Origin of the sequence: Nostoc sp. ChiSLP03a, assembly GCF_034531215.2 — a bacterium.
Classification (GTDB): Bacteria; Cyanobacteriota; Cyanobacteriia; order Cyanobacteriales; family Nostocaceae; genus Nostoc.
In genome coordinates this window covers 1-57,671 of record NZ_JAVRBQ020000194.1, presented here as the reverse complement: position 1 = coordinate 57,671, position 57,671 = coordinate 1, and the positions used below count along the sequence as shown (strand labels likewise).

Annotated in this window: 44 protein-coding genes and 2 pseudogenes (1 of these 46 running past the window's edge); 31 read left to right on the top strand and 15 right to left on the bottom strand. The window is 41.6% G+C overall.

The genetic code is table 11. The features are described from left to right. Positions 1-650: the 3' portion of a DNA adenine methylase gene (locus RMY32_RS32380; RefSeq protein WP_322709987.1), read on the top strand. 208 nt of this gene lie to the left of the window's left edge; the window shows 650 of its 858 coding nt (coding positions 209-858); the start codon falls outside the window, past its left edge; the stop codon is at positions 648-650. Here RMY32_RS32380 and RMY32_RS32375 read toward each other — a convergent pair. The 3 genes from RMY32_RS32375 to RMY32_RS32365 all read right to left on the bottom strand — a co-directional run bounded on the left by RMY32_RS32375 (position 622) and on the right by RMY32_RS32365 (position 3,794). After that, the gene (locus RMY32_RS32375; RefSeq protein WP_322709986.1) at positions 622-1,098 is read right to left on the bottom strand and encodes a PD-(D/E)XK nuclease superfamily protein; all 477 of its coding nucleotides are present in this window, start codon (positions 1,096-1,098) and stop codon (positions 622-624) included. The two genes, RMY32_RS32380 and RMY32_RS32375, sit on opposite strands and share 29 nt — an antisense overlap. Positions 1,099-1,508: 410 nt before the next feature. Continuing rightward, complete coding sequence (locus RMY32_RS32370; RefSeq protein ID WP_322709985.1) at positions 1,509-2,729, bottom strand: HetZ-related protein; 1,221 nt, start codon at positions 2,727-2,729, stop codon at positions 1,509-1,511. A gap of 405 nt (positions 2,730-3,134) precedes the next feature. Continuing rightward, complete coding sequence (locus RMY32_RS32365; protein ID WP_322694998.1) at positions 3,135-3,794, bottom strand: L-threonylcarbamoyladenylate synthase; 660 nt, start codon at positions 3,792-3,794, stop codon at positions 3,135-3,137. A gap of 158 nt (positions 3,795-3,952) precedes the next feature. Here RMY32_RS32365 and larC point away from each other — a divergent pair, with 158 nt between their 5' ends. Further along, positions 3,953-5,236, top strand: a complete 1,284-nt coding sequence (larC, locus tag RMY32_RS32360; RefSeq protein ID WP_322709994.1) for a nickel pincer cofactor biosynthesis protein LarC — start codon at positions 3,953-3,955, stop codon at positions 5,234-5,236. Positions 5,237-5,292: 56 nt separating this feature from the next. On the opposite strand, the gene RMY32_RS32355 is transcribed toward larC, so the two are convergent. The 5 genes from RMY32_RS32355 to RMY32_RS32335 form a co-directional block, all read right to left on the bottom strand. Next, positions 5,293-5,844 (bottom strand): REP-associated tyrosine transposase, encoded by a 552-nt coding sequence (locus tag RMY32_RS32355; protein ID WP_322709984.1) that lies wholly within the window; start codon positions 5,842-5,844, stop codon positions 5,293-5,295. A 72-nt stretch (positions 5,845-5,916) separates the two neighbouring features. Then, positions 5,917-7,470, bottom strand: coding sequence for an NAD(P)H-hydrate dehydratase (locus tag RMY32_RS32350; protein ID WP_322709983.1), 1,554 nt, complete (start codon positions 7,468-7,470; stop codon positions 5,917-5,919). Positions 7,471-7,547: 77 nt separating this feature from the next. After that, the gene (locus RMY32_RS32345; RefSeq protein WP_322709982.1) at positions 7,548-8,954 is read right to left on the bottom strand and encodes a family 2B encapsulin nanocompartment shell protein; all 1,407 of its coding nucleotides are present in this window, start codon (positions 8,952-8,954) and stop codon (positions 7,548-7,550) included. 282 nt (positions 8,955-9,236) lie between these two features. Next, positions 9,237-10,646 (bottom strand): family 2B encapsulin nanocompartment shell protein, encoded by a 1,410-nt coding sequence (locus RMY32_RS32340; RefSeq protein ID WP_322709981.1) that lies wholly within the window; start codon positions 10,644-10,646, stop codon positions 9,237-9,239. Between the two features lie 215 nt (positions 10,647-10,861). Continuing rightward, complete coding sequence (locus RMY32_RS32335; protein ID WP_322709980.1) at positions 10,862-13,096, bottom strand: family 2 encapsulin nanocompartment cargo protein terpene cyclase; 2,235 nt, start codon at positions 13,094-13,096, stop codon at positions 10,862-10,864. A 191-nt stretch (positions 13,097-13,287) separates the two neighbouring features. On the opposite strand from RMY32_RS32335, the gene RMY32_RS32330 reads away from it, so the two are divergent. Further along, complete coding sequence (locus RMY32_RS32330) at positions 13,288-13,455, top strand: hypothetical protein (protein ID WP_322709979.1); 168 nt, start codon at positions 13,288-13,290, stop codon at positions 13,453-13,455. A gap of 565 nt (positions 13,456-14,020) precedes the next feature. Next, on the top strand, positions 14,021-15,196 hold the full coding sequence (locus tag RMY32_RS32325; RefSeq protein WP_322709978.1) for a homospermidine biosynthesis protein: 1,176 nt from the start codon (positions 14,021-14,023) through the stop codon (positions 15,194-15,196). Positions 15,197-15,359: 163 nt separating this feature from the next. Here RMY32_RS32325 and RMY32_RS32320 read toward each other — a convergent pair whose 3' ends face one another. From RMY32_RS32320 to RMY32_RS32300, 5 genes are all read right to left on the bottom strand, one after another. Next, a complete protein-coding gene (locus tag RMY32_RS32320; RefSeq protein WP_322709993.1) occupies positions 15,360-17,150 on the bottom strand; it encodes an adenylate/guanylate cyclase domain-containing protein in 1,791 nt (596 codons plus the stop codon). A 12-nt stretch (positions 17,151-17,162) separates the two neighbouring features. Further along, the gene (locus RMY32_RS32315; protein WP_322709977.1) at positions 17,163-17,267 is read right to left on the bottom strand and encodes a PAS domain-containing protein; all 105 of its coding nucleotides are present in this window, start codon (positions 17,265-17,267) and stop codon (positions 17,163-17,165) included. Between the two features lie 786 nt (positions 17,268-18,053). Further along, on the bottom strand, positions 18,054-19,199 hold the full coding sequence (locus RMY32_RS32310) for a hypothetical protein (RefSeq protein ID WP_322709975.1): 1,146 nt from the start codon (positions 19,197-19,199) through the stop codon (positions 18,054-18,056). A 459-nt stretch (positions 19,200-19,658) separates the two neighbouring features. After that, positions 19,659-20,708, bottom strand: coding sequence for an agmatinase SpeB (gene speB, locus RMY32_RS32305; RefSeq protein WP_322709973.1), 1,050 nt, complete (start codon positions 20,706-20,708; stop codon positions 19,659-19,661). 194 nt (positions 20,709-20,902) lie between these two features. After that, positions 20,903-21,205: an acylphosphatase gene (locus RMY32_RS32300; protein WP_322709972.1), complete on the bottom strand. Its 303-nt coding sequence runs from the start codon at positions 21,203-21,205 to the stop codon at positions 20,903-20,905. A 240-nt stretch (positions 21,206-21,445) separates the two neighbouring features. Here RMY32_RS32300 and RMY32_RS32295 point away from each other — a divergent pair, with 240 nt between their 5' ends. From RMY32_RS32295 to RMY32_RS32275, 5 genes are all read left to right on the top strand, one after another. Next, positions 21,446-21,823 (top strand): DUF1823 family protein, encoded by a 378-nt coding sequence (locus tag RMY32_RS32295; RefSeq protein ID WP_322709971.1) that lies wholly within the window; start codon positions 21,446-21,448, stop codon positions 21,821-21,823. A 490-nt stretch (positions 21,824-22,313) separates the two neighbouring features. Continuing rightward, positions 22,314-23,972, top strand: coding sequence for an alpha-amylase family glycosyl hydrolase (locus RMY32_RS32290; RefSeq protein ID WP_322709969.1), 1,659 nt, complete (start codon positions 22,314-22,316; stop codon positions 23,970-23,972). 198 nt (positions 23,973-24,170) lie between these two features. Beyond that, positions 24,171-25,229 (top strand): 3-deoxy-7-phosphoheptulonate synthase, encoded by a 1,059-nt coding sequence (locus tag RMY32_RS32285; RefSeq protein ID WP_322709968.1) that lies wholly within the window; start codon positions 24,171-24,173, stop codon positions 25,227-25,229. Positions 25,230-25,801: 572 nt separating this feature from the next. After that, positions 25,802-27,997, top strand: coding sequence for a transglycosylase SLT domain-containing protein (locus RMY32_RS32280; RefSeq protein WP_322709967.1), 2,196 nt, complete (start codon positions 25,802-25,804; stop codon positions 27,995-27,997). 614 nt (positions 27,998-28,611) lie between these two features. Then, a complete protein-coding gene (locus RMY32_RS32275) occupies positions 28,612-29,988 on the top strand; it encodes an MATE family efflux transporter (protein ID WP_322709966.1) in 1,377 nt (458 codons plus the stop codon). 137 nt (positions 29,989-30,125) lie between these two features. Here RMY32_RS32275 and RMY32_RS32270 read toward each other — a convergent pair whose 3' ends face one another. Next, a complete protein-coding gene (locus tag RMY32_RS32270; protein WP_322709992.1) occupies positions 30,126-32,510 on the bottom strand; it encodes a penicillin-binding protein 1A in 2,385 nt (794 codons plus the stop codon). Between the two features lie 251 nt (positions 32,511-32,761). Between RMY32_RS32270 and folK the strand changes: the two genes are divergently transcribed. The 16 genes and pseudogenes from folK to RMY32_RS32190 all read left to right on the top strand — a co-directional run bounded on the left by folK (position 32,762) and on the right by RMY32_RS32190 (position 49,924). Beyond that, positions 32,762-33,277 (top strand): 2-amino-4-hydroxy-6-hydroxymethyldihydropteridine diphosphokinase, encoded by a 516-nt coding sequence (gene folK, locus RMY32_RS32265; protein ID WP_322709965.1) that lies wholly within the window; start codon positions 32,762-32,764, stop codon positions 33,275-33,277. A 68-nt stretch (positions 33,278-33,345) separates the two neighbouring features. Continuing rightward, a complete protein-coding gene (locus tag RMY32_RS32260) occupies positions 33,346-33,894 on the top strand; it encodes an NUDIX hydrolase (protein ID WP_322709964.1) in 549 nt (182 codons plus the stop codon). A gap of 12 nt (positions 33,895-33,906) precedes the next feature. Continuing rightward, the gene (locus RMY32_RS32255; protein WP_322709963.1) at positions 33,907-34,773 is read left to right on the top strand and encodes an ADP-ribosylglycohydrolase family protein; all 867 of its coding nucleotides are present in this window, start codon (positions 33,907-33,909) and stop codon (positions 34,771-34,773) included. 145 nt (positions 34,774-34,918) lie between these two features. Further along, positions 34,919-35,470 (top strand): hypothetical protein, encoded by a 552-nt coding sequence (locus RMY32_RS32250; protein WP_322709962.1) that lies wholly within the window; start codon positions 34,919-34,921, stop codon positions 35,468-35,470. A 753-nt stretch (positions 35,471-36,223) separates the two neighbouring features. Then, positions 36,224-37,969, top strand: coding sequence for a potassium-transporting ATPase subunit KdpA (gene kdpA, locus RMY32_RS32245; protein WP_322709960.1), 1,746 nt, complete (start codon positions 36,224-36,226; stop codon positions 37,967-37,969). Between the two features lie 291 nt (positions 37,970-38,260). Continuing rightward, positions 38,261-40,402: a potassium-transporting ATPase subunit KdpB gene (kdpB, locus tag RMY32_RS32240; RefSeq protein ID WP_322709957.1), complete on the top strand. Its 2,142-nt coding sequence runs from the start codon at positions 38,261-38,263 to the stop codon at positions 40,400-40,402. 6 nt (positions 40,403-40,408) lie between these two features. Then, positions 40,409-40,678, top strand: coding sequence for a potassium-transporting ATPase subunit F (locus RMY32_RS32235; protein WP_322679437.1), 270 nt, complete (start codon positions 40,409-40,411; stop codon positions 40,676-40,678). Continuing rightward, positions 40,678-41,316: a K(+)-transporting ATPase subunit C gene (gene kdpC, locus RMY32_RS32230; protein ID WP_322709956.1), complete on the top strand. Its 639-nt coding sequence runs from the start codon at positions 40,678-40,680 to the stop codon at positions 41,314-41,316. The genes RMY32_RS32235 and kdpC overlap by 1 nt, the downstream gene beginning before the upstream one ends. Before the next feature lie 303 nt (positions 41,317-41,619). Beyond that, a complete protein-coding gene (locus tag RMY32_RS32225; RefSeq protein WP_322709955.1) occupies positions 41,620-41,985 on the top strand; it encodes a TrkA C-terminal domain-containing protein in 366 nt (121 codons plus the stop codon). A 129-nt stretch (positions 41,986-42,114) separates the two neighbouring features. Continuing rightward, positions 42,115-42,513 carry a hypothetical protein gene (locus RMY32_RS32220; protein WP_322709953.1) on the top strand — a complete coding sequence of 133 codons (399 nt, stop codon included), beginning with the start codon at positions 42,115-42,117 and terminating at the stop codon, positions 42,511-42,513. 97 nt (positions 42,514-42,610) lie between these two features. Further along, complete coding sequence (locus RMY32_RS32215) at positions 42,611-42,919, top strand: potassium-transporting ATPase subunit KdpA (protein ID WP_409884531.1); 309 nt, start codon at positions 42,611-42,613, stop codon at positions 42,917-42,919. Beyond that, on the top strand, positions 42,916-43,464 hold the full coding sequence (locus RMY32_RS32210) for a pentapeptide repeat-containing protein (RefSeq protein WP_322709951.1): 549 nt from the start codon (positions 42,916-42,918) through the stop codon (positions 43,462-43,464). Before RMY32_RS32215 ends, RMY32_RS32210 begins: the two co-directional genes overlap by 4 nt. Further along, positions 43,464-43,715, top strand: a pseudogene (locus RMY32_RS32205) (hypothetical protein). Before RMY32_RS32210 ends, RMY32_RS32205 begins: the two are co-directional and overlap by 1 nt. A gap of 84 nt (positions 43,716-43,799) precedes the next feature. Next, entirely contained in the window at positions 43,800-45,260 is a 1,461-nt protein-coding gene (locus RMY32_RS32200) for a hypothetical protein (RefSeq protein ID WP_322709950.1), read from the top strand. 175 nt (positions 45,261-45,435) lie between these two features. Next, positions 45,436-47,616, top strand: coding sequence for an aminodeoxychorismate synthase component I (gene pabB / locus RMY32_RS32195; protein ID WP_322709948.1), 2,181 nt, complete (start codon positions 45,436-45,438; stop codon positions 47,614-47,616). Between the two features lie 523 nt (positions 47,617-48,139). Further along, the gene (locus tag RMY32_RS32190; RefSeq protein WP_322709947.1) at positions 48,140-49,924 is read left to right on the top strand and encodes an iron uptake porin; all 1,785 of its coding nucleotides are present in this window, start codon (positions 48,140-48,142) and stop codon (positions 49,922-49,924) included. A gap of 208 nt (positions 49,925-50,132) precedes the next feature. Here RMY32_RS32190 and RMY32_RS32185 read toward each other — a convergent pair whose 3' ends face one another. After that, positions 50,133-51,107: a D-glycerate dehydrogenase gene (locus tag RMY32_RS32185; RefSeq protein ID WP_322709945.1), complete on the bottom strand. Its 975-nt coding sequence runs from the start codon at positions 51,105-51,107 to the stop codon at positions 50,133-50,135. Between the two features lie 115 nt (positions 51,108-51,222). Here RMY32_RS32185 and RMY32_RS32180 point away from each other — a divergent pair, with 115 nt between their 5' ends. From RMY32_RS32180 to RMY32_RS32155, 6 genes and pseudogenes are all read left to right on the top strand, one after another. Beyond that, positions 51,223-52,527 carry an Eco57I restriction-modification methylase domain-containing protein gene (locus RMY32_RS32180; protein ID WP_322709991.1) on the top strand — a complete coding sequence of 435 codons (1,305 nt, stop codon included), beginning with the start codon at positions 51,223-51,225 and terminating at the stop codon, positions 52,525-52,527. A gap of 132 nt (positions 52,528-52,659) precedes the next feature. Beyond that, positions 52,660-53,802 (top strand): BsuBI/PstI family type II restriction endonuclease, encoded by a 1,143-nt coding sequence (locus RMY32_RS32175; RefSeq protein ID WP_322709944.1) that lies wholly within the window; start codon positions 52,660-52,662, stop codon positions 53,800-53,802. Between the two features lie 163 nt (positions 53,803-53,965). Continuing rightward, a complete protein-coding gene (locus RMY32_RS32170; RefSeq protein WP_322709943.1) occupies positions 53,966-55,021 on the top strand; it encodes a glutathione S-transferase family protein in 1,056 nt (351 codons plus the stop codon). Next, the gene (locus RMY32_RS32165) at positions 55,018-55,902 is read left to right on the top strand and encodes an aspartoacylase (protein WP_322709941.1); all 885 of its coding nucleotides are present in this window, start codon (positions 55,018-55,020) and stop codon (positions 55,900-55,902) included. Before RMY32_RS32170 ends, RMY32_RS32165 begins: the two co-directional genes overlap by 4 nt. Before the next feature lie 467 nt (positions 55,903-56,369). Then, positions 56,370-57,353 (top strand): polysaccharide deacetylase family protein, encoded by a 984-nt coding sequence (locus RMY32_RS32160; RefSeq protein ID WP_322709940.1) that lies wholly within the window; start codon positions 56,370-56,372, stop codon positions 57,351-57,353. A 26-nt stretch (positions 57,354-57,379) separates the two neighbouring features. Further along, positions 57,380-57,529: pseudogene (locus RMY32_RS32155) on the top strand (restriction endonuclease); the annotation flags it as partial. Between the last annotated feature and the right edge of the window lie 142 nt (positions 57,530-57,671).

Below are 57,671 nucleotides of genomic sequence, written 5' to 3'. Positions count from 1 at the left end.
CTTATTGTTGTGTTAGAGACCGGGTTGAAGAATTAATCTCTCTATTAAAAGAGCATAAAATTCGACATGATAAAGATTATTACTATAGTGTAAGAAATAACGCTGACGGTACTGATATAGAAAAAGCTGCTCGTTTAATTTATCTTAATAAGACTTGTTTTAATGGTCTTTATCGAGTCAATTCACAGGGGAAATTCAATGTACCTTTAGGCAGATATAACAATCCTAATATTTGTGCTGAGGTTTTACTAAAAGCAGCCTCCGAAGCACTTTCCCATGCAGAAATTAAACAAGCAGATTTTACAGAAGTCCTAAATCATGCGACTAGCAGTGATGACTTTGTATTTCTAGATCCGCCCTACCATCCTATCAGTGATACTAGCTATTTCACTGCTTATAATCAAAATTGTTTTAGTAAAAAAGACCAAGAACTTTTAAGAGATACTTGTGCAGAGTTAGCAAATCGTGGTGTCAAAGTTATGGTATGCAATTCTGATAGTGAATTTATTCAAAAAATTTATACTGATATTAATTTTGAAACCTATAAAATTAAAGCAGCACGTTCAATTAACTCGAAAATAAAAAATAGAGGTACGATTGACGAACTATTAATTACATCTTTTAAAGATTTTTATTTGCCCAAGCAATGAATCTATCTAAGCTATAAACTGCTAATAAATTATGGTTATCATTAACTCTTGCTTTCAGCCATTTGCTTGCCCCTTCTCGCATACCTTCACCGCCTAAAATTACAATAGTTGGTGCTGGGTAATAGTGCTGAATATTCATGTTCAAGTAAGGAAACTTTTCATCAACTGAACCGGGGCTTTCTTGCCATTTGCACTCAAAAATTAAACCAGATGGCATTGCAGATGAGCCGATAACATAAAAATCAACCTTCAGATAGGTATGATAAATTCCAGTTCCAATATAGACTTCTTTACCATAACGTTTTGGCAATAAAGTAGCATTTAGTATAAATTCTTTTTGGACATAGTTCCCTACTTGGAAATAATTATGCCCATGCAAGATTGCTTCTACATTTGCTTCTAAAATGTTCCCAGACTTATTTGCCCGTCCGCCTTGAGTCAGAGCCATCTTCAATCCCTCTGCCAAAAGTCCTGCTTATTATAGGATTTCACAGAAGTAGGAAAAAAGGTTCAGTTGCTTAATATGAATTTTTGATTTTGATGTAAACAAGGTTGGATTAATGGGTGAAAAATCAGAAAATATTAGTATTTTTGTACTAACTAAATACAAATGTATTAATAATTTGGATGAGGAAAGAGTTAGTAATTTAGATAAATTCAGATAAGAGTTATTTGTGGAAGATTGCGGCGAATTGAGGGGTGAAATTTAAACGCAGAGGGGTGCAGAGGGAAGCACAGAGGTACGCAAAGAATTCGCTACGAATTAATGAAATTTTGTCCTTGGTGTATAAGCTAAATTCGCGCTACTTATCCCAGTCATAAGCTTTGATAATGGTTTTTAGTTATTTCACTTTGGCTTCAACCTGTTTGTGCTTCAGTATGACCGTTGCGGATAGACCATGCTATTTCTAAAAGTTGAGTCCAGCGCTTTTGTAGCTGTTTGGGGGTGCATTTGATGGCTTTGGCGATCGCAACGTCGTTTTCCCGTGCAGTTTTTAACTCTAATATTTGCTGTTGTTGTTCTGTGAGTTGATTTACAAAGATTTCCCACTGTTGGGAAGATAAACCCAACTTTTGCTCTAAACCCGCGCCTAACCATTGATGTACTAATTGCCAATGGTGTTGCTTGGCAAACTTTTCTACGTGGTATTTAAACCGTTGTTGGAGATAATCGCGCTGACGGCTAGTTAAACCGAGAATTTGGTCAATTTCTGGGGCTGAAAGGTCTTGAAGTTTCAAGCTGAGGTAGTTCATACAATCAGATTGACCTTGAGACTCCAGGTATTTCATCAATTCAGCGATGACGCGATCGCGTTCTGATTCTTCAGATGGATCGAAATTAGTTTGGGCAATCATTTGCGATCGCAGCTGTTGCACCGCCGAGTTACGCTGGTAAGATTCTGCTTCTTCACCCTTAGCAGACTCTACCGCCATTTCAATATCCACGGTAGTTTCTTGGGGCTGACGACGAGCAAAACCTTGGGCCCGCAAGATAATCAATTGCTGATTTGCACCACCAGGTAAATTGATCCGGCGTTTAGCATACTGTTCTGTAAAAGCCATATATTCAGCTAATTGCAGCTGAGTACGCGGCGTGTGATTCTCTGGTAGTTCGTTTTCTCTACGGAAAGCTTTGATTGCTTCGATATAAAATGCTTGTAAAAAATCTTCAATTAGGCTGTAACGAGCATCGAAGCCCAACTCCGAACCAGATACAGTTACATGACGGTAAACCATAGCACCCAAATTGCTATGTAATTCCACCCGCCCTTGTTTGGAACCTAGTTGGTAGTAACGTAAGCATTTTTGCATCCGATGCCTTCCCAAAGTCATCTGCCAGGACTTGATTTCCCCAGATGTTTGAATGCGGGAGCTTTTGTCACAAATGCGTTCTACTTCTACGGCTATGCGCTTTGCTAAAGCTTCTACACACTTGGGTGTTGCTTTCACTTGCGCTTGCATTTCCTCAGACAGCAATTGAATCAAGCGATCGCTGCTGCTATTTGAAAATTCTTCAGTCGAAACGTGGTTCTCAAAAATGGGTGTAGAGTTTGGTAGATTGACGACGTTAGCTTTCATGACTTTTCCAGTAGTATTGCACCGTAATTACAACGCAGACACAGCAATCAAGACCGTCCAAGGCTTGTGAATTTTTAGGCATTCATCCATCAAGACTTGTCGTATATAATGCTCACATCTAAAGCTCATATATCAAAACTATAGGAAATACGAAAGAGTTACAGTTATGGCAATGTGTCGCTTTTCTTCACAAGCCATTATCTCAACGCTGGCACACGAGTACCCGCCATTTTCTGAAAGTTGTCAAATACCTTACTGTGCGAAGTTTTGCCACCATCCTCTTATATCCACGGTCTCACACAACAGGCGATCGTAAACATCGCTTTTAAATATGACAATTGTAAAACTGGAGTTATTTTTATCACAATTTCCGAAACCGAGAGGTGCGCCTGTGAAGTGGAATTCTTATACCCATGCTGCTGCTGTTTCCCAACCTAAACCCCTCCGTATAATTGCTGCTTCGTCTCCGGTCATATCTAGGATGGTAGATACTTCAAATGTAGGTTCCTCGCCAGTGTCTACAATTATGTCTACCAACTTGTCCAAACGATCGAATAGCTCTACCCGCGACTGAATCGTTTCAGGATCTATCCGAATCATGCCATTATCTGCTTCATCTGGTGGCAGATGTGCTGAAGTTGAAATAATCGGATTGCCCAAGGCTGCCAGCAACTCCAAACACACAGTATGGTTTGGTACTCTAATTCCAGTAGTTTTCCGCTTGGGGCTTTGCACCAATCGCGGTACTAACTTCGTAGCTGGGAGCAAAAACGTGTATGGCCCTGGAATCAGGCGTTTCATAATCCGATAGGCTGTGTCACTTACGAAGGCATAAGTTGCCACATTTGAAAGCGAGGGACATAAAAATGTCAATGGTTTATCGTTTGCTAGCTGTTTAATTTGCCGCACTCGTTCTACCGCCGACTTGGCATTCAAATCACAACCGATCGCATAGACTGTATCAGTAGGGTAAAGCATGACTGCGCCACTAGAGAGCGCCGACTTTATTTCCTCTATTCGGCGAATTTGAGGATTATCCGGATGAACTGGGAAAATTTTTGCCATAGGACGGGGATTGGGGATTGGGGATTGGGGATTGGGGAGCAGGGGGGCAGGGGGCAGGGAGCAGGGGAGGCAGGGGAAGCAATAATTAATAACCAATGCCCAATGCCCAATGACTAATGACCAATGACTAATGACTAATGACTAATGACAAATTTATTATGAATAAAATCGCTTATCTTCAATGTCCGACAGGAATTTCTGGTGATATGTGCCTAGGTGCTTTGGTCAGTTTGGGTGTTCCTGTGGAGTATTTAATTGAAAAACTTAATGGGTTGGGTATTGAACAGGAATATCAGTTAAGGGCGGAACTTGTCCAACGGAATGGTCAACAGGCAACTAAAGTCCATGTAGATTTAGTACGCGATCGCCATCACCATCACCACGATGGCGAACACAGTCACCATCACACACGCCACTTGCCAGAAATAGAGCAGATGATTCTCAAAGCTCAGTTGCCATTAAGGGCAGAAGCTTGGAGTTTGGCGGTATTCCGACAGCTAGCGGTTGCAGAAGGGGCGGTGCATGGCATTGCACCTGAAAAAGTTCATTTTCATGAGGTGGGTGCTATAGATGCGATCGTAGATATTGTGGGTACTTGCCTGGGGTTGGATTGGTTGGGGATTGCGAGCAACGATCGAGGATTGCCCCTACTTTACTGCTCGGCGTTTCCGACTGGTGGCGGCACTGTTCGGGCTGCACACGGTCAGATGGCAGTACCAGTGCCAGCGGTATTAAAGCTGTGGGAAATGCGGGGTTGTCCAGTTTATAGCAATGGCATTGACAGAGAATTAGTAACGCCAACAGGAGCCGCGATCGCCACTACTTTGGCAAGAGATTTTGGTTCACCACCTGTGATCGCTATCAAGCAGATAGGACTTGGAGCGGGAACCATAAATTTACCCATTCCCAATATTTTACGCCTCTGGTTGGGTGAAAGCGCAAGTTTGCAGTCAAATTTCAGTGATTCTGAAGAAACTAGCTCAAATTTGGAAACCATCTCGGTATTAGAAACCCAAATTGATGATTTGAATCCACAAGCGATTGGCTATGCGTTTGAGGCGTTGTTTGCTGCTGGTGCGCTGGATGTTTTTACTCAAGCGATCGGTATGAAAAAGTCGCGTCCGGGAATTTTGTTAACTGTGATTTGTCATCCAGAAAATTTACTCAGTTGTGAAGCCGTTATCTTCCGCGAAACTACAACTTTAGGCATTCGGCGAACAACTCAGCAACGCGCCATTTTACAACGGGAAATTCAACAAGTGGAAACGGAATATGGCAAAGTGCGTGTAAAAATAGCATGGAAAAGGCGATCGCCAGAAAAAGTTATTGCAAATGTGCAGCCAGAATATGAAGATTGTGCAGACTTGGCCCGAAAACATAATATTCCCTGGCGCGAAATTCAACGGTTGGCGCTACAGCGTTGGTATTTAGTCAATGCCTGATCCCAATTCCTCGTTCCCAGTCCCTCGTTCCCAGTCTCCGACTGGGAATGCCATCCTCAAGGCTCCGCCTTCTCTAACACATCAATCAAATCTACCTGTAATAAACCTATTTGCCCCATGTAATTGCGGCAACTAGAATATCGCCAATGTGCGGGATCATCCACATAACCACACCTGACTGGATTGTTGTGAATATAATCTAACTTTTGTCTAAACATTTCCTCATCTAGAATTACCTGCGGATGAAAACCTTCTTGCCAAAGTTGATATTCTTGTTTTGTCTTATGTTTTAATTTATAAAGCTCAAGCTGGTTGAGTATGTAGTTAGAATTATTTTTCTCAAGTAAGTCAATAATACAGCGAGCCGTGAACGATTTAAAATTTCCTATTTCTTTGGATAAACTGGCGGCAGAGGCGATTAGATGGAGATGATTTTCCATAATTACGTAACCATATAAAGTTAAACGCTGCTGACGTTGCAGAAAATTCAGGGAATCTAAAATAATTTGTGTAAATTCAACTTTGCCGAATAGTGGTATCCAATTTATAACTGTGCAGGTGAGGAAGTGTGGCTGGGTTCCTAGTACGTGGTAGCGGCTGCGTCCCATGATGTTATTTTAATTAGAGGCGGAGCCTCTAGGATGGCATTCCCAGTCTGAGACTGGGAACGAGGAATTTGACTAAGTTAGAGCTTTCATCAAATATTGTGTCAATGTAAACGCATCTACACCCAATTCGGTACGCTCTTGGGCAGCTATTATACCTGCTTGGGAATGCCACCATGCGGCAGTTGCGACAATATCTTCTACGGGAATCTGTTTAGTTGCTGCTTGCGCTAACAATCCACTTAGTAGCCCAGTTAACACGTCGCCGCTACCACCACGGGCTAAGGCGGGTGTGCTTTCAGGAACAATCCAAACAGCACCTTGAGGATTGGCGATCGCAGTTCTTGCCCCTTTCAATAATACTACTGCCTCACTTTGGGCGGCTGCTTCTTGTACTGCTTTCACTCTGTCATGTTTGGCATCGGCGACATCAGGAAACAATCGTTCAAATTCGCCAGTGTGGGGTGTGAGTACGGTTACTGCTTGGCGTTTTTTTAATGTGGCGATCGCTCCCATTTGTGCCAAGATATTTAAACCATCGGCATCGAGAAGCAGAGGGCGTTCGCTTTCTATGACTTCTTGCACAATGGGCGTAGCATCTCGTGTTAAACCGGGGCCACAAGCGATCGCATTGAAGGAACTTAAATCGGTTTTTTCTGGTAATTTTAATTGAGCTATGGCTCCACTTTCCGTCTCTGGACAACCGACAATTAGCGCTTCTGGCAAGTGTGACACCAAAAGAGATTTCAGAGATTCGGGTACGGCAATCGAAAGCATCCCGACACCACTAGCCCTAGCACCCAAACCAGTTAAAATTGCCCCACCTGCATAGCGCCGCGAACCGCAAATCAGCAGTAAATGTCCTTCTTTATATTTGTGAGTAACTGCTGGACGGGGTAAAGGTAAAGTAGCAAGTGCCTTGGCTCGTGTAATCCGTTTAATTTTAGGTGCATCTTTGAGAACAGCTTCCACATCAGCTAAAGGAATATCAAAATCGATTAATTCAGCTTTACCAAGATATTCCAACGCCCGATCTTGGAAGAAAGCGAGTTTCCATAAACCTAAGCAAAATGTGTGAGTGGCGCGAATGGCAGTTCCTAATACAACGCCAGTGTCGGTGTGTAAACCTGAAGGTAAATCGATACTATAAATCGGTATAGATAATTCATTTAACTGATTAATTGCAGAAGCAATGGGATCGGTCAGGTTTTTTTCTAAACCAAACCCAAACAAGCCATCAATCAACAAATCCGAATCTGGCAATTGCTCAATTGTTTGATAAATTGGAATGCCCAAACTCTGGGCATATTGCAAGTGCTGCGAAGTTAATTCTTTAAGCTTAGAAAAAGGAGAATAAATCCAAACCTCATACCCGCGAAAGTATAATTCACGAGCTACGACTAAAGCATCGCCACCATTATGACCGGGGCCGACAAGAATTCCCACACGAGACCCCCTTAATAAAGGGGTGTTTGCAGGAATCTCTGGAATGCGACGAGCAATTAATCCCGCCACCTTTTCCATCAAAGCAACTACAGGCATTCCCACTGCAAAGATCCGCTTTTCAATATCGCGCATCTGCCCAGCAGTTACTACCACTTGCGAAATTTGTTCTTGCCTATCTTGCATCAGTCCTGAGTGGTGAGTTATGAGTTTCAGGGTAACTGAAAGTTTAGCAAAATTGACTCATATTCCACTCAAAAAAGTTACAAACCGATTTCCACATCTTCAAGGATGCCAAGTGCGTCGGGGATGAGAACAGCTGCGGAGTAGTAGGCGGTGACAAGGTAGGAGATAATAGCCTTTTCGCTGATGCCCATGAATCGGACGGACAAACTAGGTTGGTATTCGTCCGGGATACCAGTTTGATGTAAGCCAATCACGCCCTGATCTTTCTCACCAGTGCGGAGTATAAGGATAGAACTAGTTTGGTTCTTGGTAATCGGGATTTTGTTACAGGGAAGAATCGGTACATTGCGCCACGTGATTATTTTGCTCCCATCCATATCGATAGTGTCTGGATAGATGCCTCGACGGTTGCACTGGCGACCGAAGGCTGCAATAGTGCGGGGATGAGCTAGGAAGAACCTCGACTTCCGCCGACGGGTGACTAATTCATCAAGGTCATCGGGAGTTGGGGGGCCACTGCGGCTGTAAATGCGCTGTTTGAGGTCGGCGTTGTGCAACAATCCAAATTCGCGGTTATTGATCAACTCGTATTCTTGACGTTCCCGCAATGCCTCAATCGTCAGCCGCAATTGTTCTTCCGTCTGGTTGTATGGTTGATTGTAAAGATCCGCAACGCGAGTATTCACTCGTAACACAGTCTGAGCAATGCTCAACTGATATTCGCGGGGTGAAAGTTCGTAGTCAACAAATGTTCCTGGTAACGTCGTCTCTTGACTGTGACTGGTTGACAACGCGATCGCAGCTTCTCCGTATTTGTTTTGTGGAAGTTCTGCGCGAGTCCTAAATTGCTCAAGTTGAGCCTGCAACGCTGGCGACTGGTTGAGCTGTTCCTGAAATGCCTGTTGTGGTAGCGCCAATACCGTGCATCGGGTCACAGCCTTGACCGTGAACTTCCAATTACTTTCTGACTCCAACAACACGCGATCGCCAAAATAATCACCGTCAGCTAGCGTATCCAATAGAGGCTGCTCGTCATACTTACCAATACCAATCTTGTTCGCTTTGCCATGTGCGATTAAGAAAAGCTGATTGGCTGGCTGACCTGACTGGACTATGATATCGCCAGGTGCAAACTCCTGCTGAACAAACCGACTTGCCAACGCCCTCAGCACCTCGATATCGTCAAATCCTCGCAGCAAGGGCAACTCACCAAGTTCCTGGGGAATCACCTGCACCTCGGCTCCGGTGTTAGAGAAACTTAACCGTCCATCACCCACCGTATAGGTCAACCGACGGTTCAGCCGATAAGTCCCACCCTTCGTCTGCACCCACGGCAACATCTTCAACAACCACCGCGAGGTAATTTCCTGTGTCTGCGGTGCAGATTTGGTGGTCGTGGACAAATTACGCGCAGCATCTTTACTCAAACTCAGTTGAGGTTGTCCACTCTCAACATTTAAATTTGATTCAATAAAATCCGTCATCAACCGATCCTCTAGTTACTAATAAAAGTGCCATTTAGTGCTGAGTTCCATTAGCGGATAGCTAACAGCACTCAACACTCCTGATAGAATGGCACTAAGTTAAGATACAGCCCTTATCCTGACTGGTTCCCAGCCTCCAGGCTGGGAATTCATTCTGGGAGGCTCCGCCTCCATAGCTTGACAAGAGGTAGAACCTCTTTTGAATACATTCCCAGCCTCCAGGCTGGGAACGAGGGTACACAAGCTTTTGGGCTTTTCTTAGTACCTATTCACTCCTGATATTTAGCGCCCGATTTCAACATCTTCGAGGATGCCAAGTGCATCAGGAGTTAGGACGGCTGCGGAGTAGTAAGCGGTGACGAGGTAGGAGATGATCGCCTTTTCGCTGATGCCCATGAATCGAACAGACAAGCTGGGTTGGTATTCATCGGGGATACCAGTTTGATGTAAGCCGATTACCCCTTGTTTTTCTACACCAGTGCGGAGCAAAAGGATAGAACTGGTGCGGTTATTGGTGATGGGGATCTTGTTGGAAGGAAAGATGGGTACGCCACGCCAAGATGTGACCTGAACGCCGTTCACATCTACGCTTTGTGGATAAAGACCCAGGCGGTTGGCCTCACGACCGAAGGCAGCGATCGTGCGGGGGTGAGCCAGGAAGAATCCCGGCTCCTTCCATACCGTCGCCAACAGTTCGTCAAGGTCATCGGGAGTAGGTGCGCCGCTACTGCTGTAGATACGCTGTTTGAGATCGGCGTTGTGCAGCAACCCGAATTCGCGGTTGTTGAGCAACTCGTGTTCTTGACGTTCCCGCAATGCCTCAATAGTCAGCCGCAGTTGTTCTTCGGTCTGGTTGTATGGTTCGTTGTACAGATCGGCTACCCGCGTACTTACTCGCAACACCGTTTGAGCAATGCTCAACTCATATTCTCTGGGTGTGAGTTCGTAATCGGCGAAAGTTCCCGGTAACTCAGCCTCTTGGGGATGATCGGCTGCCAGTTCAATAGCGGCTTCACCTTGGGGAGTCTGTGGCTGGTTTAGGCGGGTGCGGAACTGTTCAACATGGGTTCCTAACGCCTCAGACTGAGCGATCGCCCTCTCAAACGCCGCTTGGGGCAGTGACAAAACGATGGTTCTAGTAATCGCCTTGAGGGTGTACTGCCAAGTATCCTCGGATTGCACCACAGTTTCATCGCCGAAATGGTCGCCGTCAGCGAGCACATCGTACACGATCTGCTCGCCATACTTGCCAACACCAATCTTGTTTACCTTGCCACGAGCAATCAGAATCACGCGATCGGCAGGTTGGCCAAGTTCAACAATTACATCATCTGGGGCGTACTCCTGCTGCTCAAACTGGTTTGCCAACGCGGTCAATACGTCAAGGTTGTTAAACCCTCGCAGCAAGGGCAACTCAGTCAGTTCCAGGGGAATCACCTGCACCGCAGCTCCAGTGTTGGTGAAAGTCACCCGTCCATCACCCACGGAATAACTCAACCGACGGTTGACTCGATAAGCGCCACCTTTTGTCTGCACCCACGGTAACAACTTCAACAACCACCGAGATGTAATTTCCTGAGTCTGCGGTGCAGATTTGGCCGTTGTCGCCAAATTACGCGCCGCTGCTGTACTTAAAGTTAACAGGGGCTGCTGATCTTCTACATTCAAATTGGGATCGTTAGAATACGTCACAACTTAATCCTCCACTTTTTAGTTACTAAAAAAATTGATCTCACGCGATCGCACACTGACACCAATTTGAAAAATGATTGCGACAGATGGAAAACTGAAACACTTATCCAATGGATGTTTCACAATCCAAAATCTAAAATCTAAAATCCAAAATGGTATGACCTTGAACCAACTCACCAACAAGAAAACCTAACTTCATTGACCGAGTAATGACCTTAAACTCCCTTCACCGAGCCAATACGCCTAGCTGAAGTACCCAGCCCTCTGGGCCCGCTAAGTAGTCGCCCTGCTAACGTACTACGCAATTCAAATTCCTTATAGCGGTCTACCGTTATATGCCATTTGAGTACGCCGCACATCCACTGCTCTAGTTTCTTGACGTATCCGAGCAGTTTTTCGCGGGTACTTGCATCCAGGTCGAAATCATCGAAAAGAACTGGCAGTTCGGTAGCGACGATCAGTTGAAACTGGAGCGCCCGAGCGGTCATCAGATTATTGACAACTTCAACAGCCTGTGGTTTACCGCAATTGAGGAAATTCTGAACGACCAACACGCAGTTATGGATTTCACCCTCGAATTCGATTTCTTTCTGATACGAGAAGATATCGTTGGTAAAACAGGCGAAGTCGGCGGCGGAATTATCGAGCGATCGCATTGTTCGGGTGCGGTAAATCTCTTGCGGGATCTCGCTGCCCTGAGCTAGTCGGGACAGACTCATGGTCAGATCCGAGCCAAAGGTCTTACGACGCATCTCAATATAATCTATCGGGTCGGGAATCCGATTTTGGATCTGGTTGGCGAGTTCCCACACCCAGCTGTCAGTCATATCCTGGATTGCGCGGCGAAACTGAGTCCGCGCGTTTATGGACATAGGGCCAGCGGTGCGAGACCAAATATCTGCCAAGCCGGCTTCTACCGGATTGGTCGGAACCTCGGTTGGAGTGGAGTCATCCAGAGGCATAAACGCTGACAATCGGGCATTGAACACTTTCGCACCAGCCATGTTGCGGTTATTCCCGTAGAGTGCCGGGAAGTAATCGTCGGCATAGGTTCCCCAAACCAGCCAGCACGCGGTCAGATTCAGCTCGTGACCAGATCCATTCGGATGGATCAACGCACCGCATAGGGCTACATCGGCAACATCAAACTTGTGGTCATCCCAGATGACGGCATCAGGAATCCCAGGTAGTGATTCCAGCATCCCCATCTGACGCGCCCATTCCTTGGAATGCTTCCGCGCAGCATTCAGATGGGGATTCAAGCTTGTAGTGAAGGGCATATAAAACTTCGGCAGTGTTACTGGCCCGACAGCCTGGTATGGAACGTGAGTGAAGCTCTTGAACCTTCCCAAACCCAAGGCGGCGTATAGCGATTCAATCCGCGCAGCCGATGTGCCTAGCCCTGTTGGTCCCCCTAGAAGTGTGGATGTCGAAGAATTGTTTCCTCCTTTGTTCATGTAACGGCTCGATCGCATGTGCCACTCGTGACCGCCCGATTGCCAGTCCTGGAGTCCTTTGATGTAAAGGAGAACATTCACACGAGCCACTGGATCTAGTCCGTACTCCTCAAACAGGGGAGGCAACTCAGTAACGGCAGTGTTATCAAACTGGTATAACCGCGAAGTTAACAGTTCGTTGGTAAGGTTAGCCGCCTCCTGGGTACTGACATTTAAAAAGCGCTCCAAGACCAACACGCAGTTGGCATTCTCGCCTTCATCCTCCACTTCTCTCTGATAAGAAAATAGATCGTTGCGAAGATGCACTCCATCAGCAAATGTATCTTTGAGGATACGCATTGGCCGAGTCGAGGCGATTTGGGGCGGAATTTCGATAAACACGGCGTGTTCAACGAGATCCGCTGACCACGGAGCGCCACCAACTTTGCGGCGCATCTCAATGTATTCGATGGGGTTGGCGACCCGATCTTGGTTGATATTGGCGAGTTCCCACAGAGACTCTTCTAGAAGGTTCTTGGTACTCTCGAAGAATCGAAGTCGCCAGTCCACAGATTTAGTAAAGGCGGTGCGAGACCACAGGTCAGCCAAGCCGCGCTCTACTGGGTTGGTCGGAACGGAAGGGGTATCAGTGGGATGCACTGGCATAAACGCTGGCAGTCGGTCAAGATACTCCTTTGCCCCAGCCATGTCTTGGGTGCGCTTATAGATTTCCAGGAAGTGATCGTCGAAGAAGAATACCCAAACATACCAGTCGGTTACTAAATCAAGCTCCGTTCCCGGCGCATCTGGATGGGTATACGAGCAAAGCAAGGCGTAGTCGTGAGCATCGAATGTGCGCTCGTCCCAGATAACCGAGCTTTGGGCTTCCTCTTCTGAGCCAAGTATCCCCATCTCGTAAGCCCACGCTTTGGAATGGACTCGTGCCGCTTCCAGGTTTGGGTTCAGCCGTGCGGGCCAAGGCGTGTAAAATTCTGGCAGTTCAAAGGGTTGCATGATCTGCGCTAAACCTCCTCTGGAGTCTTCTTCTATCTTTATTTCGTGGCGGATCTGAGCATTGTTGCAGTTGACAAATATGAATGGCACTAAAGCTATAAGCTTTGCCCTAACTGGTTAAGAGCCTGGAGGCTCTAAACCCATTCTCGGAGGCTCCGCCTCCAGTGGCTTGACCAGAGGCAGTAGCCCTCTTGAAATACATTCCTAGTCTGAAGACTGGGAACGAGGTGACACTAACCTTTCGCCTTTTTGTTAGTGCCATTCTCACAAGTATGATCGCCACCCAGCTAGATCGCCACATTTGGTTTGCTCGTGGTGGTTCGTTTCAAAGCGATAATATTAAGATGCTCATAATCTAAATAACGAGCTATGTACGTTTTATTTGAAGTTTTTGGCAAATAAATTTTTAATACTGAATCTTGGTGCTCTCATAATTTTTCATAGTTGTAAATAAAAAGCAATCCCTAGATTCAAGCCATTAAGCAAATAGTTAAATCAAAAATTGAAGAATTAGAAGACATTTAAGACAGTTAAGCAAATAGTTAAATCAAAAATTAAAGAATTAAAAGACAGTTAAGACAGTTAAGCAGATAGTTAAAAGATTTAAGATAATTATTAAAGAAAAAATACTAATTGTTAATTCTTTGCAACTAATGTTTATTAAGGCATCACCATTCCAAAACCGAAAAAGCGATCGCACACACTGAATTACAACCCAGTCTTAGTCAAACTATGGTGCGATTTCGCAGCAATGTGACTAAATATGCCTGTAATCATCGGAAAATCCCAAAAGGGCTGAAAAAGTTTTCTTCTCCTACTCCTCACTTACTTTTTCAAGCTAGCGATCAAAAAGTATTGCTGTCACTTTGGCTGAAAGCTAGATAACATTTAGATTCGGCGTGTTTACTGTTCGGGAGTGCCAAAATGTCTAAACAGCTGGGTCAAAAAATTGCACCCACACCTATATCAAATAATATCAGTGTGGTGGATTTGATCGATCGATACTTCACCGCTTACAACTCAGCGCGGTTGCGAGAAATCTGCCAACTACTGAGTCGCGATGTCCTAACGGAAGGTGTCACGGTGGGAGTTAGCCTTTCCGGTGCGATGACGCCAGCAGGATTTGGGGTTTCAGCGCTTGCACCTTTGATTCGCAACGGCTTTATTGACTGGATGATTAGCACTGGTGCAAATCTTTATCACGATATGCATTATGGTTTGGGTTTTGAACTCTTTGCTGGTAATCCGTTTTTGGATGATGTGAAACTTCGCCAAGAAGGCACGATCCGCATTTATGACATTATTTTCGGTTACGATGTGCTGCTAGAAACTGATGCGTTCATCCGCAAGATTCTCCAAGGAGAAGCATTCCAAAAGCGGATGGGAACGGCTGAATTTCACCATTTACTAGGTAAATATGTCCGAGAAGTAGAAAAGCAATTGGGTGTGCAGCATTCCTGCTTGCTAGCTACAGCTTATGAATACGGTGTACCGATTTATACGTCTTCTCCTGGAGATAGCTCAATTGGGATGAACGTCGCGGCTTTAGCATTGGAAGGTTCGCAGTTGGTAATAGATCCATCAATTGACGTGAATGAGACAGCAGCGATCGCATATAATGCCCGTGAATCAGGAGGTAAAAGTGCGGCTGTAATTCTTGGTGGCGGTAGTCCTAAAAACTTTTTGCTGCAAACTCAACCACAACTTCACGAAGTTCTGGGGTTAGAAGAACGAGGACACGATTATTTTGTGCAGTTTACCGATGCACGTCCAGATACAGGCGGTTTATCTGGCGCGACCCCATCGGAAGCTGTCAGCTGGGGTAAAATTGACCCGGATGAGTTACCTAACACAATCGTTTGTTATACCGATAGCACGATCGCTCTACCACTGGTGAGTGCGTATGTGTTAAACAAATGCCAGCCTCGTCCCCTGAAGCGTATATACGACAGGCGAGAAGCGATTTTAGATAAACTGCAAAAAGATTATCTAGCAGCCAAAACCCAACCATCAGATCGAGTTCCAACAGCAGTTGCTGAAAATGCTTCACAGCCAACAGCAACTTATCCCTGTGGACGGCTGATTCCGAATACTCACTAAGGGAAGAGGCAAGGAGGAGGGAGCAGGGGGCAGGAGGCAGGGGAGGCAGGGGGGCAGGGGAAAAGGTTAAAGGTTAAAGGGAAAAGGAATAAATTTAATCTTTCCCCTTTTCCCCTTACCCTTTTCCCCTTACCCCATACCCAATGCCCAATGCCCAATACCCTCATCCCTTGCGTCCAATCAACAAATAAGTTGTCATCTTCCCTTTGTCTTTAACTTCAATTTCGCCTCGTTTTTCAAATACAAATTCATTACATAAGCACTTATAAGTATTTTTTGTAACTTGGATTTGACCAGCAATACCTTGGGATTCCATAGAGCGAGCGATGTTTACTGTGTCTTTATAGAGTTCATAAGTAAACTTATTCACATCAATGACTTTCCCTACTACCGAACCGCTATGGATGCCGATACGGGTGCTGAAATTTTGGTTATTCTCAGTATTAAATAGAGCGATCGCAGTTTGCATATCCAGTGCCATCAGAGCGATCGCTTGAGCGCGATCTTGGCGGCGTGTAGGTAAGCCACCAACTACCACATAAGCATCGTTAATGGTTCTGATTCTTTCTAAACTATATCGTTCGGTGAGGCGATCGAAAACTGAGAAAATTGGGTTGAGTAGGTTCAGCAGTTGAATTGCACTCATAGAAGTAGCAATTTCGGTGAAGCCAATGATATCTGCAAATAAAACTGTGACATCAGCAAAGTCTTCGGCAATTTTAGCTGGTTGTTCTTTCACTTCTCTAGAAATTGCGACTGGCAAAATATTCAGCAATAAACGTTCGGTTTCTTTTTGCTGATAACGAAGTGCTTCTTCTGCTGCTACTCGCTGGCTTACATTGCGAAAAATGCCGCGAATCGCAACTGGATGACCTTCAACAAATTTGCAATTAATATTACCTTCTAGAAAAATTGTTTGACCGTCTTTAGTAACGAATATAGCTGTTACTTGCCCAAGGTTTTCTCCTGATAGCACGCGATAAAATCTTTGCAAACAGCCTTGTTTAAACTCTGGATGTATAATATCAAAAACACTCATATTCGCAATTTCAGCTTCGCTATATCCCAAAGTTTCTCGCCATGCACGATTGACATACAAAAAACGACCAGATGGATTGACACATTGAATCAAGTCATTAGCATTTTCAAATAAATCTCGATATCGCTCTTCACTTTCTACAAGAGCATCTTCTGCTTGTTTGCGTTTAATAAATTGGGCAATTTGGCTACCAATAGAACCCATCATTTGCAGTAGGTCTTTATCTTTTGGTAGTAACTCCCGACTAAAGAAAACCATCACTCCTAAGATTTCACTATCGTCTAAAATGGGAAAACCAAAAGCTGCGTGCAATCCAGCCTCCGCAGCCAGTAGCGATCGCCTTTGATCTCCATCTACTGTGATATCTTTAATCCACAAAGGTAAACGTCTGATCCAAATTCGACCAGGTAAGCCAACCCCAGGTGTATAAGTAGTTTGCCAAGTGATTGCTTTAAACTCCCGGACAGAAACTAATCGACTTGACCAAATTTCTACACACCTTAGTACTGCATTAAGACTATCTCCTTGTAGGGAAGTGCCAATATATTGGCTTGGTGTCCAAAGTTCGCCTAAATCCCATCCCAAGTTTTGACAAATCGACTGCAAAATTTGGGGAATCCCCTGCTTTATGCTTTGTGATTCTGATAATATGCGAGTAATAGAATACTGGGCACTTATACGCTGTTCTCGACGTTGCCAAGCAGTAATATCCCGACCAATATAGACAATATCTTCTAGTCCTTCTGTTTTTTTGGGAATCACTGAGCAAGAAAAAGCAATCAACAGTTTCTCTCTAGTTTTGGTTCGACAAACTACTTCTAGATTTTGGGCATGACGCTTTAAATAAGAATGTTGACAAATAGTTTTAATTAAAAATTGATCTTCATCAATGATTAATGATATCGGTTGATTGATTAATTCTTCTTCTTAAAAACCAAATAATTCTTGAGCAGCATGATTTACTTTTTTTATTTTTCCTGAATTACTGGTTACTAACAAAGCATCTGGCATTAAAGTAATGACTTGTTCCATGTAATTAATGTTTGATTAATCTACAAGCCTGTTTTTCCAAAATTTATAGATTTTACTATTACTCATTTTTTTACTAAGTTTATATTACTTGATTAAGCGTACTATTTTTTCACCTCAATCGAGTATAGTTGAGCAAAACCGACTAGTTCGCTGTGGCAGAAATTTGCCTACATTTAATAAGTTGTTCACAGCAACTTATCTAGTTAATTGAAATAGTAGCTAGATTTCCGTTGTGCTGTACTAGTTCAATGTCTAAGCTAGTGCAAGAGGTTTTATAATAAGCACTTTAGTCCTTACTACAAACTTGCTTACCCAATTTAAATTAAATAAGCTCGATTAATATTTTTAATATACTTCTTTTGGGGGATTGACAATTTTATATAATATTGATGTTTGAGTAGCTTATCGTTAACAGTTGGCTTCATGTTTAATTTTAATCCTATGTGGTATTTTCCAAAACGGCGAATTAGATTAAGTATTTCAACCAAATATTGCCGTGAACAGCCAATACGGTTCGGATAAGCATTTTGAACTCACAATAGGTTTTGGGGAAAAGGGGAATGGGTTTGCGGTTAAAGGTTTTTTATTCCCCTTTTCCCTTTCCTTTTTAACCGAATTGTATTGCGCGAACACTTTTCATTAGTTTCGCTATCTTGAAAATTGATTTTTCAAAATAGCGCGATCGCCAGCATTTAGGAAATTTGCAACTCGTCACTCTATAAGAGAATGGCGACTCTGTAGCTAGGTTCTTGCCACTTTCTTATTCTTCAATTTCATCAATGAAGTTTATGATTGTGCGCTGGCGACAATTTGATTCCAGGCTTTGACTGCTATCTGTAAATTCTTTGGCAGGTTATTTTGAGAAATATCGTTGTATTGAACCGTACCTTCTTGGCTGGTGAGGGTGTAAGTGATGTAATCAGCAGCACCACTGGGGGCTGGGTAACTCAAATTCCGAAATTTACTAAACTGAGAACGTTCTAGCGATCGCACAAATTGTTGTACCTGTTGCACAGAAACGCGGCGAACACTACGTTCAGAATCATTAGCATCACCAATCCGCACGCGAATCAGTCGCCCATCTTTGAGTAAAACAGTCTCATAGGTTCTGCCAGCAAAACCCCCACTGGAGATTTGGCGAAATACTATATCTCGATCTAAGGGTGGTGGTAACTCACTAGCTGGAATTTGCACAGGCCCCAGTGTAGTTTCGTTAGCCTTTTGATTCAGTCTGAGTGCGGAACCTGTTTGATTAGTATGATAAACCAAAGTTTGACCGACTCCGCCGACAACCACCCGCCAGCCTGATACCAAAGCTTGGGTACAGAATTCATCAGGATTAGCTAATTCTAAACAGCTATCTCTCCAAGTTTGCTGTTGAGCCTCAATAATGGTTAACTGAGAAATTGGCTGTTGCAAACGTCTTGATGTGGCTTGTAAAACCGCATTTTTTACAGATGTGGGTAATTTATTTGGCAGATTTTCTGAGGGAGTATTTGCTGAAGCTAAACGTAGCGATCGCCCATTATTATTGGTATGATAAACCCAGTTTTGTTTGCCATTAGATACCACAACCCGCCAACCAGGAACTAAGGCTTGGGTACAGAATTCATCAGCTTGAGGCAGTTCCAAGCAACCATTGCGCCAAGTCTGTTGATTGTAGTCAATAATTTGCAATTGTCTAGTAAAAATTCCCTGCCTGCGGGCTAAATCGCGCAGTACCGCATTAGCTACTGGACGTGGCAAACGGCTTGGTTTAATATTGTCTTTGAGAACTTCATTGCTTGTTTCTAGCGATAAATTAAGAGAAGCCCCCGTAGCACCTTTTACAAGTGTTAAACCGCTAGCAACAGACAAAATTCCAGTCAAAATCAAAGCAGTAAAAATTCGCCCTTGATTAGTGTTAAAGTAGTTTTTCCCCATGATTTTCATAGTAAAATAGAACAAATAAATAGTATTCAGCTACTAATAGACAATAAAGTATATAATTCCATAAATTCACTATCTGGAACTACTTTAGTATCTATATTTGGAAACAGATATAGAGACAGACGCTGATGTACTGATTGTTTGTTCCTTGTAGAAATTCTGCTTTAAGAAGAATTCAGGAGTCAGAACAATCAGTGATATCATGTCCGCCTAATTAGTTATAATTACCACATCTGTGCAAAAATCAGGAAACCCTCTTTCTCCCTGCTCCCCTGCCCTCTAAATGATAAGTCTTTAACCGGACACGATATGATGGATACCCTGCGGGATCTTACTACAGACCCGCCACTGATTGTAAACCACTAAATCTTCTCTTTCATAGACGTTACACGAATGATTTAGTGGGGATTTTAAACCCTCTTATTCATCCGCCAGCCGACAGAATTAATTCTAAATTCTGACTCATGACTCCTGAGTTATGTTTGATAAATCCATCAAATTTGCCAGCTTGTAAACTACCCGCGCTCCCACATTACCATCCCATTCCGCATCACCAACTTCGCAGATATCAAAGCCAATAATTTTTCTTCCACTATTGACCAATTCTCGGAACAAACAAAAAGTTTGCTCTAATTCCAACCCACCTGGAACAGGAGTACCCGTACTCGGACATAGCTTTGGATCTAAGCCATCGACATCAAAGCTAATATAAACATACTCAGGTAAATGACTGATAATTTCTCGGCATAAATCAATCCAAGTTGTGCCAGAGTAAAGCTTTTGCTTAATAGCGGGATCGTAATAAGCAATAATGCGACTATCAGATTGGTCAATCATTTGCACTTCATCATGACTAATATCACGCAAACCTACCTGCACTAACTTAGTAATTTGCGGTATTTTCATCGCATTAAACATAATTGACGCATGGGAAAACTCAAATCCCTCATAAGCATCGCGTAAATCTGCGTGGGCATCAATGTGCAAAATGCCATAGTTTGGATATTTAGCTGCTAATGCTTGAAAATAACCTAAAGGCGAACTGTGATCTCCACCTATGACTGCAACTCGCTTTCCATTATTAATCGCTGCCTGACAATTTTCAAACAGCCATTGATTAACCCGTTGACCAGCCTGATTAATTTCTGTGAGGACAGATGTTAAATCTGGTGTATCTGAAAGTTGTTTACCTTCGGCTAATCGCCCGATAATTTTGGCTGCCAAAGCGCGATAGTATGTGTTCTTCTCTAAAATATCTTGGGGAATTTCTTCCATAAAAATTCCCTGCTTCCAACCATCAGGGTGATCGAAATCGAATAAATCTAATTGAGTCGAAGCATCTAGAATTCGCTGTGGGCCATTAGCAGTGCCAGCACCATAGGAAACAGTGACTTCCCACGGCACACCAAAAACAATCAAGTTTGCAGACTCATAATCGCAGGGCAAACCTAAGAGGTTGCCATTTATTTCACCTACGCCGCTAGGATTGTAGTCTTTTAATTGATTACTCATTGAGTATCTTCTAGATTTACGTGGATAGACAGCACGCCGCCTAGTGGACACCTGCATTGTAATCAAAATTTTTCACAGGCGGTATAGCGGTCTGTCAAGTTTAAATTGATTGGTAAACAAGCTCGTAGTAAGGACTTTAGTTCTTATTTTTCAGCACTGAAGTGCTTACTACAAACCCTTCTACACTAGCTTATTTACTCAACTCGTTTCACTTCAAATCCCCGTAACCCTTCCGGTTCCTCATATTCAACCACAACATCTTTAACTACAGCAGCAGGTGGCCCGGAGTGACACCAGCGAACCATATTATCTACAACCTCTCGTACCCCTTCAAAAACTGCCTCTACTCGATTATCGGGGAGATTCCGCACCCAACCGGTTAATCCCAATTGCCTAGCTGTATCGACAGTGGAATAGCGATAACCCACTCCTTGGACTCGCCCAGAAATGAATACATGGGCGCGGATAATCTTTGGCAGTGCTGTAGAATTCTGCATAGACTGGTCTAATCTTTACGATTTCCAGTCTACCTACTTTGTGTATACACAATCTGTTTTTAACTCCAACTCGCGAAATTAATTCCAATCTTTCTTAATACCTACTAGTTTTTATATATTTCTAGCACTTTTCAAGTAATTAAACTAACCTACTCCTAATTTAAGTCCTAGTCTAAATACCTGAAAACTGCTGTAATTTAAACAGTAGTCAGTTATTCCACTTGAAATTTTGAATTGTTTATGTCTAACCTACCACCACTTAATACAGAAACAATTTGGGCAATTCTTGACGATAAACTTGATGATGCCACAGTCAATCAGTTGCTATGGCATTATTTAGGCTATCGCTATGACTCCTCAATTGCACAATGGGATACTAAGCAAGTTGCACCAGAATGGCATAATGAGTACCCACAACCACCAGATTTCATTGCATCTCGCCCAGCAACTGTCAAGTTGACTCGTTCCATTCCTGCTGAAAATAAACAAATGCTAAAAGAAAAACTGGGTTTCAAAGGTTACAAAATTGGAGAATTTGGGCCTCGGCAAACTCGCAGAGCTACGGCAGCAAATTGGTTATTAAGTTATTTACAACAAGCTAATAACAAAAAAGAGTAATTTTGCAGTAGATGTTTGGTAAAAAACATCCTAATTTTTACCAAATATATCTGCTATATTTTAATCTCAGAAAAACAATTGGTTTTATTTAATGATTTTTTTATATTTACAGTAATTTGTAAATCAAGAAGTTACAAAAATTATAATTATAAATCAGATATAAACAGTTTTTACCTCTACCTTCTGTCTTCAAACCCGTAACTTTGTACTACATTCATATAAAAAAAACTGCTGTATATGTAATAGTGTTAAAAACATCTTATTTTTATAAACGAGATTTACTACGTATAGTAAATCTAGATTTTAGCAAAGGAATAAATACTGGAAACAGCCAAAAATCAAAAACCATATTGTTAATTATTATAAAAAAATCATAAAATATTCCTGAAGATAGAAGCACTGCGGAGCTAATTATTTCTCTAGAACGATTTGTAAATTAAATTAGTATTAGAGAATACTTTTATCACCCCTTGATATTATAAATACTTCTATGGCAAAGCCAATTGAATTTAATTTATTTGCACCTTATAACAAAGGAGCAGCATTAATTGGTTCTTTTTCTGATTGGCAAGAAATTCCAATGGAAAAAGGTGATGATGGTTATTTTCGTACAAGTGTTGAACTAGAAGACGGCGTTTACAAATATAAATTCCGCGTTCAATCAAATTCATGGTTTTTTGAACCAGAGCAATGGGTTGATGTTACAGATCCTTATGCAACTGATATAGATGAACAAAGTGGAAATGATGATGGTATTGTCCGGATCAAAGATGGGCAAAGAATTACCAATACTTATGTTTGGCAACATGATGACAAACCTTTACCTGCTGACCACGAATTAGTAATTTATGAATTGCATGTCGGTGACTTTTCTGGTGGCGAGGACGACCCTTATGCACGAGGCAAGTACAAACACGTAGTTGAAAAGTTAGACTATTTGTGCGAACTAGGAGTCAATGCTATTGAGTTGATGCCACTTAAAGAATATCCTGGTGATTATAGTTGGGGTTATAACCCTCGTCACTTCTTTGCAACAGAATCAAGTTATGGTTCTACTGCTGAGTTAAAAAATTTGATTGATGAGTGTCATGGTAGAGGTATTCGTGTAATTATTGACGGTATTTATAACCACTCAGAAGCATCTGCTCCTTTAACACAAATTGACCACGATTACTGGTATCATCACGAACCTCGTGACCCTGATAATAATTGGGGGCCTGAGTTTAATTACGAACATTATGATGAAAAATTAGATATTAAACCAGCCTGGAAATTTATTGGTGATACAATTCGTTTTTGGATTGGAGAATATCATCTTGATGGTATTCGCTATGATGCGGCGCGGCAAATTGCTAACTACGACTTCATGCACTGGATTGTTCAGGAAGCCAAAAACACTGCTAGCATGAAGCCTTTTTATAATGTTGCCGAACACATTCCTGAAACTACCAGCATTACCAATGTAGATGGGCCGATGGATGGTTGCTGGCATGATAGTTTTTATCATTGCATTCTAGAACACATTTGCGGTGATACGTGTGATTTAGAGCGTCTCAAAGATGTGATTGACTGCAAGCGCCAAGGCTTTTTGGGTGCTACCAATGTAGTAAATTATCTCACTAACCACGACCATAATCATGTCATGGTTGAACTGGGAAACCGTGAGATTTTTGACGAAGAAGCATTTCGCCGGGTCAAATTAGGAGTAGCCATCCTAATGACTGCTGTTGGTGTGCCTTTGATTTGGATGGGAGAAGAATTTGGCGAGTATAAACCTAAACAACCTGAATCATCCAAAATTGATTGGACGCTGTTAGGTAACGATTTAAATCGTGGTTTATTTGAATCATACAAAGGCTTAACCAACCTGCGTAAAAGCAATCACGCTCTCTACACAGAAAATATCGATTTTATCCACGAAAATCCGGAAGCAAAAGTATTAGCTTATACTCGTTGGAATGATGAAGGTTCTCGTTTAGTCGTAATTGCAAATTTCTCAGAAAATTTTCTAGGAGGCTATCAAGTTCCTAACTTTCCTAGCGCTGGGACATGGCACGAGTGGACAGGCAATTATGATGTCGAATCTGGTGAAGATGGCATCGTAATTGACTTGGGACCATACGAAGCTAAAGTGTTTGTATGGCAGTAATGATATACACTACTACTAAGTCAGTAGTCCAATAAAAAAGAAAAGGGGAAATGTTTTCCCCTTTTTTAGTTATAATCTTACTCATGTACAGTCTAATTAGAAATTTGTCAAGTAAAAAATAAGCTATTTTAAAATTTCATTGGTTTGTGTTACACTTTTGAGTTGAAGTGCGTCTATAGAATTGCCAAAGCATCCCCCATGCACAACAAATTCTTTAATAGTAATATCGATAACGCTAACATTGAGAACGATCGCATTTTATTAACTCCCAATGAAATAAAGTCAAAATTACCTTTAACACAATTAGCCGAACAAAGAGTTTTAGCATATAGACAGGAAATAGAAGATATCCTGGATTTTAAGGATCGTCGGAAATTTATAGTAGTTGGCCCATGCTCAATCCATGACCCGAAAGCAGCGCTCGAATATTCTGAGAGATTAAAAATATTGGCCGAGCGAGTCAAGGATAACTTGCTACTAATTATGCGAGTGTATTTTGAAAAACCCAGAACAACTGTAGGCTGGAAAGGGTTAATTAACGATCCAGATATGGATGATTCTTTTCATGTAGAGAAAGGTTTATTAATTGCACGGGAGCTACTATTAAAAATTACAGAGTTGGGATTACCTGCTGGCACAGAAGCGCTAGATCCAATCATCCCTCAATATATCAGCGAACTGATTACATGGTCTGCCATTGGCGCACGCACAACTGAATCACAAACTCACCGCGAAATGGCCAGTGGACTTTCGATGCCTGTAGGTTTTAAAAATGGTACTGATGGCAATATTCAAGTAGCTTTGAATGCCCTACAATCTGCCGGAAACCCGCATAATTTTCTGGGAATTAATCAAAACGGTCAGGTCAGCGTCTTTAAAACTAAAGGTAATGGCTACGGTCACGTAATTTTAAGAGGTGGTAGTCAACCCAACTTCGATCTAGCAAATGTCAAACTGGTAGAAGAGAAATTAAAACAGGCAAATTTACCACCGAGAATTGTTATTGACTGTAGCCACGGTAATACCAATAAAGATTACAAATTACAAGGTGCGGTCTTAGAAAATATTATTCAGCAAATAGTGGATGGCAATACATCAATTGTTGGCATGATGCTGGAATCGCATTTGTATGAAGGTAGTCAACCGATTACTGGGAAACAAGAAGAATTAAAATATGGTGTTTCTGTAACTGACAAATGTATTAGCTGGGAAGAAACCGAAAAAATTATTTTGGCTGCTCACGAAAAACTTAAATGAGAAGTCAGAAGTCAGAAGTCAAAATTCAGAATGCGATCGATGGGGATTTAGAGAATATTTGTTAAGTATTAATGTATACTAATAAACTCTGCTCCATTCCTTTGACTGTTTCGGCAACGGTGTAGGCGCAAATTTAAAAACCTGCTCTACATTAGCTTTAGTTTGCTAGGGTGCGTTAAAACTAAAGTCCATAACGCACGAAAATTTCTGACGGTGGGTTAGGCTGAGGCGATAACACACCCGACAAAACTGGAAAATACCCAAGTGGTGGCGACGTAATTTATTTATCGAGAGAAGATTTTCAGATTTGCACTGTCGTGTCAGCTTCTTACAAGGTAAGGGAATTCAGTCGTACCAAATCAGTAGAAGTCGAATCCCCATATTTTAAGATATACCCAAGATAGATGTAGTAATATCTAATATGTGGTAATTACTCAATACTACCAACTGAAGGATTGAAGATTAGGATTTTTCTACATAAAATTAAAAATCTCAAATTAAAAATTGGTAACACTGATGGTTAGGAGTGTTAGAGTTTCAAGAAATTCACCGAAACTTTTCAGCGGGTATTCATGCTGAAGAAACTACAGAAAAAGCAAATTTCGATAATTGCAGGTGCAGCACTCTTTGCCTTTTTAGCTGGGGCAATGGTATCAGCACCTCAGATTGGCAAGTCTCTGGGGAAATGGCTCAAACTAAGTCAGAATCAAACAGAGCAAAAATCGGACGGTAGTGTTGCCCAATCGGCCGTCTTTGGGCTGATATCGCAATCGCTGCCAGAACGGGCGGCAAAACTAGCAACGATCGCTGCCGAATCGCGATCGCCCGATCGGAATCGCGCTCGTTATCTTTTGGCGAGTGATTATATTGAAAGAACCCAAGGGCAAAAAGCTCTGGTTTTACTTCAAGGACTAGAGAAAGACTATCCGCTCCTCGCACCCTACATTTTGCTCAAACAAGCTCAGGCAGAAGATATGCTGGGCGAGGACGGTAAAGCCTCGGATCTCAGGCAAAGGGTGCTGAAAGAGTATCCCAAAGAACCGGCCGCAGTCAAAGCGCTATATCTAATTGCTCAACCGAAGCAACAAGAAACTGCGATCGCTCAATTTCCTTCCAATCCTTTAACTTGGGAAATTATCCGCAAACGCTTGCAAGAAAATCCCAATCAGCCACAATTACAATTGATTTTGGCTAAGTATGCCTACGATCAACCAGGGATAGTGGGCGTTTTGGATCAGCTAGCAAAACAGACTACCCTCAAACCCGAAGATTGGGAACTCATTGGTACTAGCTATTGGGAAAATAGTCAATTTCTCAAAGCGGCCAATGCTTACACCAAAGCACCCAAAACATCGCGCAACCTCTACCGGACTGCACGCGGCTTACAGGTGGGAGGCAAAGATAAAGAAAAAGCGATCGCCACCTATAAACAATTAGTGCAGCAATTTCCCAATAGCGAGGAAACTGGGACAGCACTACTGCGGTTAGCAGAAACCGCAAAAACACCTAAAGACGGCTTACCCTATCTTGACCAGGTAATTAGTAAATTTCCCAAACAAGCTGCTACTGCACTGGCACAAAAAGCCAAAACTCTCCAAACTCTCAAGGATCAAAAGTCAGCTAGCGCGGCGTGGCAATTACTCATAAGTAAATACGGTAACTCTGACGAAGCCGCAGAATACCGTTGGAAAATCGCCCAAGATAAAGCCAATGCCAAAGATTACGTCGGTGCTTGGCAATGGGCAGAACCAATTGTCACTAATAACCCCAATAGTATTTTGGCTCCAAGAGCAGGCTTTTGGGTAGGTAAATGGGCGGCTGCACTGGGGAAACAGCAAGAATCTAAAACGGCTTATGAATATGTGGTTAGCCAGTTTCCCTACTCTTACTATGCATGGCGAGCTGCGACAATGTTGGGGCTAAATGTCGGCAACTTTGACAACGTGCGCGTCATGAACCCGGAAGTAATCGCACCCCAGCGTCCATTACCACCTGCTGGTTCTGAAACTTTCAAAGAATTGTATCTGCTAGGTCAAGACCGCGATGCCTGGTTACAATGGCAAACAGAATTTCAAAACAAAATTCAGCCAACGGTAGCGGAGCAATTTACTGAAGGGTTGATGCGGCAGGCTAAAGGAGAAAATCTCATCGGAATTGATGAAATTTCTAAATTAGAAGACCGAGAAATACCAGCCGAACTTGCCCAATATCAGACTTTGAGTAAACAAATCACCTACTGGCAAGCACGTTATCCATTTCCTTATCAGCGAGAGATTGAAAAGTGGTCTATTGACCGTAAACTTAATCCTTTGCTAGTAACTGCTTTGATGCGTCAAGAATCACGGTTTGAACCAAAAATCAAATCTGTCGCTGAAGCTACTGGTTTAATGCAACTGTTGCCGAGTACAGCTAAATGGATCGCCCCACAAATTAAGGTGGATTTCAAAACAATCAACTTAGAAAATCCCAACGATAATATCATGCTGGGTACATGGTATTTGGGTCATACTCACGATCAATATAACAATAACTCTTTGCTGGCGATCGCTAGTTACAATGCTGGCCCCGGCAATGTTTCCAAATGGTTGCAAACTCTAACTACAAAAGATCCAGATGAGTTTGTTGAACAAATTCCCTTTGATGAAACTAAAAATTATGTGCGGCAAGTATTTGGCAACTACTGGAATTATCTCAGGCTTTACAACCCCGAAATTTCTGGCATAGTGACAAAGTACTCGACCACACACCCACAACTACCAGCGCGATAATCTGAGAAAGTTATGAGTTGTGAGTGTTGAATTCAAGCAATTTTTTAATTCAAAGTTCACAACTCATAGTGATATTTGTTTAGCTAATTACTAATTCTTACGCTAGCTCCGACACTCTATTACTCAAAGAGGTTGCGCTATTGCAACGCATCACATAACGACCTAAATCTTGATAGCACTATTCTCAAAAGGTAAATTAAAAGCTTAATTATTAGTTTTTTTCTGTTCTATTTGTCTAAAACATTTTTAGAAAGAATAGTTTTAGTAGAATCTTATTTTACTAAAATTATTCTTTTTTATGTAAATATAATTTTTGAATATTTTAAAAATTTCTGTTAGCAGATTGCATTAAGAATATTTAAGATTTAAGGATAATCGTAGATTCTATAGCACAAGCCTTGGTGGTTAGGACATCAACAGACGATAAAACTTAGACACAAAAAGGCTTTTCACCCAGTCCCCATTACCCCTTATCCCCAGTCCCCAGTCCCCAGTCCCCAGCCCCATGCTATAAAACACAATTTTTGCAGAGGCGATCGCTAATAGCTTGAGTTGATTACACCTATGGCGTTAATATATCTTAATGTATTTAGTATTGCTTTTTTAGCGCCCCAATGGAGTTAACCTCAAAAGAATTTAAGTCAGAACTGATATTAGAAGTCCAAGCTTGCTTGCAATTAGCAGTTCCTTTGATAATTACTCAAATATTAGAAGCGGGCATTCCTTTATTGGATGGGGTGATGATGGGCTTACTTAACAGCCAAGCTTTAGCTGCGGGTGCTTTAGGTGCTGTTACCTTTTCTACCTTAGCTTCCGTTTGTCGTTCTGTTCTTTCAGCCGCGGGTGTAAGTGTCGCCAATGCTTTTGGTGCAGGAAAGATAGACCAAGTGAGCCGTGCTACCGGTCAAGGAATTTGGTTAGCCGTGACGATGTGCTTACCTGTAATGTTTATCATTTGGCACTTTGACTATATCCTGCTGCTGACTGGTCAAGAAGAAAGCAATGTATTATTAGCTCAAACATATTTGCGGTCTATTGTTTGGGGTTTTCCAGCCGCACTCGGTTTTTGTATCTTAAAAGAAGTTAGCTCTGCCCTCAATCGGCCCCAATTTTTAACAGTAATTACGGTAGCTGGACTATTATTAAATGCGGTTGCTAATTACGTGCTAATGTTCGGTAAATTTGGTTTACCAGCCCTTGGTTTAGCCGGTATCGGTTGGGGAAGCACACTCATTTTTTGGCTAAATTTTATCGCTGTCGCCAGTTGGATTTGCTTTGATAACTACTTTAAAGACTATCAGCTTGATTGTGCTTTGCATCAGTTCGATAAAGATATGTTTATAGATATCTTCCAAACTGGGTGGTTTTTGGGGTTGCAGTATGGAGCAGAAATTGGAGTATTTACTGCCATTGCTTTAATGATGGGATGGTTTGGAACAGAGACGTTAGCAGCACATGAAATTACCGTCGAGACAGAAAGTTTTGTCGAAACAGTATCTATAGGTATTTCCTATGCCGTCACGATGAGAGTAGGACAGTTGAGGGGACAAAACGATCTCAAGGGTGCAAGCACAGCCGGATTAGTCTGCATTGCGCTTGTTACTCCTTTTGTAAGTATTGTGGCACTAATTTTTTGGCTGTTTCCCAACTATATTGTGGCAATGTATTTGGACACCAGTAATTTAGATAATATCGAGATAGTTAAAACAGCAAGTTCTTTCCTGGCTGTCGGGGCAATAGTCCAAATATTTTATTCTATTCAGACTATTGCTGCTGGTGCTTTAATCGGCTTGAAAGATACCAAAGTGCCAGTGTTAATTACTATGTTCGCTTACTGGATAGTAGGTCTAGGTGGGGGCTATCTGATGGCATTCACTTTCGGCTGGGGTGCTATAGGTTTATGGTTGGGTTTAATGCTAGGGCTATTTATGGGTGCAGTGCTTTTAACTGGGCGTTTTTATCTTTTGACTTCTGAGATTGAGTCTGGTTAACTACAGACGACTTGAGGACAAGGAGAAAGAATTGTTGTAATTTCTCACCTTTTGTCACCTAATCCCCTTGTTTTCCCTGCTCCCTGCCCCCTGCCTCCTACCAAGTCGTGCATAGTATCAACAATGCCCACTTCTCATTACTGGTTAGAAGGTCTAAGTCTATCCCGCCAAGATGGTTGTGACGATGAAGAACCAGAAGAACCAGAACTATTTTCGGGAGACGACTCTCGCCGACTTCTTCGAGGTGGGGGTGAATCAGATTCTACTCTTCTAGAGCGTCGCCGTGGAGTAAATGATTCTGAAGAGGAGTTACTAGAACTTGATTCGCTGCGATCGCGCCTTCTCCGTCTTGGGGTATAATCGCTCGATTGCTGTGTTTCTTGAGAATAGCTTCTCCTTCTTCTACGTCTCCTAGATGAACCACTCTCCTCAGAATTAGAATTTCTCGCTCTTTCCCCTTCTGAGTCATCATCTTTAGAGGCAATAGAACGATTGAGTATTTGTTTGGGCTTGATGGACTGGGCTTTGATAGTGCCTTTGCGACCGTCTAACTTGGGTCGTTTGGGAAACTTTTCAACAGGCATCCCCTCTACCGCTTTTTCCATAAATTCGTGCCAAGTGTAAGCAGCACTACTACTACTGCCATAAGTGGGGCGGTTGTCATCGTTACCTAGCCATACCCCTGTCACCATCTGAGGAATGTAGCCAATAAACCATAAATCGCGGGCTTCGTCGGAGGTGCCGGTTTTGCCTGCAACTTGTCTATTATCTAATTGGGCAGCACCACCAGTTCCCGCTTGTACGACGTTGCGTAGCATCCAAGTCATGATGGCGGCACTGTCAGCGTCCAAGGCACGTTTTGACTTGAAGTTTGCTGACCAGATAACTTTGCCTTGGCGGTTGAGGATGCGGGTAATACCATGAGGATCTACGTGCAATCCCTGAGTAGCAAAACTACCATAAGCGCTGGTCAACTCTAGCAGATTGACTTCATTTGAACCAAGAGCCAAGGAGTAGGTGGGCTTGAGTTCAGATTTTATCCCCATATCATGGGCAAGTTTAATCGTTGGTGTAAATCCCACATCAATCAACACCTTGACTGCAATAATATTAACAGAGCGGGTCAGGGCATCTCGGATGTTCATTGAACCCCGGAAGTTTTCACTATAGTTTTTCGGTTCATAGCCGTCTACGACAAAGGGCGCATCCTCGTAGCTATCGTAGGGGCTTTTACCGGTTGCGATCGCAGTGGCATATACAAACCCTTTAAATGTCGATCCTGGCTGCCGTTGTGCCTGGGTAACTCGATTAAACTGATTTTTACCAAAGTCTTTTCCCCCAACCATTGCCTTAATTTCACCATTTCGGGGGTCTATAGCCACCATTGCCGCTTGCTTAAAGTTTTCCCAGCGTCCTTGATTTCGCAGGGTTTTGGCAACCGCCTCTTCTGCAACTTTCTGCCAAGTCGGGTTCAGCGTAGTTTCTACTACTAGACCCCCACTTTTTAGCACATTAGGAGAAACATACTTGGGCAATTCTTTTTGGATGTAGCTGGTAAAGTAGGGTGATTCTACTTGGACTCGTTTGGGTAAACTGCTTTTGAGGGTTAATGGCTCCTGAATGGCTGCTTGCCTTTCCTCTGGTGTAATTACTTTATCTTCTTGCATCCGTAGCAATACCAAGTCCCGCCGCCGTTTTGCCGCTTCGGGATTTTTGTCGGGGGCGTACAAACTAGGAGCAGGAGCTAATCCAGCAATCGTAGCCATTTCTGCAAGAGAAAGTTGATCTGGCGTTTTACTAAAATATACCCAGGATGCATCTGCCACACCATAAGCTCCAGATCCCAAATAAACCAGATTTAGGTAACGCTCTAAAATCTGATCTTTGGTTAATTCTTGCTCCATTTTTTGGGAAAGGCGGACTTCCTTGAGTTTGCGCCAGATTGTCTGCTCTTGTTTCAAAAAGAGAATCCGCGTTAGCTGTTGGGTGATGGTGCTACCACCTTCTACCACACCTTGCGATCGCAAATTATTCAAACCCGCTCTGACAATCCCTTGCGGATCGACTCCGTTGTGTTGCCTAAATCTTCTATCTTCTGAGGCGATGAAAGCTTTTTTTAAATTATCTGGTATTTGTTCTAGCTTTAGCTGTTCTCTGGTCGCTTCACCTTGTTGTTGTAATATGCTGCCATCAGCAGCTTTAATGGTCAGTGTTTGCTCTCGAAACACAGCATTCAACTCGGACTGATCTGGCAAAGTCCGATCTATTAAACTAATGCCGTAGATCGAGGCAGCTATCCCACCACCAATACTCAAACCTGCCCAAAACCAAAAGCGGCGATAGAGTGGTCTAGCGCCAGTTGCCCGATTGACCCTCATCCTAGATGGTAAAATTTTCATTTTGCTCAGTAACTGCCTCGTCTGCGCCAGATGTGCTGGTGGTAAGCTCTCATTCGTTCCTCCTCGTCCAGAGTCACTCAAATTAGTTGGTCTTCGCTTGAACCAGGAGGTAAGCTTCCCCACGTCAGTTCCTCGCTCAAAGTAATAAGTAATTATAACCACCATCAATCAACTTTGGGGTTATAGCACTACCATTGTGTTAGTATAATATCCTATAAATAATTAACTGAATTCACTAGAAAATAATGTTTTTTAAATTTGGTTAATTTAGTTTTGTAAAAAATGTTGCAGTTTTGATAATTACTGCGAATATCAAAACTATTGACAAGTATCCGCAAAGACAGCCCGAAAAGGCCTGATTTCAGGAAAGTATAATGTCTACACCGGGCTACGACGAAGCAAAGCTAAGACGAAGCGCTGTTTCTCTTGGTAGTAATATTGGCGATTCCAAGACAATTTTATCAGCAGCTATAGAGGCTTTAGCCCAAACGCCAGGTATTGTTTTAGAAGCCAGATCCCATTGGTATCAAACCAAAGCTGTCGGGCCACCACAGCCAGATTACCTCAATGGCTGCGTCATATTGCAGGTAGAAATACTTCCCCAGCAGTTATTAGAAATTTTGTTGGAAATTGAACAACAATTTGGGCGCGTGCGTCAGGAACGTTGGGGGCCACGAACCCTAGATTTGGATTTGTTATTATATGATGACATTATTTTGGATACACCAAATCTCCAGATTCCCCATCCACGAATGCGGGATCGCGCCTTTGTGTTAGTCCCACTGGCAGAAATTGCCCCAGATTGGATAGAACCAGTTTCCGGGTGTGTGATTAAAGAGCTGCTGAAAGAGGTAGACTGTTCTGATGTACATTTATGGATGGACAATTAAAATTACCATCCTTAAAAGCAGAAGAACACTGATTTTGCCTCTGTATTCACAGATAATCAGATTTTACTATGCCATTAGGTAGAGAATTACCACAACTGCTAAGACAACGCCTGTTTCATAAAGGACGCAAGTTTGATTTTGAAGTTAATAGCTTGCGTTTGCCGAATAAATCGGAAGGAGAATGGGAATGTATTCGTCACCCTGGCGGTGCGTTAGCTGTACCAGTGACAGCGGAAGGTAAACTTATACTGGTGCGCCAGTATCGTTTTGCAATTCAGGGACGGATATTAGAATTTCCGGCGGGGACATTGGAAGGAAAAGAAGAGCCTTTAGAAACAATACAACGTGAAATTGCCGAAGAAACTGGCTATAGTGCCCAAAAATGGGACAAATTAGGCGAATTTTTCCTAGCTCCTGGTTATTCTGATGAAATTATCTATGCTTTTCTGGCGCGAGATTTAGAAAAGCTGGAGACACCACCACCACAAGATGGAGACGAGGATATCGAAACTGTGTTTATGACTCCTGAAGAATTAGAAAAAGCTATTCTGGGGGGAGAGCCGATAGATGCTAAATCAGTTTCTAGCTTTTTTCTGGCGCGTCCGTTTTTAATTTAATACTCTTTCCTTATGCTGCTAGAGTTAGCGATGCCTTTGGCGGGCTACGCCTACGCAGATGCCTACGGTGCAGGTTTTGAATATGCAGACGAAGCGATCGCTAACAACGATTTGAGTCGATACGTTGAACATCCGCGGTTTCGACTCAATCCTGGCAGCTACACCGACGACACCCAGATGAGTATTGCCATTGGGGAAGTGATTGTTGCTCAATCAGCGTGGACGCCAGAAGTTTTAGCCGATAGTTTTGTTAGAGCTTTTAAACGCGATCGAAGAGAAGGTTATGCTCGAAGATTCTACCATTTTCTATTAGAAATTCAGGATGGGGAAGAGTTTTTAACGAAAATTAACCCTGATAGTGACAAAAGCGGGGGAGCGATGCGTGCAGCACCCATTGGCATCTATCCCACACCAGAAAAAGTCATTGAGGCGGCAACAATTCAAGCGGCAATTACCCACAATACAACCGATGGGATCAATGCTGCTGTTGCGGCTGCCTTAATGTCACATTATTTTATCTATCGACTGGGAGCAAAACGCAAATTAGGACGGTTTCTGGAAGGTTATGTATCTGGAGAGTGGAATAAACCGTGGGAAGGTAAAGTTAAGTCCAAAGGCTGGATGAGTGTCAGAGCAGCGATTACTGCGGTGATGCGTAATGATAGTATGAGCGAACTTTTACAAGATTGTATCGCTTTTACTGGGGATGTAGATACAGTAGCTGCGATCGCCTTGGCTGCTGGTTCTTGTAGCGAAGAAATTACACAAGACATTCCCAATCATCTGGTGACAGGGTTAGAGAATGGAGCTTACGGTAGAGACTACCTCATCGAACTGGATAAGCAGTTAATGAGTTTGGTGGGTAAAAAGATCGGCTAAATCTAATACATCAGAGTAGCACTAGGTAATCTTAATTTTCTAATTTTAGATCGAGTTGAGTTTAGATGTTCAAAAGGCTATATTTTAGTGTTTAATTTTAAGTTAGATAATCGAAAGCATATTTCAAGCCAACCAAGCCAAATTGATGAATCATACTCTAGCTTCTACTTTAGGAGAACTACAAACAAAAATATATTGGCTCCATGATGCTGAAAAATTTGCTGAATTGGCAGAAGCAGCAACTAAAATATATATTAAACTTGGATATGACCAACAAAAAGCAGAAAATGTTGGTCGTTTAATTAGTGAAGCCTATCAGTTATCTGATGATGCTGATTTAGCATACAAGGCTGGAGAAATTGAAAAAGAAATAAAATTTTATAATCAAGTAAAAGAGAAATTTATAGAGATTGAGGCTATATTAGGTTTACAAAAAAGTATAGCCGAGCATCAAACAAAATGGTGGATACATTTTCGTCATAGACAGAAACTCAAAGTTATATATCACCTATTTTGGCAACATTTAAAACCTTTGGGTTTAACTTATTTTTTTGTAGCTATACAACTAACATATTATATGTTAAATATAGGCAAAGGTCATAATTTGCGCGATATAGAAATAACTCAAAAAAATGCTACAAAATATTGGATGCAATTATTGAAATGTAAGATTACCAAATATCCATATTTAGGTTAATTTGATATTTTGTAAAATATTTCAAGAAGCAACGCCTAACGTCTTGTAGATAAAGTGGTTTGATAAATTAACCTTTTTGAACGAATTGCGCGTAAATCATGGTTTTGTTTGTATCGTTGCAGTTTATAACCACCCTTTTTAGGTTCTTAAGTAGGTAGACATAATTAAATATAAAATAAACTCTTAGTTTGTAGTGAGCGATTTATCGCTCAGAGCAAGGATTATCAGGATTAAAGTCCTTACTACAAACTTGAAATTTATTTATGCCTAGATAGTTACTGATTAGACTTCTTGCAAAAGTCGGGAGAAGGAGAAAAGGGTAAAGAAACTCAAAATCCTTTCCCTTTAACATGAGTCACTTTTTCGTCTCTGGCAAAAACATATTTTTGCAAAAGGTTTATTCCCTACGTAGTCAATAAAGCTGAAAATTACTGTAATTCTCAAAGACTCAGCTAGTTTTAGTGTCGAATAGCTATTTGTTTAGTATTTAGCCGTCTTTCTATATTTACAGATATATATCGAGATAAACACTCTTATACAGAGAAACATATATTTCTTATATAGCCTAGTTTAAATATCAATTTATACCTTGTATTCTTTAACAAAAAGCTCCATGATTGATTGAGAAAGCCCATAGTTATAGATTGGTTAGTTAATAATGATGCCGATATAAATTATAAATATTTCCGATTCATCACAAGAAAATATCTGATATTTATTTCAAATGTACTTAGGTTGGAGTTTGATTAACTCATGCTAGAAGGATGGATTCAAATTATATTAACGCTACTAATTGTAGTAGCAATTACTCCTGTTTTTGGGCGCTATATGGCGCGAGTCTACCTAGAGCAAAGTACTTTTCTCGATCCGATTTTGAATCCGATTGAGCGAGTACTTTATGCTTTGGTTGGCGTTAAAAGCAAAGAAAATATGACTGGCTGGCAGTATGGGCGGGCAATTTTATACAGTAACGTCACAATGGGGTTGCTGATTTTCTTGATTATTATGAATCAAGGATGGCTGCCATTAAATCCAACCAAGATAAATGCCCCAACTTGGGATACAGTACTGCATACGACTATTTCTTTTATTACTAATACTAACCAGCAGCACTATTCTGGTGAAACCTACATGAGCTATGGCAGCCAAATGTGGGGACTTGGTTATCACATGTTTACTTCTGCTGCTACTGGTTTGTCGGTAGGGATTGCCTTTATTCGGGGATTGACTGGTAGATCGTTAGGCAATTTTTATGTAGATTTAATTCGCTCGATTACCCGAATTTTACTGCCTATTTGTATTGTGGGCGCGATCGCTCTTATGGCAGATGGTGTTCCCGAAACACTGGGGGGTGCGGTTGTATTCCCCACCTTGGAAGATGCAAATATTAGTCAAGCGATCGCTCGCGGCCCGGTTGCTCATTTTGAAATTATCAAGCAATTAGGAGAAAACGGCGGTGGCTTTTTCGCCATCAACTCGGCACACCCCTTTGAAAATCCTAGCGGATTTACTAACTTAATTCAAATCGTGGCAATGCTTTCGATTCCCACAGCCCTAATCTACACCTATGGCTTATTTGCGAATAATACTAAGCAAGCTTGGTTAGTCTACGGCATGGTTGGTGTTCTCTATGTAGTATTTATCATCGTTACTGCCATTGGTGAATACAACGGCAATCCGGCTGTTAATTCCCTGCTGGGTAGTCAGCAACCGAATCTAGAGGGTAAAGAAGTCCGGTTTGGTTGGGCGCAATCTGTGCTGTTTGCGGTAAGTACAACCGGCACGATGTGCGGCGCAGTCAACAGTTTACACGACTCCTTCATGCCCAACGGTGGTTTTATTACCCTTTCCAATATGTTCCTGCAAATTATTTGGGGTGGACAGGGTACGGGAACCGCTTATCTATTTGCTTACCTAATTCTGGCTGTGTTCGCCACAGGATTGATGGTGGGACGCACACCCGAATTTCTCGGACGCAAGATTGAGAAGCGCGAGGTTGTACTTGCTAGTTTTTTAATTCTCCTAGTTCACCCGATCGCAATTATGATTCCCGCAGGTATTGCCTTGGCGTTTCCCGATCAACTATCAGGAATTAGCAATCCCGGCTTCCACGGCTTTGCTCAAGTTATCTATGAATACGCCTCGGCTGCTGCTAACAACGGTTCTGGCTTTGAAGGTTTGGGAGATTCACAACCTTCTCCTTTGGCGATCGCTACAGGTACAAAAACCACTGCAACTGCTTTGTGGTGGAACTTGAGTACCTGCTTCAGTTTAATTGCAGGACGCTATATTCCCATCATCGGTTTGCTGTTTTTAGCAGATAGTATGTCTCGTAAACAAGCTGTTCCTTATACCACTGGTACATTACGAACGGATACCGGACTATTTACAGGCGTTACCGCAGGCGTGATTTTAATCCTGGGCGCACTTACATTCTTCCCAGTACTTGCATTAGGCCCCATTGGTGAAGCCTTTTTCATCGCTAAAGGCATTGGCTAAGAAGTGTAGAGGGGTAGAGGGGCAAAGGAGAGTTAGAACTTGAAGCATCTCTCTCAAAGACTCGTCCACGAGTATTAAAGACTCATCCACGAGTATCAAAGACTCGTCCACGAGTATCAAAGACTCATCCACGAGTATCAAAAACTCGTCCACGAGTATCAAAGACTCGTCCACGAGTATCAAAGACTCATCCACGAGTATCAAAGACTCGTCCACGAGTATCAAAGACTCATCGCCAATGCCCCATGCCCCATGCCCAATCCCCAATGCCCCATTCTCAAAATCTAATCTATGCCAATTACTACTGATTCTCCCTCGCCCCGTATTCCATCTGGAACTCGTGACTCGCGCAAACATACCCCCAAAACAGATATGCGGGGACTTTATCAAAGAGCAATTAGTGAGTCATTTGTCAAGCTCGATCCGCGAATTACTGTTAGAAACCCAGTGATGTTTGTTGTTTGGGTGGGGACAATTATCACCTTGCTTGTTACCCTAAACCCAAATTTGTTTGGCACAATCCAGGCAGATGTTAACCAACAACGCTTGTTAAACGGGTTGATTACCTTTATTCTCTTTTTCACCCTCGTTTTTGCCAACTTTGCCGAAGCTGTAGCTGAAGGACGCGGTAAAGCACAAGCTGATTCATTAAGATCGACGCGATCGGATACGATCGCTAATAAAATCCTCCCCGATGGTTCGATAGTAAAAGTCAATTCTACAGAACTGCAACGGGGCGATTTGGTAAAAGTGGTTGCCAATAATATGATTCCCGCCGATGGGGATGTGATTAAAGGCATCGGCTCGGTGGATGAATCGGCGATTACTGGAGAATCTGCCCCGGTACTGAAGCAACCAGGTACAGATATTGCCAGTTCGGTGACAGGCGGTACGCGCCTACTCTCAGATGAGTTGACAATTCGCATTAGTGCCGATCCCGGACAAGGCTTTATCGATCGCATGATTGCCTTGGTAGAAGGAGCAGAACGCAGCAAAACTCCCAACGAGATTGCTTTGACAGTATTGTTGGCAGTATTAACGCAGGTATTCCTGATTGTGGTGGCAACTATGCCTCCATTCGTCGGCTACATCGCCAGCTTTATCAGCACAGCCTTTGGTGTTGAAGCGGGGAACAGTTTGCGGGCGGGTGCTAGCGTTGCTATTCTCATTTCGCTACTGGTAGCTTTAATTCCCACAACTATCGGTGGTTTACTCAGTGCGATCGGTATTGCCGGGATGGATAGGGTTGCTCAATTTAACGTCATTGCAACCTCTGGGCGAGCGGTAGAAGCTTGTGGTGACATCAACACCTTGGTGCTGGATAAGACAGGCACGATCACCTTGGGAAATCGGATGGCTGACGAGTTTATTCCCTTGGATAATCACTCAATCATAGATGTGGCGCGAGTCTCCCTAGCTGCTAGCTTGTTTGACGAAACGCCAGAAGGCAAGTCAATCGTAGTTTTAGCAGAAAAATCTCAGGCTGGGGTAAACTTTAATATTGATAAAGCCGAAGGTGTAGAATTTTCCGCCAAAACCCGGATGAGTGGCACAAATTTACCCGATGGCAAACAAATTCGCAAAGGTGCAGTGGATGCCATTAAGGGATTTGTCCGTTCCCGTGGCGGTAACGTTCCTGATGATATAGATGCAGCTTATGAGCGAGTTTCCCGATTAGGCGGTACGCCCTTAGCTGTTTGCCAAGATGACAAAATTTATGGTGTCATCTACCTGAAAGATATTGTCAAACCTGGTTTACGGGAACGATTTGACCAACTCCGCCGTATGGGTGTTCGCACGATCATGCTCACAGGTGACAATCGAATTACCGCTTCGGTGATTGCCGAAGAGGCTGGGGTGGATGATTTCATTGCCGAAGCAACTCCAGAAGACAAAATTGAAGTGATTCGCTCGGAACAATCTCAAGGTAAACTGGTAGCAATGACTGGGGATGGTACGAACGATGCACCTGCTTTGGCTCAAGCAAACGTGGGTGTGGCGATGAATTCTGGGACGCAAGCTGCCAAAGAAGCTGCTAACATGGTGGACTTAGACTCAGATCCCACGAAGCTAATTGACTTAGTAACCATCGGTAAACAACTGCTAATTACTCGTGGGGCGTTGACAACATTTTCTATCGCTAACGATATTGCCAAGTATTTTGCAATCATTCCGACAATCTTTGCTGCTGCTGGAATCGGCGCACTTAATATTATGGGATTAAAGAGTGCCCAATCTGCGATCGTCTCGGCGCTGATTTACAATGCTCTGATTATTCCAGCACTAATTCCGCTAGCACTCAAAGGGGTGAAGTTTTTACCTTTAACAGCAGATCAACTGCTACGTCGTAACATCTTTATCTTTGGTCTTGGCGGTATCGTTGCTCCCTTCATTGCCATCAAACTGATAGATATAATCCTACCTTTGTCTTAATTTACTATGAAATTTATTCAGATCCGCCGCACTATTCTTGCCTCCCAAGTATTAGAAGAAATAACTGAAATCTGGTGTCAATGGCGTAGGCAAAAGCTGCCACTGTATTTATTCTTGGCGATGTGTTTCAACCTAGTGGTTGCACCTATGGTTTATGCCGCTACTAATGAACAACTTTCCCGCAGTCAATCTTGGGGATTGGGGTTGTTAGGACTGGTGACACTGGGACTTTCCATCTATTTATTTTTTGTAATGTTTGTACCGGAGAAATTCTAATGAGTTTTGCACGCGAAGCTAGTAGAGCCGTTCGTTCTACCTTGGTACTCTGGGTTATTGGAGCGATTATTTATCCTTTTGCGATGATTGCCATTGGGCAGATTGCGTTTCCGTTTCAAGCAAACGGTAGTCTACTGAAAAATAGCGCCGGTCAAGTTGTCGGTTCTGCTTTGATTGGTCAACCTTTTAGTAGCGATCGCTATTTTAACAGCCGTCTCAGTACCACCAGCTACAGCACAGCTGATCCGAAAAAAGACGATGCGGGAGTTTTAAGAACTGGGGTTTCTGGCGCTAGTAACTTGGCTCCCAGTAATCCCGCATTAATGGAACGCATTAAAGGTAAAGATGACGCAGATCCCAGCAAAAAAGTTGAAGGTGACTTTAATCGTTTGAAAAAAGCAGGTGTGCAGCCGACTGGCGATTTAGTTTACACCTCTGGTTCCAGCCTTGACCCGCATATTACCCCGGAAGCTGCGATCGCGCAAGTTGCACGAGTAGCCAAGGCGCGAGGAGTTCAACCGAACCAACTCGAAACTTTAATTACTCAAAACACCGACGGCCGCTTTCTCGGCATCTTTGGCGAACCTGGAGTTAATGTGTTGAAGCTGAATTTAGCTCTAGATAAGATTAAGGGATAAAGGCTTGAGAGAGTGCTGCTGATTCTTGCTATGCCTTCTATTCAAAATAGTTATCGATAGTAATCCTTAATGATTACTTCAAATCTAAATGTTGGATTCTCGGCTTAATTTAATAAGTCGAGAATCTAATTTTTATTAGGTATATATAAAACCTATATCTCTAAACATATACCTGGTTAGCTAATTAATAAACACATCCTCTCTTGATTTAATACATTTTATATATCTTCAAAATATATCTCTGCAACAGCAGATTTTCCTCGTAAAGTATTGGACAATACTATTAGAGTTAAAAAACATTTTGTGCTAAAAACTAAAAAAACTTTAGAACCAAGCCTGTTTGGTGTTTTTATCGAAGATAATAGCGTTTACTGTGGCATTCATTTAAGTGATATTAACTTACCGAGTAAATGCGTTTTTCTAGGAGTTTTAAGAGAAACTCAAGTTATTCCAGTAACAGATAATCCTAGTATTTTCGCCGGAGATTACATTTTAGCAATAGCAACCCATCCGATGATGGTTCCTGCTCTCAAAGTGACTCTTAAAAAAATTCATTCTGTTTACTATTCCCTCAACAGTTGCTTATTGGAAGCTCAACTAAAAGAAAGTCAATCTGTTAATTCAAATTACCCAGACCTATCAAGTACTTTCAATTCCACATATTATTAGACAGATGAACATTTCTCGAATAAAAGCAGAAGGCAGTTCGAGCTTGCAGCAAGAGTAAGAAGATATATTTTTGCCTCCTGTCTCTTTAACTTTACTGAATCTGAGTTCGACTAGCTAAAGGTTTTTAATATGCATACTTCGGAGCTTTTCCGACTTTATGTATCCGCTCAAAAAAGCGTTCATCAGTCTACCCTGATTGAAGCTAACCTGTCTAAGGCAACACATAGTGACACCAAACCACATGACGGAGACATTCCCTTTGTAGCAGTGTTTTTGGCTCACATTTCTTTCATGATTGTTTGGGCAATTGTTGTTTTTCTGGTTTCATCTGTCTGCAAAGCACTAGAAGATCCCCCAGAAAATGCGGTGCAAGATAAAGATGAAATAGTAAGCATCAAAGATTTAGAGCAACATACCTGTAAAAAATGCCAATTTTTTAACAATAACTATTTTCTCAAGTGTGCAGTACATCCTACCACTGCTCTAACGAAACAAGCACTCAATTGTTCTGACTACAGCCCTGAATAGGTGAGTTTATCGTTATACATAAAGCGATCGCTTTATCCCATGCTTCCCAATTACGATCCAAGGTTTTGTGCAAATTTTTCTCACCCTGTTCCTAGTTATGATGTCAGTCCCCATATTAGGACACTACTTAGCTGAAGTCTTTTTCATACATAAAACCTGGCTCGATCTAGTGATGAACCCATTGGAGCGTTTAATTTATCTCCTGATAGATATTGAACCGCAAAAGAGCATGACTGGCAGAGAATATGCGATCGCTGTGTTATTCAGCAATACAGCAATGGCAATTTTGGCGAGCATTGACATTTTTTCCTGTTTTGGTTTTAGGGCCAGTTGCCGAAGCCTTCCAACTTGCCATAGGAAGATAACCTTTAATTCCTCACTTTCAGACTTGAGTTTGTATTTATGAATCTCTTTTTCCGACTCCTAATTCCGATGGCGTTTGTTCTGACTCCTTCTTTTGTTTCTCAAAGTAATAATTTGCTTCGAGAGCATCTGATTCAACAGCTGCAAGAAACAAGAAAATGTTTTGGCTGTAATTTATCGGGAATGAATTTGTCAGGAGCAAAATTAGAAAGAATTGACTTGCGATCGGCAAATCTTCAAGGCGCTAACCTCAAAAATGCTAATCTCCGCTATGCAAATTTGCAGTGGGCAGATATTCGGGAAGCAAATTTACAAGGAGCCGATCTAACTGGAGCCATACTCAAGAATACATTGCTAACTGATGCTGATTTACAAAAGGCGAATTTGTCAGCATCCAATATAGAAGGAACTGATTTGAGAAATGCCAATCTTAGCCACGCAAATCTCATCAAAGCTTTAAAAAACAACGATATCCAGGAGCATAATTCTGTGACTCTTTGTGAAACAGTATTGCCAAATGGGCTTATCTCAGGTCGCTGCAATCAATCAGCTAATAGCCAATCAGATTTTTTATCAGGAGTAAATTAATGGTAGAGCCTAATTATAAAGATAAAAATCGCTTTTTCTATCCTCGCGATCGCTACCACGGTAATTTTCAGCCAAACAACCTAGTATTTAATGCTAACCTTCAATAATTTACTCAAAGAGTTAACTACATTGTTAATTTAGAAACGGCTGGAAAACTATCTCCAAAAATTGCTTATGGTCAAATAGAAGCACTCTGGAAACAGTTGGAGGATAGTAAGAATAAGCTAGAAATTGCTAGCAGCGTTCTATAAGAGTGATGCAGTGATTGTTAAATTGAGAACCTTAAAACAAATTTTGAATTTGGAAACTTCATTTGAGAAATCAGAATAAATTTTATGAAACAAAAAGAAACAGTATTTGTTATTCCGACTCATCGATTGAGAGATGTAGCACAAACTATCGAAAAGTATGATGAGAATTTCTGGGTAAATGGTCATGCTTTAAAAATTATCGTTTTTGACGATTCCAGCATTGCCAATCATGAGAAATATTATCCACTTTTAGAGCAGACTAAGACAGTCAATGATGTGTTTTATGTTGGGCCACAACAGAAAGAGCAATTTATTACATTTTTAAACGAAAGACTGCGCGATCGCAAGCTAGAATCACTAGTCAAAAACTTATTCCGACCTAGTTATGGAGGAAATCGTAACTTCACACTTATGTATACCCTTGGACATTTAATGGTAAGTGCAGATGACGATATGCGTCCAGATGCATTAATTGAAACTAGCCCAGAATCTTTATCAGGTGATGAAATCTGTCGAGGAAAATTAATTAAATCTAACCAACAAGGTGGCTACGTCCATAAATCTTTTGACTTACTCACGGCTTTTGGTGATGTTTTAGGTCAAAAAGCCAGTCATGTACCAGAAAACTTTGAGGCTGGAGAATTGGTACTTGATACAGCAATGGATTTAGAAACCAATACAACTAAAGGTTACTTTCGAGAAAACAGTCTTCTATTACAACAGGGGAGAGTCTTGAATAATGCGATCGTTAAGATTGCCCAAACTTTTCGCACAGGAACTAATGATATTGATACCCTTGATTTTGTTCACATGTATCTCAATGATGAGAATCAAATTAGTCCTAATGACCTAAATTATTTTTATATTCTTACCAATTTTCGACCCGTTATTACTAACAAAAACTGGAGAATGGATTGTGGAGTTGCTGGATATGATAATCAGCTAGGTTTACCACCCTTTTTTCCAACTAGGCTCAGATTTGAGGATTATATCTATAGAATTTGGATACAGCAAGAAGGAATTGCAGCTGCACACGTTGATGCTGTCCAAAACCATATTAGAAATAACTATATGCGTAATCCTCTCGCTAGCGAACTATTTAATGAAGAAATATGTAGCTTGCTGAAAAAGAAGATTAAAAACAGTGTTTATCATCTTGACGATTTGGGAATCAAGTTTGATTACTCAGGCGAAGTCACTTTACAAGATTCTGAGGAAATCCTGGAAAAAATCTCTGCTATCCATAGACAAGTAGTCAAAGGCTCAATCTCTACCCAGAATGAAGAACGCAAGCAATCACTTCAATTATTTGCTGAGAATTTATCGAGAGTCTTCTATGGATTTGAACCAGACTTTTTTCAGCAAAACGTTTCCAGAATTATCGATGATGTCATTAGCCAATTTCACGGTTCTCTAGAAATATGGCCAACTCTAGTAGAAATCTGTTACTTTTACAAAGACAAAAAAGACCTACCACAAATCAGGGTTAAAAACAAGAAGGTAAAGTCTAGAAATGGCACAAAATCGAGCGAAATTCTTGTATAAATGTGACCTTTGGCAAACAAGCCATCATTCATCCAGTAAAGTTTTCTGAAACCCTTTCTTTTTGAAGATGTGCCTATAGAACTTAAGCCAGATCCCCGGCTTCTTGAAGAAGTCGGGGATCTAATTTTTCACGAATGATTTAGGATTGCTATATGTGCTAGTTAAGTGACTATGTATGCAAACGCTAATTATTGATAACTATGACTCTTATACATTTAATCTTTACCAGATGATTGCCGAGATAAATGGGGAACTACCTCTAGTAATTTATAACGATCGCCTTAACTGGGATGAATTGAAAGAAATTGCATTTGACAACATTGTAATTTCACCTGGCCCCGGTCGTCCAGAGAGATCGGAAGATTTTGGAGTCTGTCGGCAAATAATTGAGAATGTGGATGTGCCTTTGTTGGGAGTTTGTCTGGGACATCAAGGACTTGGCTATCTATATGGTGGCAGAGTAATTCATGCACCGGAAGTTCGACACGGCAGACTCAGTAAAATTTATCATAATAATTCAGAATTATTTCAAGGTATTCCTAATCAGTTTTCTGTGGTGCGTTATCATTCATTATTAGTTGCTGATGAACTACCTGAGTGTTTAAAAAAAATTGCTTGGACTGAAGAAGGATTGGTGATGGGATTGCGTCATCGGCATTTACCTTTTTGGGGTGTGCAGTTTCACCCAGAGTCTATCTGTACAGAATATGGGCAAAGATTATTAGAAAACTTTCGAGATATTACGCAGCAATTTATAAATAAATCGTCAATAAGTCCAGAAAAACAGTATCGAATTCGATATGGATCTGTTACTCCTACTGTAGATAAACCCTGCCTTCGCGCAGCGTCTCGTAGAGAAGAACAGAAAGAAAAATTTGAATTGTATACGCGCAAGTTAGATATCTGCCCAAATACAGAACAAATATTTGTGCAGTTGTTTGAGAATGCCCCCAATGCTTTTTGGTTAGATAGCAGCCGTGTGGAATTTGGTCTATCTCGCTTTTCATTTATGGGTGATGGAAGCGGGGTTAACAGTCTATTGGTACGATATAATACCGAAACGCAAGAAATCATCGTCACCCAGTCAGATACTGTAACTCGTCACACCGAAAGTATTTTTGAGTATTTGAAGCGAGAAATAGACTGTCGAAGTTGCCAAGCTGATGAGTTACCTTTTGATTTTAACTGTGGATTTGTGGGCTATTTTGGCTATGAACTCAAGAGAGAATGTGGATCGTCATTGGTACATTCTTCACTATTACCTGATGCAATTTTCTTACTTGCCGATCGCATGATTGCGATCGATCATCAAGAACAGTGTCTTTATTTGCTGCAATTAATCAAAAAAGGACAAACAGAACAGGTAGAAACTTGGTTTGATACGATCCAACAACAACTCGAAACTCTAGATCCTCTTTTTTCTCTTATACCCCAAGAAAATTGTCAGCCAGTTAACTTCCGTTTGAGCCGCACTTATCAAAATTACATCCAAGATATTCAGCAATGCTTGAACGAAATTCACGAAGGGGAAACTTATCAAGTTTGCCTAACAAATCAGCTGCATACCGATGCAACCCCCGATCCATTGACGTTCTATCGCACATTACGTAAAATCAATTCGGCTCCTTACTCTGCATTTTTACGCTTTGGTGAAATTGCGATCGCCTGCTCATCTCCAGAAAGATTTTTACGGATTGATCGCCAAGGATGGGTAGAAACTAAACCGATCAAGGGAACTCTACCAAGAGGAGAAACCCCCGAAGCCGATTTTGTCCTCCGTGAGAAGCTACGCAACAGCGAAAAAGACCAAGCTGAAAATCTGATGATTGTCGATCTGTTACGCAATGATTTGGGACGAGTCTGTGAAGTTGGTAGCATCCACGTACCAAAATTAATGGATGTGGAAACATACTCAACAGTACATCAGTTGGTAACAACAGTACGCGGGCGATTACGTTCAGATTTACAAGCGGTGGATTGCGTGCGAACTGCATTTCCCGGAGGATCGATGACTGGTGCGCCCAAAATCCGCACCATGCAAATTATCGATCGCCTAGAACAAGAGGCGCGAGGAATCTATTCAGGTGCGATCGGCTTTTTGGGTTTGAATGGTTCAGCCGATTTGAATATTGTGATTCGGACTGCTGTTTTGACTCCCAATCAAACTTCCATTGGTATAGGTGGTGGAATTGTAGCCCTTTCTGAACCGGAGATGGAGTTTCAGGAAACGCTGCTGAAAGCCAAAGCCTTAATCGACGCTATGGTTATGACGATGTATGGAACCTCTGAGTCAAAGAATTATGACATTCTGGGATTAGAAACAATCGCCGATAGTTATGAAAAATTAACTGCCTGAATCAGGGGAACTAAAAAAATAAAAATGTGTTTTGGGTGGGATATAGAAGTAATTAGTGATGAATTCAGAGCGAACAGTTTAGATAATCAATCGCTGCCTTTTCTCTTCATGGCAATGCTTTACGTACTGTTTTACCTCGACTTGAAACCGATACTCCGCAGGTTATAGGGTCAAAATTATTCATAATTAATAATTCTTAATTCCTAATTACAAACCCAATATAGAAATGCAGTTTCTTTATTCAGCAATAAATTTAAAGATAAAAACTATCTACCGCAAATCAAGGTTAAAAACAAGAAGCCAAAGTTCATAAATAGCGAAAAAACGCGCAAAAATACTTTATAATCACGACCTTTAGTAAACATACATCTGCAAGACTTTACGATTCTTCATGTGATAAAACTTTCTTAGATATGGCTTAGGTAACAGCAATCTGATAAGATTTCTAACAAGTAGAATAATTGCTTGTTCTCTTTTTCTTAAACCAACTGATTTAGGTTATTTTTGGGAAAGGAAAATAAAAATGTCTGATTTATTGTGGAAAACTCTGGTACTAAGTCCAGTAGTTTTGGGAGTGACGGTGTTGGTTTCCGCAAGAGCTATAGCTGCTGAAAGAGCAAGCTCTTTTGAAGATATAAAGTTAAAAGCTGCTCAGACAGAAGCACCAATAACTTCTAATGCTTCAATATTCATTCAAACAGAGCAACCAAAAGTTAATCAGCAGTTGGTCGCCCAAAAGGCTGATGAAAATAAGGTTTTAGAAGAGGTTAATCGCTACAGCAACGAAGGCAAGAACCAGAATTCATTGTCTCAAGTCACATCAGTTTCTCAATTTTCTGATGTACAGCCGACTGATTGGGCATTCCAAGCTTTGCAATCCTTGGTTGAGCGCTACGGTTGTATTGCTGGATACCCAAATTCTACTTACCGAGGCAATCGCGCACTGACTCGTTATGAGTTTGCCGCAGGTTTGAATGCTTGTTTAGATCGAGTTAATGAACTGATTGCCACAGCAACAGCTGACTTGGTGACAAAACAGGATTTGGCGACTCTCCAGCGTTTGCAGGAGGAATTCTCAGCAGAACTGGCAACTCTACGCGGTCGAGTAGATTCTCTAGAAGCACGGACTGCGGAACTTGAAGCTAATCAGTTTTCTACTACCACAAAATTGGTGGGTGAAGCTATTTTTGTCGCTACTGATATTTTTGGCAATAACACTGGCGATGCGAATAATACTGTCTTCCAAGATCGGGTACGTTTAGACTTGCAAACCAGCTTCACGGGTAAAGACGTTTTACACACCCGTCTTGCAGCCGGGAATGCACTAGCCTTTACACAAGTAGGAAATAATGGTGTTGGGATCGATACTGCTGAAGGTACGCAAACATTTCAACTCGGCAGCACTACTAACAACAGTGTGATTATCGACTGGCTGGCGTATTACGTACCCATAGGCCCAGCCCAAGTCTACTTTGCGGGCACCGGAGGTATTCATAGCGATTATGTTGCCACTAACAACCCTTACTTTGAGGACTTTGATGGCGGTAATGGTGCTTTGTCTACCTTTGCTTCTGAAAGTCCGATTTATCGCATTGGTGGTGGTGCCGGTGCAGCACTGACTTTACCCTTTGGTAAGGGTGGTAGTATTTTGAGACCAAGTTCGCTGACTATTGGTTACTTGGCATCAAATGCTAATAATCCTGGAGCAAATCAAGGTTTGTTAGAGGGTAACTATGCAGCCTTGGGACAGTTGAACTTTAGTGTTGGCGATCGCCTATCTATAGCTGCTACCTACGTTCACGGTTATCATGGTGCTGGAGGTGGTAATTTATTCGATCTAGGTGGTGGTTTGGGTAGTACTAACCGCGTCGTAGGTACTGGTCAAGCTAACACCCTAACTGCCTTAAACGGATCTTCCAGTAATTCTTACGGTATAGAAGCAGCCTTCAGACCCAGCGACAAACTCTCAGTCAGTGGCTTCGTTTCTTACCACGATGTCACAGGCTTTGGTGCTGGTGATGATTATGAAGCTTGGAGTTACGGTCTGGGAGTGGCCTTACCTGACCTCGGTAAAAAGGGTAACGTTTTAGGGATTTTTGCTGGTGCAGAACCTTATGCCCGTAACCGAGGAGGAGTTTTTGCTGGTACTGGTAATGATATACCTTATCATTTTGAAGGCTTTTACAAGTATCGCGTATCAGATAATATCTCAATCACCCCTGGCGTAATCTGGTTGACCTCTCCTGGTCAAAACAGCAACAACGATGATGCAATTATCGGTACGCTGAGAACAACTTTCACCTTCTAAAGGTTTACGCAATTTGCTTTAGGGACGCATAACTATGCGTCCCTTTGAACTTCCGCCTTACGGTATTAGATTGAGGGCGTTCATAATTCATATCATATCCGCCAAATTACCCATAAGAAAAGAACCCCACCCCCAACCCCTCCTGCGGGGTGGGGTTCTTCGGGTTTAATAAGCAATCAAGCGGACATGATATCACGCCTGATATGAATTATGAATTATAAATTTCCGGGTTGACACAATTAGCCAAGCGATCGCCCCTTAATCCTGCAATTAAATTAGCGATCGCCATTGAAGCCATTTTTGAGCGCGTTTGACGGCTGGCACTGCCAATATGCGGTGCAATAATGAGATTATCTAAGGTTAACAACAGGCTATCGCTGGGAATCGGTTCTGGTTCGGTGACATCAATAGCCGCAGCCGCAATTTGACCGCTTGCAAGGGCGCGATACAGAGAATCTGGATCTACAATAGTTCCGCGCGCCGTGTTAATCAAAATAGCCGATCGCTTCATCAATTCAAATTGGCGATCGCTAATTAAATGATAAGTATCATCAGCCAATGGTGTATGCAGAGTTACAAAGTCTGATTCTTGCAGTAAGTGTTCTAACGTAGCAAACTCCACACCTAGAGATTGTTCTAACTCTGGGCTGCATCGTTGCCTACTCGTATACAATATCTGCATTTCAAACCCTTTGGCACGACGAGCAACTGCTTGTCCAATCCGCCCAAAACCAACAATCCCCAAGGTTGCACCCGTAACATTTGGCCCCAACAACAAATCTGGTTCCCAAGTCTGCCACAAACCTGCACGAGTAAATCGATCTGCCTCCACTACTCGCCGTGCAGCTGCCATTAACAATGCCCAGGCAAAATCTGCGGTAGCATCGGTTAACACCCCAGGAGTATTACCGACGGGAATTTTTCGTGCCGTAGCGGCGGCAATGTCAATGTTATCGTAACCCACCGCCATTTGACTGATAACTTTGAGTTTCCCAGACTCAATGAGTTGGCGATCGATTTGGTCAGTCAGCAGACATAGCAATCCATCTATTTCCTTGACTTTTTCTAGTAAAATTTCGTAGGGAGGGGGTTGACGTTCTGGCCAAACTTCCACCATAGCGAGCGATCGCAGTTGCTCTAATTCGATGGGTAGGCGACGAGTAACGAAGACTTTATAAAGCATATTAAAATAATTTCTAGATAAAGGGACGCTTCTGGCATCAGTTTCTCCCTAAAATATCATGGCGTAAATTCAAAACCTGATAAAGTTGGTTTTTATTCTGTGAAAATGAGCCGTGATGTTCCAATCAAGCAGTAGAGAGTCTAGAGAAAATCATCACAAGCCGTTGGAATTCAAAAGCTTGTCAAAATGTTCTGCCAGAAACTTACTCGATAAAGTAGATATTCTGAGGATTGCTGCAAGCTTGAAACAGGATCAAAAGCAAAAAGGAAAACTAGGTCAATTTTTGACACCTGCTCCAGTCGCAGAATTAATGGTTGGGATGTTTGGCAAACTCGATCTTCCTCAAATATCTCTACTTGATGCTGGAGCAGGAGTTGGCTCATTACTTGCAGCCTTTGTGGCTAAACTTTGTCACAGCCAAAAACGCCCAGCCAATTTAGATATTGTTGCCTATGAAATCGATCCTTTTTTGATTGGGTATTTGCATCAGACATTGAAATTGTGTGCTAGAGAATGTCAAATAGCTGGTATTTCTTTTAACTATGAGATCAGAGATATAGATTTTATTGAGGATACAGTCAGACTTCTTGGCCCTAGTGTTTTCGATAATCCTGATAATTGCAGGTTTACCCACGCTATTCTCAATCCTCCATATTTAAAAATTAACGCTCATTCCAAAGTTCGTGATTTGTTACGTTCTATAGGATTAGAAGCCAGCAATTTATATACAGGTTTTATCGCTGCTACGATTCAGCTTCTTGAATCAAGAGGGGAGCTTGTAGCTATTTCGCCGCGTAGTTTCTGTAATGGTCCATATTTTAGAAATTTCCGCAGAATGTTTTTGGAAATGATGGCTTTAGACCAGATACATCTTTTTGATTCCAGACAGGAAACTTTTAGTGATGATGAAGTTTTGCAGGAAACGATTATCATCCATGCTGTCAAACAAAAACCAAAATTTGACAATGTAATCATCAATACAAGTTCAAATGCTGATGATGATTTTATTCTGTCAAATTCCTTAGCTTATACAGAGATAGTTATTCCCAACGACTCGCAACAATTTATCCACATTATCCCCGATACAGTAAGTCAGCAGGTCATTAAAAAAATGGCTAACTTTACTTGCACATTAAAAGACCTAAAATTAACTGTATCAACTGGACGGGTTGTAGATTTTCGTGTTAAAGAATATCTGTGTTTAATACCAAATGAAAACACTGTTCCTTTGATTTATCCACTGAATTTTTCAGGAGGATATGTTGAGTATCCCAAGATAACTAAAAAACACCAAGCTCTGATATATGCAGAACAAACTGTATCTCTTTTAGTATCCAATGAGCATTATGTTTTGACTAAACGATTCTCCTCCAAAGAAGAAAAAAAACGAGTTGTTGCCGTTGTATATGATGCCAACTAAATTAATTGTTCTTGGGTAGGTTTTGAAAACCACCTGAATTATTTTCACCAGGACGGAAGAGGACTTAATCTTACCCTAGCACGTGGTCTTGCTGCTTATCTTAACTCTAGCCTCGTTGACGCATTTTTTCGGTTGTTTAATGGACATACTCAGGTTAATGCAACCGATTTACGAAATTTAAAATATCCGACAATAGCACAACTAATGACTGTAGGGCTATATATTACTGAGCATTTTCCATCACAGAAAGAAATCGATGAACTTCTACAAGAATTACTGAGTATGAGTAATCAATCTGAAAACAATCCCTTAATAATTAAAACCCGTATTGATGAAGCACTACAAATTTTAATTGAACTTGGACTTCCACGGGCACAACTTAATGAGCGTTCAGCCTTAACTCTTTTGGCTCTACTTAATTTAAAGCCAACAGATCCTTGGGAAACTGCTGCATCTCCCCTAATGGGAATTACGCCAATGATGGAATTTATGGCACTGCACTATGGCAAAACATATAAACCTAATACACGGGAAACTGTTCGCCGCCAAACAGTCCATCAATTCTTAGATGCAGCTTTGATAATTGTAAATCCAGATGCACCTGAACGCCCCGTTAACAGTCCGAAAACAGTATATCAGATTGAAGAAAGTGCGCTTGAACTCTTACGTACTTATGGAACTAATGAATGGAAAAAGAGCATTCATACTTACCTTGCTTCAGTTGAAACTTTGAAAAAACGATATGCTCAGGAGCGGGAACTATCACGTATTCCGATAGTGATTGAGGGAGAGGTGAAAACTCTATCGCCAGGTGGACAGAATATTCTAATCGAAAAATTTATTAAGGAATTTGCAGAATGTTTTACACCTGGAGGAAAACTGATTTATATTGGTGATACAGATGAAAAAGTCGCTTATTTTAATGAAAGGGCATTGAGAGATTTAGGCATTACTATTGATTCTCATGGTAAAATGCCTGATGTAATTATCCATTATCTAAAAAATGATTGGCTAGTTTTAATTGAAGCTGTAACTTCTCATGGGCCAATTAATCCTAAACGTAAGAAAGAACTTGAAGTTATTTTTGCCGATATAAAAATTCCCCTTGTAATGGTAACAAGCTTTTTAAGCCGGAAAGCGATGGTAGAGTATTTGGCTGAAATTGCTTGGGAAACCGATGTTTGGGTTGCGGAAGATTCTACTCATCTCATTCACTTCAATGGAGAATATTTATTACAGGCTTACAAAATGGATAGAGATTTTGAAACGAAATAAACTATTATTAAAAATAAGCGATCGCTAGCTTATAAGTTGTCTTTAAAACGATATCGGTATCAACAATATTGTCATATAGATCCAATAGTTCATGCAAAGCGTAGTAGAGTTAAAGTAAGAAATCTGAAGGTACGTCGATCGCTCCCAAAGCAAAATTGTCGCCATGACTAACTCAACTCCAATGGATGACGAGAAAAAGCTCCCCAAGAAGAAAGGCAAGTCCCTTCCTCCCAAGCTGATTATCTGGGTAGGAAAGTTTGTTTGGACGACTATGTGGCAGATAATGATGTCAAATCTTGCTCCTCGCAATCAGTCGGGAGCATATATTCGTCCTAATAGCCAGTTTCGCAAGTTCATCGGTACAGAATCAGGGAATCCACACCCACCAGCAACGGGGCGCTACAAACTCTATGTTGGGCTGGGCTGTCCTTGGGCGCATCGAACTTTAGTTGTGCGATCGCTCAAAAAACTCGAAGCGGTAATATCAGTATGTATCGTCTCTCCTTCGCCCATTGAAGGCGGTTGGATATTTAACGATGAAGAAGAAGGTTGTCGCACACTAGCTGAATTTTATCAAAAGGCAGAACCCGGTTACAGTGGACGCTCTACAGTACCAGTACTATGGGATAACCAAACAAAAGCGATCGTCAATAATGAAAGTTCAGAGATTATCGTCATGTTGAACTCTGAGTTTAACGAATTTGCCAACAATCCGACGCTAAATCTTTACCCAGAAGAACTTAAAGAGAAAATTGACTGGTGGAATGAAAAGATTTATCACACAGTAAATAACGGTGTATATCGCTGTGGCTTTGCCCAAAGTCAAGAAGCATACAATCAAGCTTGTAATGAACTGTTCGCAACTCTCGATGAGATTGAGATTGTATTGCAGACTAATCGCTATCTCTGCGGTGAACATCTGACACTTGCAGATGTGCGATTATTTACGACATTATTTCGGTTTGATAGTGCCTACTATGGGCTGTTTAAATGCAATCGGCAGCGAATTCGAGACTATCAAAATCTCGGAGCTTATCTACGTGACTTGTATCAGCTTCCGGGTGTAGCTGACACTTGCGATGTAGAAACTGTGAAGCGGGACTACTACGGAAACTTATTTCCACTCAACCCCGGTGGAATTATCCCTAATGGCCCTGATATGTCTTATCTTAATCAACCACACGATCGCGATCGCATTGGCAAGGTAAATGCTTCATGAACCAGATTAATCGAGTTGCAATTGTCGGTGGAACTCATGGCAATGAGTTTACAGGAGCCTACCTAATCCAAAAATTTGCCCAGTTTCCCGATTTAATTACTAGACGGAATTTTGAGACAGTTACCCTGTTAGCAAATCCCAATGCTTTTGCCGCCGGGAGACGATATGTTGAGAAAGATTTAAATCGCTGTTTTCTCAAACAAGATTTAGAAGATCCAACTCTAAATAGTTACGAAGATTTGCAAGCTAAATTAATTCAGGATACCTTAGTATCAAATAAGGATAAACAAGCAGATTTCATTTTAGACTTGCACAGCAGTACAGCTAATATGGGTCTGACAATTATTCTTGATAACAGTCATCCTTTAAATTTAAAATTGGCTGCTTATCTGAGCCAGATTAATCCTTTAGTTAAGGTTTATCGCTGTTCTTTTAAATCAATTGCAGAAAACCCATTTGTAAATTCTCTGTGCGAATTAGGCTTTGCATTCGAGGTTGGCCCAATTGCCCAAGGAGTTTTAAAAGCAACACTGTTCCAACAAACAGAGGAACTTGTTCGCGCCCTTCTGGACTACCTAGAACAGTTTAACCAGGGTAAAATTCCATCAAATAATGAAACGTTGATTCTCTATGACCACTTATCAGTTGTGGACTACCCAAAAAAACCGGATGGTACAATCTTTGGAATGATTCATCCAGAGCTTCAAGATAAGGATTATCAAGCCTTGAACCCAGGAGATCCAATTTTTATAACTTTTGACGATAAAACAATTGTTTATGAGGGAGCATCTACTGTTTGGCCAATTTTTATTAATGAGGCAGCTTACTACGAAAAGGGAATTGCTATGTGTTTAACCCAGAGGCAGCAACTCAACATCTAAGATGTGGATAAAGTTTTTGGATAATTGCTTTTGATCGAAGCGATGACAAAAATTGAAGCTCAAAATTATTAATAACTTCATATATCTAGCGCAATTACTAAAAACTATTTATGTAAGTATATATATATTAGTTATAATATATTAACGATTGGTAATTAAGTATCGGGGTAAAAAGTTGTCAAAAGGTTTGATAAAATCGATATCAAAGGAGCGTTGAGAAACTATTATCTAATTATCGGTAATATTTTTTAGAGAAGCAAATATAAATCTAACCCACTAATATAGGCAATGTCTATAAAATACTGCTTTGGAAGTAACTCTTTGTTTTAAAAAGGAGGAAATGCAAACATTCAGGCTTGAGGTTTATTCTAAACTCAGCCCTGAGTTTAACTATGGAAATTTACTGATAAAATTCAAATTTAACAATATAATTTACGCTTAAAATTGTCTAAATACTTGAACTCATAATGAAAATTAAGCAAAAAAGAAACAAACCAATAGCCAGTCTTTCTTTAGATTTAGATAATATTTGGTCTTATTTAAAAAATCAGGGCGCTCCGGGTTGGCAGACTTATCCTTCTTACTTGGATATCGCAGTACCTCGTTTCTTAGATATTCTCAAGCAATGGGATTTGACAATCACAGTATTCATTGTCGGTCAAGATGCAGCGCTAGAAAAGAATACCAAAGCAATACAAGCGATCGCTAGCGCCGGTCACGAAATTGGCAATCATTCATTTTATCACGATCCTTGGCTACATCTGTATTCAGAGAATGAGATTGAAGAAGAGGTGGCACTGGCCGAAGAACATATCAAGCGCATCACTCATCAACATCCTATCGGCTTCCGGGGGCCAGGATACAGTTTTTCTCCAGCAGTATTGAAAGTTTTAGCACGCCGGGGATACGAATATGATGCTTCGACTTTTCCGACATTTTTGGGGCCTATAGCACGAGCATATTATTTAATAACTTGTAAATTGAGCAAGGAAGAACGTAAAAAACGGGAAGCACTGTTTGGCGGTTTTAAAGAGGGTTTGCAGCCTCTAAAACCTTACCGGTGGAAACTAGATAAGGATAAACTGACTGAGATTCCCGTTACTACCATGCCAATTTTTAAAGTGCCAATTCACTTCAGTTACATAATGTTTCTGAGTACATTTTCTTCGAAAGTGGCGTTACTCTACCTACGAATTGCCCTATGGCTGTGTAAAGTTACACGCGTCCAGCCTTCTTTGCTACTCCATCCTACAGACTTTGTAAGTCAAGAAGATGTGCCAGAACTCTCATTCTTTCCAGGTATGAGTGTCCCTACTTATAAAAAGCTGGCAATAGTAAACAAAAGTTTAGAAATGATATCCAGTCAATTTAATGTTTTGACTGTTGGACAACACGCTAAATTTGCAGCCAATGCGCCGAAACTACCTATATTAGTGCCTCAAAAGAGGTAAAAAGATCATCTATTATCACTTTACCTATGCCGATTTTGACAGCAGAAATCCTCTGTTTAGAGGCTGAAATATTTTCATTAGCCGAGTCTCAGCATCCAGAACCTCTGCTGTATGGTGTTACTGATGGAAAAGCTGTCGGAACTTACCTAGAACAGAAATTTAGACTTTACTTAAAAGCTAATACCAATTTAATGTGAAGTTACACATATCTAGATCCCCCTAAATCCCCCTTTTTAAGGGGGACTTTGATATGTTTTTCTGGTTCCTCCCTTTATAAGGGGGGCTAGGGGGGATCGAATTCTATGCAGCTTTATAAAA

Excerpts from the sequence above, each read along its gene's own strand:
- RMY32_RS32210 (WP_322709951.1), top strand. The coding sequence starts at position 42,916 with ATGAATCTCTTTTTCCGACTCCTAATTCCGATGGCGTTTGTTCTGACT.
- RMY32_RS32365 (WP_322694998.1), bottom strand. The coding sequence starts at position 3,794 with ATGGCAAAAATTTTCCCAGTTCATCCGGATAATCCTCAAATTCGCCGA.
- RMY32_RS32170 (WP_322709943.1), top strand. The coding sequence starts at position 53,966 with ATGACTAACTCAACTCCAATGGATGACGAGAAAAAGCTCCCCAAGAAG.
- RMY32_RS32295 (WP_322709971.1), top strand. The coding sequence starts at position 21,446 with ATGTCTAACCTACCACCACTTAATACAGAAACAATTTGGGCAATTCTT.
- RMY32_RS32335 (WP_322709980.1), bottom strand. The coding sequence starts at position 13,096 with ATGCAACCCTTTGAACTGCCAGAATTTTACACGCCTTGGCCCGCACGG.
- pabB (WP_322709948.1), top strand. The coding sequence starts at position 45,436 with ATGCAAACGCTAATTATTGATAACTATGACTCTTATACATTTAATCTT.
- RMY32_RS32355 (WP_322709984.1), bottom strand. The coding sequence starts at position 5,844 with ATGGGACGCAGCCGCTACCACGTACTAGGAACCCAGCCACACTTCCTC.
- folK (WP_322709965.1), top strand. The coding sequence starts at position 32,762 with ATGTCTACACCGGGCTACGACGAAGCAAAGCTAAGACGAAGCGCTGTT.
- kdpC (WP_322709956.1), top strand. The coding sequence starts at position 40,678 with ATGAGTTTTGCACGCGAAGCTAGTAGAGCCGTTCGTTCTACCTTGGTA.
- RMY32_RS32180 (WP_322709991.1), top strand. The coding sequence starts at position 51,223 with ATGTTCCAATCAAGCAGTAGAGAGTCTAGAGAAAATCATCACAAGCCG.
- kdpB (WP_322709957.1), top strand. The coding sequence starts at position 38,261 with ATGCCAATTACTACTGATTCTCCCTCGCCCCGTATTCCATCTGGAACT.
- RMY32_RS32190 (WP_322709947.1), top strand. The coding sequence starts at position 48,140 with ATGTCTGATTTATTGTGGAAAACTCTGGTACTAAGTCCAGTAGTTTTG.
- RMY32_RS32370 (WP_322709985.1), bottom strand. The coding sequence starts at position 2,729 with ATGAAAGCTAACGTCGTCAATCTACCAAACTCTACACCCATTTTTGAG.
- larC (WP_322709994.1), top strand. The coding sequence starts at position 3,953 with ATGAATAAAATCGCTTATCTTCAATGTCCGACAGGAATTTCTGGTGAT.
- RMY32_RS32325 (WP_322709978.1), top strand. The coding sequence starts at position 14,021 with ATGTCTAAACAGCTGGGTCAAAAAATTGCACCCACACCTATATCAAAT.
- RMY32_RS32350 (WP_322709983.1), bottom strand. The coding sequence starts at position 7,470 with ATGCAAGATAGGCAAGAACAAATTTCGCAAGTGGTAGTAACTGCTGGG.
- RMY32_RS32200 (WP_322709950.1), top strand. The coding sequence starts at position 43,800 with ATGAAACAAAAAGAAACAGTATTTGTTATTCCGACTCATCGATTGAGA.
- kdpA (WP_322709960.1), top strand. The coding sequence starts at position 36,224 with ATGCTAGAAGGATGGATTCAAATTATATTAACGCTACTAATTGTAGTA.
- RMY32_RS32300 (WP_322709972.1), bottom strand. The coding sequence starts at position 21,205 with ATGCAGAATTCTACAGCACTGCCAAAGATTATCCGCGCCCATGTATTC.
- RMY32_RS32285 (WP_322709968.1), top strand. The coding sequence starts at position 24,171 with ATGCACAACAAATTCTTTAATAGTAATATCGATAACGCTAACATTGAG.
- speB (WP_322709973.1), bottom strand. The coding sequence starts at position 20,708 with ATGAGTAATCAATTAAAAGACTACAATCCTAGCGGCGTAGGTGAAATA.
- RMY32_RS32250 (WP_322709962.1), top strand. The coding sequence starts at position 34,919 with ATGAATCATACTCTAGCTTCTACTTTAGGAGAACTACAAACAAAAATA.
- RMY32_RS32375 (WP_322709986.1), bottom strand. The coding sequence starts at position 1,098 with ATGGCTCTGACTCAAGGCGGACGGGCAAATAAGTCTGGGAACATTTTA.
- RMY32_RS32220 (WP_322709953.1), top strand. The coding sequence starts at position 42,115 with ATGCATACTTCGGAGCTTTTCCGACTTTATGTATCCGCTCAAAAAAGC.
- RMY32_RS32185 (WP_322709945.1), bottom strand. The coding sequence starts at position 51,107 with ATGCTTTATAAAGTCTTCGTTACTCGTCGCCTACCCATCGAATTAGAG.
- RMY32_RS32310 (WP_322709975.1), bottom strand. The coding sequence starts at position 19,199 with ATGAAAATCATGGGGAAAAACTACTTTAACACTAATCAAGGGCGAATT.
- RMY32_RS32275 (WP_322709966.1), top strand. The coding sequence starts at position 28,612 with ATGGAGTTAACCTCAAAAGAATTTAAGTCAGAACTGATATTAGAAGTC.
- RMY32_RS32255 (WP_322709963.1), top strand. The coding sequence starts at position 33,907 with ATGCTGCTAGAGTTAGCGATGCCTTTGGCGGGCTACGCCTACGCAGAT.
- RMY32_RS32290 (WP_322709969.1), top strand. The coding sequence starts at position 22,314 with ATGGCAAAGCCAATTGAATTTAATTTATTTGCACCTTATAACAAAGGA.
- RMY32_RS32345 (WP_322709982.1), bottom strand. The coding sequence starts at position 8,954 with ATGACGGATTTTATTGAATCAAATTTAAATGTTGAGAGTGGACAACCT.
- RMY32_RS32160 (WP_322709940.1), top strand. The coding sequence starts at position 56,370 with ATGAAAATTAAGCAAAAAAGAAACAAACCAATAGCCAGTCTTTCTTTA.
- RMY32_RS32235 (WP_322679437.1), top strand. The coding sequence starts at position 40,409 with ATGAAATTTATTCAGATCCGCCGCACTATTCTTGCCTCCCAAGTATTA.
- RMY32_RS32315 (WP_322709977.1), bottom strand. The coding sequence starts at position 17,267 with ATGGAACAAGTCATTACTTTAATGCCAGATGCTTTGTTAGTAACCAGT.
- RMY32_RS32280 (WP_322709967.1), top strand. The coding sequence starts at position 25,802 with ATGCTGAAGAAACTACAGAAAAAGCAAATTTCGATAATTGCAGGTGCA.
- RMY32_RS32215 (WP_409884531.1), top strand. The coding sequence starts at position 42,611 with ATGATGTCAGTCCCCATATTAGGACACTACTTAGCTGAAGTCTTTTTC.
- RMY32_RS32260 (WP_322709964.1), top strand. The coding sequence starts at position 33,346 with ATGCCATTAGGTAGAGAATTACCACAACTGCTAAGACAACGCCTGTTT.
- RMY32_RS32165 (WP_322709941.1), top strand. The coding sequence starts at position 55,018 with ATGAACCAGATTAATCGAGTTGCAATTGTCGGTGGAACTCATGGCAAT.